Origin of the sequence: Rhodovastum atsumiense (genome assembly GCF_937425535.1) — a bacterium.
GTDB classification, from domain to species: Bacteria; Pseudomonadota; Alphaproteobacteria; order Acetobacterales; family Acetobacteraceae; genus Rhodovastum; species Rhodovastum atsumiense.
In genome coordinates this window covers 2,817,922-2,875,000 of record NZ_OW485601.1, presented here as the reverse complement: position 1 = coordinate 2,875,000, position 57,079 = coordinate 2,817,922, and the positions used below count along the sequence as shown (strand labels likewise).

Below are 57,079 nucleotides of genomic sequence, written 5' to 3'. Positions count from 1 at the left end.
CAAGGAATTCCTGCGCAAGCGGTATGGCGGACAGGCATCGGGCGATGCGCTCGACTACCACAACGGCGATGCCCACCACCCGCACATGTCCTTCACCGACGGTACCTATGACGGGCGCTACCTGTGGATCAACGACAAGGCCAATTGCCGCGTCGCCCGCATCCGCTGCGACGTGATGAAGACTGACAGGATCATCGAGATCCCGAACGCGTCGGACATCCACGGCCTGCGCCCACAGAAGTTCCCACGCACCGGCTACGTCTTCGCCAACAGCGAGCACGTCATCCCCATCCCCAACGACGGCTCCGTGCTGGACGATCCGAAGAACTACTGGTCGGTGTTCACCGCCATCGACGGCGACAGGATGGAGGTGGCCTGGCAGGTGCTGGTCGACGGCAACCTCGACAATTGCGATGCCGACTACCAGGGCAAATACGCCTTCTCGACCTGCTACAACCCGAACAAGGGCGTCACCGTCGCCGAGATGACGGACCACGAGCAGGCCTGGGCGGTGATCTTCGACATCAAGGCGATCGAGGGCGCCATCCAGCGTAGCGACTTCAAGCAGATGGGCGGGGTCAAGGTGGTCGATGGCCGTCGCGGCTCGAAATACACCCGCTACCTGCCGGTGCCGAACTCCCCGCATGGCTGCAACACCGCGCCCGACGGCATCCACGTGGTGTTCAACGGCAAGCTCTCGCCCACCGTCACCGTGATCGACGTGCGCCGGCTGGACGACCTGTTCGCCGACAAGATCCAGCCGCGCGGCATCGTCGTCGCCGAGCCGGAACTGGGGCTCGGCCCGCTGCACACCGCCTATGACGGCAAGGGCAACGCCTACACCACGGTGTTCATCGACAGCCAGATGGTGAAGTGGAACATCGACAAGGCCCGCCGCGCCTTCGCCGGCGAGAAGGTCGACCCCATCATCCAGAAGCTGGATGTGCACTACCAGCCCGGCCACAACCACACCTCGATGGGCGAGACCCGCGAGGCCGACGGGAAATGGCTGGTGTCGCTGAACAAGTTCAGCAAGGACCGTTTCCTCAACACCGGCGTGCTGAAGCCCGAGAACGACCAGCTGATCGACATCTCCGGCGACCAGATGAAGCTGGTGCATGACGGCCCGAGCTTCGCCGAGCCGCATGACATCTGCCTTGTCCACCGCTCCAAGGTGAACCCGATCAGCATCTGGAAGCGCGACGACCCGACATGGGATGACGCGCGTCGGCAGGCGGCGAAGGACGGAGTGAAGCTGGAAGAGGCCGCCCACGTCATCCGCGACGGCACCAGGGTGCGGGTCTACATGACCTCGATCGCACCCGCCTACAGCCTCGAGAAATTCGAGGTGAACCAGGGCGACGAGGTCACCGTGTACGTCACCAACATGGACGACGTGGAGGACCTGACGCACGGCTTCACCCTGGTGCGGCACGGCATCGCCATGGAGATCGGCCCGCAGCAGACCGCCTCGGTGACCTTCGTCGCCGACCGGCCGGGCGTGCACTGGTGGTATTGCCAATGGTTCTGCCATGCCCTGCACATGGAGATGTCGGGTCGCATGCTCGTGCGTCCGAAGAGCGCCTGACCATGGCACTCGGCCGCGCGCTGTTCCTGTTGCTCGTCCTGCATCTTGGCGTGACGGGCGCGCGCGCGGCCGAAATCCCGGTACCACCGGGCGAGGCCCTGGCCGAGGCGATCGCGCAGGCCGCGCCGGGTGACACGCTGCGCCTCGCCAGCGGCATCCATCGCGGCAGCGTCGTGGTGGACAAGCCTGGGCTGACGCTCGCGGGCGAGCCGGGCACGGTGATCGACGGGCTGAGCCAGGGCATGGCGGTCCGTGTCACCGCCGCGGGCGTGGTGCTGCGCGGCCTGACCGTGCGCGGTTCCGGGCTCAGCCTGATCGACAAGCACTCCGGCATTTTCCTCGATCGTGGCGCGCATGGCGCGGTCGTGGAGGAGACCGTGCTGCAGGAAAACCTGATCGGCATCTATCTCGAAGGACCGCGCGACGTGACGGTGCGCCACGTGACCATCGACGGCCTGCGCCGGCTGCGCCGCCCCGAGCGTGGCCCCGCCATTTCCATCTGGAACGCACCGGGCGCCCGCATCCTCGACAGCGACATCGCCGGTGGGCGCGACGGCGTGTTCTCGGTCAGCAGCCGCGCCGATATCATCCGCGGCAACCGCTTCCGTGACCTGCGTTTCGCCGTGCATTTCATGTACACCAACGACAGCGAGGTCGCCGACAACGTTTCGGTTGGCAACAACGTCGGCTACGTCATGATGTATTCCGACCGGCTGAGGCTCACGGGGAACGTCTCCGACCACGACCGCGACCAGGGGCTGTTGTTCAACTTTGCCAACGATTCGGCGATCTCCGGCAACGTCGTGCGCGGTGCGGAAAAATGCGTGTTCATCTACAACGCCAACAAGAACCGCTTCCGCGACAACTGGTTCGAGGATTGCCGGCTTGGCGTGCACTTCACCGCCGGTTCGGAGCGCAACGCGATCTCCGGCAACGCCTTCGTCGCCAACCGCACCCAGGTGATGTATGTCGGCACGCGCTACCTCGACTGGGCGGTCGAGGGTCGCGGCAATTACTGGAGCGACAATGCCGCCTTCGACCTTGACGGCGACGGCATCGCCGATGCGCCGTACCGCCCCAACGACATCATCGACCAGGTGGTCTGGCGCGCGCCGGCGGCGAAGTTGCTGATGAACAGCCCCGCGGTACAAGTGGTGCGCTGGGCGCAACGACAATTCCCGGCGATCCATCCCGGCGGCGTCGTCGATTCCGCGCCGCTGATGACGCCCCTGCGCCCGCCAGCACTCGCGCGGCTGGAGGGCGGACAATGAACGAGGCGACGATCCGGCTCGATGGCGTGACCAAGACCTTCGGGCGGCAGGTCGCGGTGCAGGACATCGACCTTGTTTTGCATCCGGGCGAGTGCGTCGGGCTGGTGGGCCATAACGGCGCGGGCAAGAGCACGCTCATCAAGCTGATGCTCGGCCTGATCCGCCCGAGTGCCGGCACGGTGCGCACGCTCGGCGGCGACCCGGCCGGGGCCGAGGCAGGACGGGCGCGCGCGGCGCTGGGCTACCTGCCGGAGAACGTCGCCTTCCAGCCGGCGATGACCGGGGCGGAGACACTGGCCTTCTACGCCCGGCTGAAGCGGCAGGACGTGCGCGCCAATGCCGGGCTGCTGGCGCGCGTCGGCCTCGCCGGAGCGGCGCGGCGGCGGGTCGGCACCTATTCGAAAGGCATGCGGCAGCGGCTGGGACTGGCGCAGGCGCTGCTCGGCCAACCGCGGGCGCTGCTGCTGGATGAGCCAACCTCCGGGCTCGATCCGGCGGCCCGCCAGGAATTCTACGAGATCCTGCGCGCCCTGCGCGATGCGGGGGCTTGCGTGCTGCTGTCGTCCCATGCGCTGGCCGAACTGGAAGGACAGGTGGACCGCGTGGTGGTGATGGATCGCGGCCGCAAGATGGCCGATGGCTCGCTCTCCGCGCTGCGCCGCCTGGCCGGCATCCGCCCGCGCCTGCGCATCCGGCTCGCGGAAGCGCCGCGCGCCGTGGTCAACGGACCCGATGACTGGGCGGGCTGGTCCCCCCTGCCCGGCGGCCTGCTGGAGACGGTGTGCGACGAGGCGGACCTGCCCGGACTGCTGCGCGACCTGCCCCCGGAGGTGACGGAGGTGGATATCGTTCGCCCCAGTCTCGATGACGTCTATGCGGCCTTCCTGCGCCGCGAGGGAGATGCCTGATGCGGACCGTGCTGCTGCTCGCCACCAAGGAAGTGCGCGACGGGCTGCGCAATCGCTGGGTGCTCGCCACCACGCTGCTGCTGGCCGTCTTCGCGCTGACGCTGGCCTTCCTCGGCGCCGCCCCGACCGGCGCGGTGAAAGCCAGCCCCCTCGCCGTCACCATTGTCAGCCTCTCCAGCCTCTCGATCTTCCTGCTGCCGCTGATCGCGTTGCTGCTGTCGCACGACACCATCGTCGGCGAGGCGGAGCGCGGCACGCTGGCGCTGCTGCTCGCCTATCCGGTGGCGCGCTGGCAGGTGATCCTGGGCAAGTTCGCCGGCCATGTCGCCATCCTGGCCTTCGCCACCACCGTGGGCTTCGGCGCCGCCGCGACCGCGCTGACCGCGACGGGCGGCGCTGAAGCGGACGCCTGGCCAGAATTCGCGGCGCTGATCGGATCATCCGTGCTGCTCGGCGCGGTGTTCGTCGCCATCGGCACCCTGGTCAGCACGCAGGTGCGCGAGCGCGGCACGGCCGGGGGGATCGCCATCGGCATCTGGCTCGGCTGCGTGCTGATCTGGGACATGGCACTGCTGGGCCTGCTGGTGGCCGACCAGGGCCGCACCGTCACGGCGGGCCTGCTGGACGCGCTGCTGCTGCTCAATCCCGCCGATGCCTACCGGCTACTCAATCTCTCGGGGGCCGGGGTCGGCGTGTTCGCGGGGCTGGCCGATATCGCCGGCCGATCCGCGCTGACGCCCGCGGTGCTGACCGCGGCGCTGCTGGCCTGGATCGCCCTGCCGCTCGCCGCCGCCGCCGCGCTGTTCGCCCGTCGTCCGGTCTGAAGGAGACCGTCATGCACCGCCGCCGCTTCCTCGCCGCCTGCTTCGCGCTTCCGGTCGTCGCCTGCAAGGAGGAGCGGGCCGAGGCCCCACCACCGCCGCGCCCGGTGACCGCCGCCGCCATCGGCACGTTCTGCGGCATGTCGCTCGACGAACACCCGGGGCCGAAGGGGCAGATCTTCGTGCGCGACCGTGCCGATCCCTACTGGTTCTCTACCGTGCGCGACGCCATCGCCTTCACCATGTTGCCCGAGATGCCCAGGGACATCGCCGCCATCTATGTCAGCGACATGGCCCGCGCCCGCGACTGGGACCAGCCTGAGACATGGGTGACGGCACAGCAGGCACTGTTCGTCATCGGCAGCCGCCGGCGCAGCGGCATGCAGACCGACGAGGCGATCCCCTTCGGCGAGGCCGCGGCGGCGCACCGCTTCGCCGCCGAGAATGGCGGCCAGGTGCTGCGTTTCTCCGAAATCCCGCCGGCCTATATCTTCCCCGACGGAGAACGGTCGTGACCCCGCTGCGCCGCCGCCGCTTCATTGCCATCTCGGCCGCCATGGCCGGGCTGCCGCTGCTCGCGCCCCACGCCGCGCCGCAACCGATGCTGCATGTCTGGCGCGGCAGCGCGCTCGGCGCCAATGCGGAGCTGCAACTGCATCATCCCGATCCGGCAGAGGCGCGACGTCTGATCCGCGACAGCCTGGACGAGGTGGCACGGCTGGAGCGGCAGCTCAGCCTCTATCAGCCCGATTCGGCGCTGCTGCGACTGAACCGTGACGGTGCGCTGGCGGCGCCCCCCTTCGACCTGCTGCGCCTGCTGGCCGAGGCCGCGCGTTTCCATGCGCTGACCGATGGTGCCTTCGACGTGACGGTGCAGCCCTTGTGGGATCTTTATGCGGGGCATTTCGCCCGCGCCGGCGCGGATCCGGCGGGGCCACCGGCCGAGGCGGTCGCCGCCGCCCTGGACCGGGTCGGGCAACACCGCATCCACCTCGACGCGGATCAGATCACGCTGCGGCCCGGCACCGCCATCACGCTGAACGGCATCGCCCAGGGCTACGTCACCGACCGCGTGGTTGAAAGGCTGCGCGCCAACGGGATCACGCAGGCGCTGGTGGACATGGGCGAGGCCCGCGCGCTCGGCGGCCATCCCATGGGCGATGCCTGGCAGGTCGGGCTGGAGGATCCGGCCGCCCCCGGCCAGATCGCCGAGACGATTCCCCTGCGCAACCGCGCGGTGGCGACATCGGGTGGCTATGGCACGCGCTTCGACGCGGCCGGCCGCTTCAATCACATCTTCGATCCGGCGGACGGACGTTCGAGCTGGCGCTATGCGGCGATCTCGGTGATCGCCCCCGACGCCACCACGGCGGATGCGCTGTCCACCGCGTTTTCGCTGCTGCCGCCCGAACGCGTGGCGGAACTGGCGCGGCAGGCCGGCGTGACGGTGCACGTAGCCCGGACCGATGGCACGCGCGTGATCCTGGCATGACGGACATCACGCTTGCCCGCGCCTTGCATGTCGTGGCCGTGGTGCTGTGGATCGGCGGCGTCGCCATGGTCACCACCATCCTGCTGCCGGTGATCCGCCGCCGCCACGCAGCCCCCGAGCGGATGGCGCAATTCCACGTCATCGAGCACGGCTTCGCCCGGCAATCCCGCTGGACCACCGCCCTGACCGGCGCGAGCGGCTTCTACATGGCCTGGCGTCTGGAACTCTGGGATCGGTTCGCGATGGCGGAATTCTGGTGGATGCACGCCATGGTGCTGACCTGGGCGGTGTTCACCGTCATGCTGTTCGTGCTGGAGCCGCTGTTCCTGGACGCGTACCTGCAGCGGGCGGCGACACGGCGGCCGGAAGCGACCTACCGCCGGGTCGAAACCCTGCACCGGGTCCTGCTGGGGCTGGGGCTGCTGACCGTGGCCGGGGCCGTCGCCGGCGTGCATGGGCTCACGTTCTTCGACTGGTGAGGCCCGGCGTCAGGGATCCCGGCTCAGTCCCTGCGCCGCCAGCTCGTCCAGGTAGCGCTGCCAGCGCGCCGGCTGGTCGCGCCCGAGTTCGTAGAGATAGGCCCAGGAGTAGATGCCGCTGCCGTGCAGGTCGTCGAACAGGATGCGGATGGCATAGTTGCCCACCGGCTCCAGCGACATGATGCCGACATGGCGCCGCCCCGGCACTGTCTTGCGCTCACCGGGGGCGTGGCCCTGCACCTCGGCGCTCGGGCTTTCCACCCGCAGATATTCCGCGGGATAGACGAAGCGGCTGCCGTCATCGAAATCCACCTCCAGCCGCTTCTCGGCACGCAGGAGGCGGATCTCGGTGGGGGTGGGCATCAGACCTCGTCGAGCCGGCGGGCTTCGTCCGGCAGCATGATGGGAATGCCGTCGCGGATGGGATAAGCGAGGCCGGCGGCGCGGCTGATCAGCTCGTTGTGGGCACGGTCATACTGCAGGCCCTGCTTGGTCACGGGACAGACCAGGATCTCCAGCAGCCGCGGGTCGACCGGCGCGGGCTGGGCAGACTCGGTCGTCGAAGCGGTCTCGTCGGCCATTCGTGTCACTCCGGCGCCGGGCATCAACTGGCCCGCGGGCGGGCCGGCGCCGAATCCGCCCCCGGGGCATGGGTATCCATCACCAGCAAGGCGGCCAGCGCCGCGGCACGGTCGTCAGGCGTCTCTGCTTCCAGCAACGCCTGCTGCTCCGCCGGCTCGAACGGGCAGACCATGCACAGCGTGGTCACCAGCGTCTCGTCCGGCATGCGCTCGATCGCCTCCCAGTTCGCCTCGAAGCCACGGCGGCCGAAGAAGGCCCGCAGGGCGGCGAGCAGCGCGGGACGGTCGAAGCGGGGCATCGGCGCGGCGGGGTCGAGATCGGCGGCGAAACGGACCAGGTCGGCGCGCACCCGCCGGTAGCCGCGGCGCGGCGCCAGTTCCTCGACCACGGTGAAGCGCAGCAGCCCGGTGAGCGTGACCAGGTACCGGCCGTCATCGGTCTCGCTGAAGGAAGACAGCCGACCGAGACAGCCGATGCGGTAGAGCCCTGGCCCGCTCGGCCCGGTCGGCAGCAGGGGGTCGGGCTGGATCATCCCGAAGATCCGCCCGGCCGCCAGTGCGTCCTCGGTCATGGCGAGGTAGCGCGGCTCGAAGATGTTCAACGGCAGCCGCCCCCGCGGCAGCAGCAACGCGCCCGTGAGCGGGAAGACGGGGAACTCCGTCGGCACGTCCTCCAGCCGCGGGCGCGGGTCGTCCATGTCAGCTGAACAGGATCGAGGACAGCTTGCGCCGCGCCGCCGTGGTGGCGGGGTCGTCGAAGCCCCAGGCCTCGAAGAATTTCAGCAACTGCAGGCGCGCGGCGTCCTCGTTCCAGCCGCGCTCGCGGCGGATGATCTCCAGCAGCGCGTCGGCGGCCTCCTCGCGTCGCCCCATGGCGTTGAACGCCGTGGCGAGATCATAGCGTGCCTGATGATCGGCCGGATTGGCGGCCAGCCGGGCCTCGAAGGAGGAAAGCTGGTCGCGCGCCTTGCGGCCCTCGGCGGCCAGGGCGAGCGCGCTGCGGGCGCCGGCGACCTCGGCATGGTCGGCGATCTTCGGCGGCACCTGCTCGAGCGCCTGCTGCGCCTGGTCTTCCTGGCCGAGCGCCATCAGCGCCCGGATGATGCCGCCCCAGGCCTCCGGGTTCTCCGGCTCATCGTGCAGGGCGGCGGAGAACAGCTCGGCCGCCTCCTGGGCGCGGCCTTCCTCCAGCGCGGCCTTCGCCTCGGCGATCAGGTCGGCGCCGGGCATCGCGCCGCCAGCGAGCTTCAGCAGCGCCTCGGCGAAGCGCTTCACCTCCGATTCGGGGACGGCCCCCTGGAACAGGTCGGCGATCTGGCCCTGCCAGAAGGCGGCGACCGTGGGCACCGACTGCAGCGGCAGGCCGAGCTGAACCAGCTGCTGCACCAGGCCGCGGTTCTTGTCGATGTCGATCTTGACCAGCTTCAACCGGCCGCCGGCCTGCCGCACGACCTTCTCGAGCGCCGGGGTGAGCTGCTTGCAGGGCCCGCACCAGGTGGCCCAGAAATCCACGAGCACAGGAACGGTGCGGGACGCGTCGATCACGTCCTGCATGAAGGTCTTCTGATCGCCGTCGATGATCATGGCGTCGCCGGAGGCGCTACCGGCGCCGGCCTGGTTCTGCCCGATGATAAGGTCCATGAAGGGCGTCCTCGCCTTAGATCCCGTCTCGTTTGGGTATAGATGGCACAGCCGGTCCGGGGCACAACCCGGCCGAGGCGGCAGGAGTCGCCGAAATCGCGACGCGGGGCAAGGCGGGGGGACGATCCGATTTTTACGGCGGACCCCCCTTGCAATTGCCGCGGAAGCCGAATAGAAGGCCGACCTCCGCGGACGACGCGGCTGGGGCGCGGGCGTAGCTCAGGGGTAGAGCACAACCTTGCCAAGGTTGGGGTCGAGGGTTCGAATCCCTTCGCCCGCTCCAGTTTTCCAAGACAGTGCAGGCTGTTATATCAGCCGACACAGCACCTCGGTGCTTGCACGTCTGGATGATGTCCACCTCAGAAAACGTGATCGGCGCGACCAGTGCGATGGTATGCGGTCCTCACGCTTGTGGCTGATGCCCACTCATGCGCAACGACGTGCGCCCTGCCCGTCTTTGTGGCGCCTGTCTTGCGACCATGAATGGTCACGCGCTCGTGTCTCGTCACCGGCACACATGGTGTGACTGCCGGAAGGTCGCATGAACGCGCGAGCGCACGCCGGGTTGCAGGTTTGTAGTCCGCACATGACCCCCATGCGATTTCATCCGTGGGTCCATACCGTCCCCCCGCATCTCCATGTCGAATCCAAAACAGGCAGCGAGGTCGGGTTGCCGCGACAGGGGGCACCTCAGCCAGGCCGGAAGTTGGAAGCGCGGCACGGTGTGGGCACGATCCCCTGAAGTGGCGTGGCTTGTCACATTCCAGCAAGTCCGGTATCCAGCGAGAGTCGGTTTCCGCAAGGAATTAATAGGGAATCCGCTGTGGCCCCAGGGTCACGAAACGGAACTGCCCCGCAACTGTAGGCGGCGAGCCCGGTCCAACATGCCACTGGGAGCAATCCCGGGAAGGCCGGACCAGGCGATGACCCGCTAGTCAGGAGACCTGCCGGCGCGCGTAACCTTCCGGCCGGCGAGGGATCCGGGGAGAAGATGTGGATGCTTTGCTTGCTGTGCCGACCTTGGCGATCCGTGGTCCTGCGCCTCAGGCTTGTCGTGCGTCCGCACCATGGCCCTGCCTTTTCCGGCTTTCATCACGATCGGAGAAGCGAGCCATGGCCCCTCTGCGCCTCGCCGTCGCCACGGCAGGCTTTTGCCTGCTGCTGTCTGCCGCCCAGGCTGAACCCACGCAGTATCCGCTGAATGTCGGGAATTGCGGGCACACGCTGACGTTTCCCGCAGCACCACGGAACGTCGTGACGATCGGGCAATCGGTCACCGAAATCCTCTACGCCTTAGGGGTCGGCGACCACATGGCCGGCACCTCGCTCTGGTTCAACGACGTGCTGCCTGCTTTCAAGACGCAGAACGACCAGGTGCCGCGGCTGGACAACAATGCGCCGAGCTTCGAATCGGTTATCAACAAGCGCCCCGGCCTGGTGGCGACGCAGTTCGAGTGGATGATCGGCCCGCAAGGCGTGGTCGGTACGCGCGAGCAGTTCCACAAGCTCGGGGTTCCCACCTACATCATGCCTTCCGACTGCGAAGGCAAGAACAACCAGGTCGGGGCTGACGGTACCCGCACCGCGCCCTTCACCACAGACACACTCTACAAGGGCATCACCCAACTGGCGCAGATCTTCGACCGGCAGGATCGCGGTGCGGAACTGGTCGCCGATCTGCGCAGGCGTGAGGCGACGGCCATCACACGTGCCAGAGCCCTCGGGCTGACGGATGCCTCGGCGGTGTTCTGGTTCTCCAGCGCCGACCTGGATCTCGATCCCTATGTTGCCGGCCGGAAGGGCATCCCGGCTTACATGATGGGGACACTCGGCTTGCGTAACGTGGTCCAATCCGACGAAGAATGGCCCACCGTAGGCTGGGAGACCATCGCGCGCGCCAACCCTTCGGTGATTGTCATCGCGCGCATGGACCGTCGCCGCTTCCCGGCCGATGACTACGAAAGGAAGCTGGCTTTCCTGCGCACTGATCCGGTGACGAAGGAAATGGCAGCGGTGAAGGGCAACCGCATTGTCATCCTTGATGCGCACGCCATGCAGGCCACCATCCGCCTGGTGAGTGGGCTGGAGACGCTGACGGAGGCGATGGCCCGGCTCAGGCAATGACGGCTGGCCTGATGCGCCCCCTGGCTGGCCTGATCGGTCGGGTGATGCTTCATGGCATTTGGATCGCGGCGGTGCTCGCCACCGCGATCCTCGCCGGCATCTGCATCGGCGAGACGCGCATCCCGGCCGGGACAGTGTGGCAGACGCTGGCCAATAATTTCTTTGGCGCCGGCTACAGCCTGGATCGGATCGACCAGGGCATCGTGTGGAACTATCGCCTCACGCGCGCCCTTGTCGCCGCCAGTTGTGGTGCAGGCCTGGCAGTGGCGGGCGTGATCCTCCAATCGTTGTTACGTAACGCTCTGGCCGATCCGTACCTTCTTGGCATCTCCGCGGGCGCTTCGACCGGGGCGGTGCTGGTCACGGTGGCAGGCCTGGGCGCCGGGGCCGTGTCGATGTCGGCGGGCGCCTTCGCCGGATCGCTCGCCGCGTTTCTACTCGTGGCGCTGTTGGCACATGCCTCCGGCGGCGGGTCGGGATCGCGCGGTACAGCGCAGATCGTGCTGGCGGGGATTGCCGGTTCGCAGCTTTTCAATGCGCTGACTGCCCTCATCATCACCCGCTCGGCCAGCGCCGAGCAGGCGCGCGGCATCCTGTTCTGGCTGCTCGGCAATCTCAGCGGGGCGCGCTGGGACAACGTGACGACGGCGGTGCCGGTGGCGATCGGCGTCACACTGCTGTGCCTGTGGCAGGCGCGGGCGCTGGATGCCTTCACGTTCGGTGCCGATTCCGCGGTCTCACTGGGGGTGCCGGTTCGGCAGGTGCAGGCCTTGCTGATTCTCTGTGCCTCGCTGGCAACGGCGGTGATGGTCAGCATCGTCGGCAGCATTGGTTTCGTCGGCCTGGTGGTGCCACATGCTGCGCGCTTCCTGGTGGGACCGCGCCATTCCCGGCTGGTGCCTGCCTCGGCCCTGATGGGAGCCATATTCCTGATTCTGGCCGATGTCGTGTCACGCATCGCCGTGCAGGGCCAGGTGCTCCCCATCGGCGTCGTCACCTCGCTGGTCGGCGCACCGGTGTTTGCCCTCATCCTGGTGCGCAGGCGATCCGCGCGATGATCCTGAAAGCGGACCAGATTGGCTGGTCGGTGCGCGGCACGTCGATCGTGCGGGATGTCAGCCTGACGGTGGCGGAAGGGGAGATGGTGGGTCTGATCGGCCCCAACGGGTCGGGCAAGTCATCGCTGCTGCGACTGCTGTCGGGGGTCTTGCGTCCTGCAACCGGCCAGGTGTGGCTGGAAGGGCGGCCGCTGGCGCACATGCGACGGCGGGAGATTGCCCAGGCAATGGCCGTGGTAGAGCAACAGGCCGAGACCACCGACCGCATCACAGTGCGCGACGCCGTGGAGCTGGGGCGAACGCCGTGGCTCTCGGCCCTGCGGCCATGGTCCGACGTCGACAACGCGATCGTCACCGAGGCGCTGGCCATGGTGAAGATGTCTGACTTTGCCACGCGCGACTGGGCAACATTGTCGGGCGGGGAACGTCAGCGCGTGCATATCGCCCGCGCCCTGGCGCAGCGTCCGCGGGTTCTGCTGCTGGACGAGCCGACTAACCATCTCGATATCCACCACCAGATTTCCATTTTGCAGCTCATCGCCGGCCTGTCGCTGACCACGGTGATCGCCCTGCACGACCTGAACCAGGCCATGGGCTGCGACCGCCTGGGCGTCATGCATCGTGGTCACCTGGTGGCGTTGGGCCCTCCAGCCGAAGTGCTGCGCGCCAGCCTGCTGCACGATGTCTTCGGTGTCCGCGCCAGTTTCCTCACCGATCCCGCCGACGGGGCGCGGATCATTCGCTTCCATTCACTGTCATGAGGAGAATCCGTGATGCGCCTGCCTGTTCTGTTGCTGCTGCTGGCCGCCACGACCGCCGCCCATGCTGAGCGCTACGAGGTAAAGATGCTCAACAGAAACGATACCGGCGGCATGGTGTACGAGCCGGACTATCTGCGCCTGCAGCCGGGCGACAGCGTGAAGTTCCTCGCCACCAGCGTGACCCACAACGCTGCCTCCATACTCGAAATGCTGCCGGCAGGCGCGGAGTCTTTCAAGGGCCGCATCAACGAGGAGATCGATGTGACCTTCACGCAGCCAGGCACCTACGGCATTCGCTGCATTCCCCACTACATGATGGGCATGGTGATGCTGGTGCAGGTCGGCGACGCCTCGCTGGATACGATATCTGTTCCGGATACGGTGCCGGTCCAGGCGCGGAAGCGCTTCGAGGAAATCATCGTACGGGCCCGACAGGCGCAGCAGGCGGTGCCGCCGGCGCGGGATGCCCGGTGATTTCCACCCTGCCCCCGGCACGCTGCGCTTCATGATCTCCGATGATGACTGAACCGGCCCCGGGTCTGGCTGCAACTGTAATCCCGACGCTCATTTGGCACTTCAATATCGCCACCAACGCCGCACTGCTGCCCGGCAGTCAGCAGAGGCACCGGCCCCGGCCCCGGCCGCCTGGGATCGATCAGCCCCGCCGGACCAGCCGCGTCAAACGTCACCACGCAGTCCCGAACGATCTGCGGCATGACCCCGCCGATCTTCGCCTCCTCCGCTCGACTCGCCCGCATGGAACGAGATCGTGAGCCTCCCCTGGGCGGCCCGGCCAGATCACATCGCGGCTCCGGACAGGCCGATGGCCCTCGAAATCGCCTTGCCAGGGGCTGTGCCACGCGCCCCGGCACAGGCTCCGCTCCGGCATTGCATACTTGCCGATCCGCACCATGTCGCGCACAATAAAGGTTTGGCCTGGGATGCCCCCGGATGGGACCGTCCGCCCCCCGGCAATACCTGACCAGGCCCGGTCCGTCCTCACGGCACGGGCCCTTCGCAGAAGGAAGGGGACTATGTTCGACGAGGACTCTCTGCTCGTCCGCGCCTTTGGCTGGTTCGTCAAGCCGGCCCTGATCGGGCTGGTCGGCTGGCTGTTGATCTGGATCGCCGGAGCCGGCGGACAGGGGGTGGCGGCCTATGCCGCGCTCGGCGCCGCCGTGGCCTATGCCCGCGCCGGCTTCGGCTGGCCCCCGAACAACGGCGACTGGGCGCCGCTGGCCGGCATCCTGTGGCCGCTGGTGGCGGTGCGCGACATCATCCCCCACCTGCTGGACAAGCCGGAGCAGGACGTCACGCCGGCGCCGGACGATTTATCCACCAACGTCGCCTTCCTGGAACCGCCGCGGCCACGCCCGACCGCCTGACCTGCCGCGGATCCAGCCAACATCACGACACCGGCCGGGCCAGGGCGTCCCCGTGACGTCCCACCCGGCCGAGCAGCGCTGCGGCGAGCCCGGCCGCCACTGCATCCTCCGCCAGCGCCCGCCCCCAATTGGCGCCGGAACCCGTGACGCCCCCACGGGCCGCCCGCCCCAGCAGGGTGCCCGTTGCCGCCCCTGCGATGCCCGCCAGGCCCCCTGCCGGCAACGACGCATCCCGCCCTGCCAGCGCCGCCCCACCGGCCGCGCCGATCGCCAATCGCGCCAGGAAAGACGGCAGGATGCGGCGGTCGGGGGCGAACGGCATCTTGTCGCCCGCCATCTCGGCCAGGGCCGCGGCCGTTAGCAGTCCACGCGTCGCGCCGCCACCGGGGATCCAGGTGAGTCGCGCCTGCCCACGCGCGGCAGCCTGGCTCAGCGCGGCGCAGGCCGTCATGCTGCGCAACCCTGCCACGAAGCCAATGACGAATGACGCCCCGTATCGCGCCATCGCACGGCCAGGCACCGGCGCCGCGATGACCGCCCTGGTCGCGATGGCTGGCCCTGTTTCGTCCATGCGCCCCTCCCGCTGATGCCGAGGGAAAGCACCGGACAGGAAGGCGGTTGCCGCACGCACGATGATGGGAAGGCGATGACCGGGGGAAGGTGATAACCGGGCCAGCGCAGGATGGCTGCCGGCTATTTCATTGCAGATAAAATTCGTTCCTTAAAAAGAAATTCCTTCGTGCGAGCAACGTCCGCATCAGATCGTCATGCACGGCCAAGCATAGCGCCACTCACGGTCCTGCACTGATCTCACAGAGTAGTTTGAATACTTCGTACTTTGCACGAATTGACCTGCATCAAGGACGCGCGATGATATGGCCGCAAATCTCATATCGGCCCAAAAACACTTGCCGCGCATTTGCGCCGGCCGGGCCCAATCAAACCTGGCACACGGCAGGAGACAGGAACATTGCTTACCCGCAGTGACTTCATTCGCCATATCATTCCAGGCGCCGCCGGAGTTGCGTTATTTCCTCATCTCGCACGCGCAGCCTCGGGGGCCGGCGGAATTACCGATGGACGCGTGGTGGCGAACACCTGTCTCGGCCCGCTCTGGATGATCAAGCAAGGCGGCAAGGTGGTCGGCATCGAGCAGCTTGCCCAGGACGGCGCGTCCAACCCGCTGCTGCAGGCCATGCCGGACCGGCTTTATAACCGCGCCCGCGTGCAGGCCCCGATGGTGCGCCGCGACTTCCTGAAGAACCGCGAAAAAAGCGACCGCACCACCCGCGGCAACAACGACTTCGTCGAGGTCAGTTGGGACGAGGCACTCTCGCTGGTATCCTCGGAGATGCAGCGGGTGAAGGCGCGCTACGGCAATGCCTCGCTGCACAAGGGCAAGAGTTCCTGGAGCTCCAACCACGCGCATGTGCACCGGCTGGAGCCGATGCTGCAGCGCTTCCTGAACGGGTTCGGCGGCTCATCCACCTTCTTCGGCAACTACAGCAATCAGGCCATTTCAGAGATTCTGCCGACCGTCGCCTGGGGCAGCGTATCCGCGGCCTCCGACTGGCCGGTGATCCGCGGCAACGCGAAGCTGATGCTGCTCTGGGGCGCCAACCCGTTGGTGACCAGCCGCATCCTCTCGGCACGCTACAGCACGAAGAACTGGCTGGAGCTGAAGAATTCCGGCATCGATCTGATCGCGATCGACCCGGTGCGCAGCGAGACCATCCGCGAGCTGGGGGCACGCTGGATCCCGATCGCGCCGAACACTGACGTCGCCCTGGCGCTTGGCATGATGCACGTGCTGCTCAGCGAAAACCGGCACGACGCCAAATTTCTCTCGACCTACGCCTTCGGCTTCGCCGAATTCGCCAAATACCTGACCGGCGAGACCGACGGCACGCCGAAAGACCCCGCCTGGGCGGCGAAGATCACAGGGGTGCCCGCCGAGACCATCGTGGAGCTGGCACGCAAGATGGCCGGCACCCGCACCACCATCGCCTGCGGCTGGTCGGTGCAGCGGCAGCACCATGGCGAACAGGCCCCCTGGGCGCTGGTGTCGCTCGCCGCGATGCTGGGCCAGATCGGCCTGCCCGGCGGCGGCATCACCTTTGGCCTGCACTATGGCGATGGCGGCATGCCCAATCCACGCATGCCCGTGGTCGGCGGCATGTCCAGTGGCCCCAACCCGGTCAACGCCATCTTCCCGATCGCGCGCCTGTCCGATGCCTGGACCACGCCGGGCAAGACCATCGAGTACAAAGGCAAGACGATCACCTACCCGGATGTCCGCCTGGTCTACATCTCGGGCGGCAACCAGCTCACGCATCACCAGGACACCAACCGCCTGATCAAGGCATTCCGCGCCCCCGAGACCATCGTGGTGCACGAACCCTGGTGGACGCCGACCGCGCGCTTCGCCGACATCGTGCTGCCGGCGGCCTGCGACCTGGAACGCGACGAGGTCGGCCAGGTACGCAACCTGATCCTGGCCTGCAAGGCAGTGGTGGCGCCGCAGCACAAGTCGCGTGTGGACTACGACATCTTCGCGGAACTGTCCGACCGCCTAGGCTTCCGCGAAAAGTTCACCGAAGGCCGGACGGTGATGGACTGGGTGCGCTTCTTCTACGACCAGGCGCGCGCGCAGTCGAAGGCGGTGCCGATGCCGGAATTCGATGCGTTCTGGAACGGCGACGGCGTCCTGGAATTCCCGATGGGCAAGGGCGACTATGTCCATCTGGCGGATTTCCGGGCCGATCCGCTGCTCAATCCGCTCGGCACGGCCACCGGCAAGATCGAGATCGTGTCGCGCGCCGTCGGCAAGCTCCGCTATGACGACTGCCCGACGCACCCGACCTGGCTGGAGCCGGTCGAATGGAAGGGCAGCGCCGCGGCCAAGGACTATCCGTTGCAGCTGGTATCGGCGCACCCGATGTACCGCCTGCACTCGCAGATGGACAACACCGATGCCGGCGCCCGCTACAAGGTGGCCGGACGCGAGCCCGTCATCATCAACACCGCGGATGCCGCCGCGCGCGGCATCGCCAACGGCGATGTGGTGCGGCTGTTCAACGGTCGCGGCCAGACCCTGGCCGGCGCCGTCGTCACCGACGACATCTCCAAGGGAACGGTGTGCCTGCATGAAGGGTCCTGGTACGACCCGCTGAAGCCGGGCGAGATCGGCACGCTGGACAAGCAGGGCAATGCCAACGTGCTCACCCTGGACGAGCCGCTGACCTCGCGCTTCGCCCAGGCGACGATCGCCGGCACCACGCTGGTGCAGATCGAGAAGTTCGCCGGCACGCCGCCGGCCGTGACCGCCTACAACCAGCCCGCTGCCTAGCAGCGGCCACTGCCCCGGTGCCCCATGCATGGAGCGCCGGGGTGGCACGGACGGGGTGGAAGAGCCTTCGGAATGCTCTTCCGCCCCGCCTGCCGTCGGATCGCCGGCAACGGGTCACCCCTCCGCCCGCAGGTTGCCCCCGCACATCTCTTGCCTGCGGCGGCCCTTGATCCTCGCAGGACATTTGTCACGGTGATGGTACAGCATCTGGCAGTGCAGGCACTGGATGCATTCGTTGGGATTGATGCGCCCGTCCGGTTCGATGGCCTGCACCGGGCAGGCATGGGCGCAGCGCTGACAGGGGGTGCCGCAATCACGGTGCCGGCGCAACCAATCGAACAGGCGCAGCCGCGCTGGAATCGCCAGGGCGGCACCGAGCGGGCACAGATAGCGACAAAAACAGCGCTCGACGACCAGGCCGGCAAGCAACGGCGCCAGCGCGGCAAGCACGAAGGGCCAGTCCCGCACGAAGCGCAGGACGATGGCGGTCTTGAACGGTTCCAGCTCCGCCAGGCGCTCGGCCGCAGCGAAGGCCCCGAGCGAGACGCCGAACAAGCCGAGGAACAGCACGTACTTTATCGCACCGAGGCGTTGATGCACGGCATGCGGAACGGCCCATTGCCGCAAGCCAAGCGCGCGGGCAAAGCGGTTGAGCAATTCCTGCGCCGCACCATAGGGACAAAGCCAGCCGCAGAAAGCGCCGCGATTCCAGAACAGCACTGCCACCGCGGTGGCCGACCACAGGATGAAGATCAGCGGCGCGGCCAGGAACGCATCCCACCGGAAGTCCGCCCGCAGGGCCGCGGCGAAGGCGAGCACGTTCACCACCGAAAGCTGCGCCTGCGCATACCAGCCAAGCCAGAGCAGGGTGAAGGCAAGAAAGCCCAGTCGCAGCCTGTCGTACAGCACGGGTCGGCGCGCGAACCAATCCTGGCAGAAGAAAATCACCGTCAGCACCAGCAGGGCCGCCGCCAGCACGGCGATCCGCCCGGAACTCGCCTGCCACAAGGCATGCCACATGGGCGGATCGGCCAACGGGACGTTCCCGGCATCGGCCTGGTCAGATGGCGTGGCCGCCTGCCCCCCGGTCACGATACCGCCGTACTGGCGAAACATCAGGACAGCCGAGCGCAGGATGGAATCGCCGATCGCCATCATGCTCACCGTGGCACCGCTGATCAGATCCACCGGGCGGCGTTCCGCGATCGAGGTGATGCCGTCGATGTCACTGCCGACATAGCTCTGCACCAGTGCGTCGATACGCTCGGGGGGCACCCCGCTCAGCAGCAGCGGTTCGTGATGCTCCACCAGCTTCACGCCGCTGATTCTCCAGTCGGTGCCGAGGCCGACCAGGATCAGGATGGGCCAGCCCGCATAGCCCGGCGTGGCGGTGACATCGGTATTGAGATAGGCCCAGCCCAGCAACCGATTGCCCGCATAGGCCGGGGCGCGCGGCGGCGTGCCCTCCGGCGGGCCGAAGCGATCGGTGCCGGGAACGAGCGCGGACGGCGCAACCTGGCCCAGCAGATCGGCAAGACGCTGGGCGCGGACGGGACCGGCCAGGGCAAGTCCAAGCGCGATGCAGACCAGGATCGTCGCAGGTCGATGCAGACTGGCACGGGGCAGGTGAAACATCTGGGCACCTTCGGGACGGCCAGCAGGCCCGTGCGCCGCGGCAACCGCAAGTGCGCTTGCCGACACAGAGACATGCGCGCGTAGGGACCGGCATGGGCAGCATCGGGCTGACGGGCCTGCGTGCATGAAAGGGGCAGGCATGTTCCAACGATCGCTGGGCCGCCTCGTGGTGATACTGCAATGGCAGTTCGTCATCGCCCTGATCGTCATGACCGCCGCGCTGGCACTGCGCGAGTGGTCGGCCTATGCCGAGGCACGACGCATCGTCACGCTGGCGCATGCCGACCGAACCCTGTTCGACGGGATCGTCGGCATCCGGGCCGAAGTAGGGGTCAGCGGCGTCGCGCTGCTGTCCAGCGACGATCCCTCGGACATCCTCGCCGCCTCCGCTCGTCGGGTGAACGATTTCACCGCCGCCGCCCTGGCGGCCCTGGCCAGGTCACGGCCCGATGGCGGCGTCCGGCTTGCCGACGCGATCGCGGAGGCGCAGCGCGTGGTGGATACACGGTGGTCGTTGCTCGCGGATGCCATGGCCCCGCCACTGTCCCACCGCGACGTGCGCCCGACCGAGCCGTGGCGCTTCGCCATGTTCGATCTGTCGGGACGGATCGTCGATGCCTCGAACAGCATCGGCAACGCGCTGCGCATGCTTGACCCGCCGGTCGCCGAGTTACTGCAGGTGCGCACCGCCGCCGCCACTATTCGCGAGCACTTCGGCCGCCCCTGTTCCGACCTGCGCCAGAACGTGCAGGAAAGCCGGCCGCTTTCCCTGGCACAGCACGCGGAGTGGCGCGAGCATGTCGGCGCCTACACCTCGCGCTGGCAGGATCTGGAGGAATTGCTGCGCCGGCCGGCCGCGCCGGAGCGGCTGCGTGCCGATCTGCAGGAGGCCCAGGCAGCCACGGCGGCGGCGCAGGCCCGCATGGATGCCATCATCCACGGGCTGGACGGATCCGGGCAGCCCGCCATGGCCGCGGCGGACTGGTCAGGTCTGTGCGTGGCGGCCTATGGAACCATCATCCGGCTTGGCCACGATGCGCTCGATCTGGCGGTGGACCATGCCCGGACACGCCAGGGGCAGGCGCTGGCCATGCTCGCGGTCATGGCGGCCGTGGCCGTCACCGTGACCATGGCCGGCGCCTTCGCCATCTGGGCCGTGCAACGACGGTTGATCCGCCCCCTGCGGGCGCTGGTGGTGGCAATCGAGCGCCTGTCGCGGCAGGATCTGCAGACCGCCGTGCCCGCGACCGGCTTCGCCGACGAACTCGGGGCCATGGCCGGCGCGCTGGAGCGGTTGCGCGCCAGTTCGCTGGAGACGCAGCGGTTGCAGGGCGAACTGGCGCGGCTGCGCGAGGCGGAGTTCGCGCAGGCGAACCAGCTCAGCCGGGCGAAATCCGCTTTCCTGGCGACGATGAGCCACGAGGTGCGCACGCCGCTGCACGGCATCCTCGGCATGGCGCAGTTGCTGGAAGACAGCCCGCTCTCACCCGCGCAACGACGCTGGCTGGCGGCGATCTCCAGTTCCGGGACGATGCTGCTGGCGTTGCTGAATGATGTGCTCGACTTCTCCAAGATCGAGGCCGGGCGCATGGAGCTGGAGCGGATCGATTTCAACCCGGCCGAACTGCTGCGCACGATCACTGCCTCGATGGCACCGCAGGCGACCGGCAAGGGGGTAGCCTGCCGCCTGGCGATCGACGACCTTCCGCCACGGCTGGTCGGTGATCCGGCCAAGCTCGGCCAGGTGCTGATGAACCTGATTGGTAACGCCATCAAGTTCACCGAGCGCGGCGAGGTGGTGGTGACGGCCCGGGCCTGGATCGAACCCGCGACAGGGAAGACGGCATCGCTCGAAGTGCAGGTCCGCGACACCGGCATCGGCATCGCCCCGGAGGCCATGCCGCATCTGTTCGACGCCTTCGCCCAGAGTGATTCATCGATCACCCGCCGCTTCGGCGGCACCGGCCTGGGGCTGGCCATCGTGCAGCGCATCGTCGCGGCGATGAGCGGCTCGATCACCGCCGACAGCGCGCCGGGGCAGGGCAGCGTCTTCACGCTGCGGGTCCCGCTGGCCATGGCGGAAGCTCCGCTTTCCGTCCGGGAAGCCGAGGATACGCTGCCCGAAGCGTTGCCGTGCCTGAGCGTACTGCTGGCCGAGGACAACGAGGTCAACGCGGCGGTGTCCAGTGCCATGCTGGAACAGATGGGTCATGGCGTGACGCTGGCGCGGGACGGGCTGGCGGCGGCGGCGTTGGCCGAGACCACGGATTTCGATGTGATCATGACGGATCTGTCGATGCCGGGACTCGACGGGCTGGGCCTGTGCCGACGCATTCGTGCCATGGCGCACCCGACCCGTCGGGACGTGCCGGTGATCGCTCTCACCGCCGATGTCTCGCCTGGGCGAATGCAGGATTGCTTAACCGTGGGCATGACGGCGTTCCTGGCCAAGCCGTTCCGCCGCGACGAACTTCGCCGGGTGCTGGGCGAGGCGATCGGTATCTTCAGCCTCGCGCCGGCGGATGCGGCGCAGGCCTCGCCCACCCCACGCCGCGTGCTGGCCGAGCGCGCGCGCGACCTGGGCGCCGAGCGGGCCGGCCGCATCGTGGCGCTGTTCCTGGCCACGGCGCCGGACCTGCAGGCGGCCCTGTCACGACATGCCGCCACCGGCGCGCTGCCCCCCTTGCGCGAGGCGGCGCATCAGCTCAAGGGCGCGGCAGCGCAGGTCGGGCTGGCGGAATTGCAGGATCTGGCGGAAGCCGTGCAGCGGGCAGCCGAGTCAGGTTCCATCACGGCGACGCGTGCCGCGGTGGTGGCAGTCATCGCGATCATGCCGACAGCACTGGCGGATTTGCAGACCGCCTGGGACGAGGCGGCCGCCGGGGATCAGGCGTGCAGGGCGTAGCCGATGCCGTGCTCCGTCACGATCAGCCGTGGATGCGCCGGATCCGCCTCGATCTTGCGGCGCAGCCGTGCCACGAGAACATCCACGGTCCGGTCATTGGGCGCCCAGTCGCGATGGCTGATCGCATCCAGCAGGCTGTCGCGCGTCAGCACGTGCCCCGGCCGGCGCGCCAGCGCGGCGAGCAGGTCGAATTCGCCGCGCGTCAACCGCACCTCCTCCCCGCCCGGCGAGGTCAGGCGCCGAAGCGAAAAGTCAATGCTCCAGCCCGCGAAACGACGAACCATGCGGTCCGGCCCGGATGAATACGAACTGGCACCGATCCGACGCAGCACGGTGCGGGCCCGCGCCAGCAGCTCACGCGGCGAGAACGGTTTGGTGACATAATCATCGGCACCGAGCTCCAGGCCCAGCACGCGATCCACCTCGTCCCCCCGGGCCGAAACCAGGATCACCGGCAGGGCACTCTGGGCGCGCAATTCGCGCATGATGGCCAATCCATCTTCGTCAGGCAGACGGATATCCAGCAACAGCAGGTCCGGCGTTTCCCGCGCCAACACAGCGCGCAGGCCGGCACCACTGCCCACGGCGGTCACACGGAAACCTTCGCGCTCGAAATAGGCCGTGATCGATTCACGGGCTACCGGCTCGTCGTCCACCACCAGCACATGGCGGCCTTGCGCCGCAGCCCCTCTTGTCGTGCATGGCTCCGATAACATGCCACCCTCACCGGTTCACCTCCTGTTAACACAAGGACAAACCCGGTTCACAGCAATAATCTAGAAAAAGCCGTAATGGCCCGTCGTCCCGACGGGACGCCCCCGGGAGCAGGACATGCTGGCGTGGATCAGAAAAGCCTGGCGCGAGCCTGGCATCAAAATCGGACTGGGAGGCATGATCGCCCTCGTCGCCGTGGCCGTGGCCGGCACGCTTGCCGCCGGCGGTGCCGTATCGGTGGCGCTCGATCGTTCAAGCACGCTGGAATTCTGCGTCTCCTGCCACAGCATGCAGGCGCCCTATACCGAGTACCAGGCCTCGCCACATTTCCGCAACGCCTCCGGCGTGCGTGCGGTGTGCTCGGATTGCCATGTGCCGCACGAGACCGGACCGAAGCTGCTGGCCAAGCTGGGGGCGGCGAAGGATGTCTGGCACGAGGCGCTGGGCACCATCGACACGCCGGAGAAGTTCGAGCGCAACCGACTGCGCATGGCGCAACAGGTCTGGGCCCGGATGGAAGCGACTGATTCGCGTGAGTGCCGTTCCTGTCACCTCGCGTCGGCCATGGACCCGCACAAGCAACGACCGAAATCCGACCAGATGACCAAGGGCCTTGCCAAGGGCGAGAGCTGCATCGCCTGCCACAAGGGCATCGCCCACAAGCTGCCTGACATGTCCAGCGGCTACCGCGCCACCTGGGAGCAACTGGTCGCCGATGCGGCCAGCGAAGGTGCGCGGGCGAACGATCTCTACACGCTGGCCACCACACCGTTCTTCCTCGACCGTCCCGCCGCGGCCCAGGATGGAGAGTCCGCCGGCAAGCTGCTGCCTGCCTCGCCGGTGAAGGTGCTGGCGCGCAATGGCGACTGGGTGCAGGTGCGTGTCAGCGGCTGGGCCCAGGAAGGCGCCGAACGGCTGATCTACGTGGCCAAGGGCCAGCGCATCATGACCGCCGTGATGCCGGATGAAACCACCGAGAAGCTGGAGCGTGGTACCCCCGTGCTGGATCCCGAAACCGAGCTCACCTGGACACCGGTTTCGCTCACGGTGTGGGTCCAGCGCCAGGGATTGTTCTCCGACATCAACCGTCTCTGGGCCTATGGCGCCGAGATGTACCAGGCCAGTTGCAGTTCCTGCCACGGGCTGACGCCGATCAACCACTTCCTGCCCAACCAGTGGACCGGGGCGCTGGCCGACATGAAGAACAACATCACGCTCGACGACGAGCAGTATCGCTTCATGTTGAAGTACCTGCAGATGCACGCGGGGCATTGAGCAGAAGCCGCACCATGTCCCTGTCCCGCGCCGACCTCTTCGCCGGGTTTGCCACCTTCTTTGCTGCGCCGCTGGAACAGGAAGACGTTGCCGCGCTGAGGGCGGATGGCCGGCTCGGTTGCCTCGGGGCACTGCTGCAGCGCCCAGTCTGCCGCCCGCCCCTCCAACGGGCCTGCACCGTGCTCGCCGGCTTCGCCGATACCCCGACGGCGACCAGCCGGTTGAACGCGGCATTCTGCCGGCTCTTCCTGGGGACCGGTGGTCCGCAAGGCACGGTGCCACCCTGCGAATCCGCCTGGCGCGGCACGGGCGGACGGCTGTTTCAGGAACCGACCGCGGAAATGGCCACGTTGCTGGCCACGCATGGGCTCGCCGTCGCCGCGGAGTGCTGCGAGCCGCCGGATCACCTGGCCATCGAATTGTCGCTCATGGCCGCCTTGCTGGCGGCCCCCGATCCCGATGCAACAGCCGTGGCGGCGCTGCGGGAGCGCCTGCTCGGCTGGGTGCCACGCTTCGCCGCGGCGTGCACCACCTGCGACCCGCCCGGCTTCTACGCCGCCCTGGCCACGCTGCTGCACCTCTTCCTGCTGCAGGAAGACGCGGCTGCGTGTGCCGGATCCGAACACGTCCATGAGGAAATGGGTGCATGACCATCCCTGATACCCAGGCCGCCAGCCCCTGTGCGCTGACGCGGCGCCGGCTGCTGGTCTCCGCCGCCGCGCTCGGCGCGACAGCCACGATCGGCGGAATGCCGGGACGCGCCCGCGCCGCCGGCCCGCAGGAAATCCTGAGCGGCTCGCACTGGGGCGCCTTCCACGCCCGCGTCGAGGACGGCCGCTTCGTCAGCCTCCGCCCCTGGGAGAAGGACCCGCGCCCCTCCCCTACCCTCGCCGGCGTGCAGGACATCGTCTACAATCCGGCCCGCATCCGCTACCCGATGGTGCGGCGGGCCTGGCTGGAACAGGGTCCCGGTGCCGCCCCCGAGACCCGGGGCACGGGCGACTTCGTGCGGGTGAGCTGGGACAAGGCGCTCGACCTGGTGGCCGGCGAGATCCGTCGCATGCAGGCCGAGCACGGCCCCTGGGCACTGTTCGGCGGCAGCTATGGCTGGCGCAGCTCCGGGCGCGTCGGCAACCCGCAGACGATGCTGAAGCGCCTGCTGAATCTCAGCGGCGGCTATGTCGAATCCTCGTCCAACTATTCCAAGGCGGCGCTCGAGGGCATCATGCCCTACGTGGTCGGCTCGGTGGAGGCCGAAGGCCAGCAGACCGCGTACGGCACCGTGACCGAGAACACCGAGTTGCTGGTGTTCTGGGCCTGCAGCCCGCTCGGCAACAACCACATCTCCGCCGCCATCCCCGACCATCAGGTCTGGGGTTGGTTCGACGAGCTGGCGAAGCGGGGCAAGAAGGCGATTTTCATTGACCCGGTGCGCACCGATGCCTGCAAGAAGTTGAACGCCGAGTGGATCGCGCCACGACCACACACCGACGTCGCGATGATGATCGGCATCGCCCACACACTGCTAAGCGAGAACCTGCACGACAGCAAGTTCCTCAAGGACTGCACGCGTGGCTTCGATCGCTTCGCCGACTACCTGACCGGCAAGTCCGACGGCATCGCCAAGAGCGTCGAATGGGCCGAGGCGATCTGCGGCATCCCGGCGGCGGTGATCCGCGACCTGGCACGGCGCTTCGCGAAGAACCGCACCATGCTGGTCGGCGGCTGGGCCACGCAGCGCCAGCAGCACGGCGAGCAGGCCCCCTGGATGCTGATCACCCTGGCCTGCATGCTTGGCCAGATCGGCCTGCCCGGCGGTGGCTTCGTGCAGCGCTACCACATCGACGGCGGCGGCGCACCGATGTCGCTTGCTCCGCCGCTCGGCAACGGCATGTCGGCCGGCAAGCGCGTCGAAACCAAGCCCTGGACCGAAGACCGCGGTACCAAGGTGATCCCCTGCGCCCGCATCGTCGACATGCTGCTCAACCCGGGTGGCGAGTACGAGCACAACGGCAAGCGCTTCAAATACCCTGACGTGCGCTTCGCCTACTGGGTTGGCGGCAACCCGTTCCACCACCACCAGGACCGCAATCGACAGGTGGCGGCGTGGAAGAAGTTCGAGACCTTCATCGTCCAGGACTTCCAGTGGACGGCCAGCGCCCGCATGGCGGACATCGTGCTGCCCGCCACCACAACGGTGGAACGCAACGACATCGAACGCGTCGGCCCTTCTGCCGGCGTCGCGATCATGGCGATGCGCAAGATCATCGACCCGGTGTTCGAGGCCCGCAATGACTACGACATCTTCAAGGATCTGGCGAAGCGCCTGGGGGTGGAGCAGCCGTTCACCGAAGGCAAATCGGAGATGGACTGGATCCGCGCGAGCTACGACGCCGCGCTGGCCGCGGCGAAGCCGAAGAACATCCCCATGCCGGATTTCGACAGCTTCTGGAACGGTGCCGGGGTAGTGGAATTCGAGGTTCCCGCCGCATCGAAGAAATGGATCAAATACGCCGCCTTCCGGCAGGACCCGCTGCTCAACCCGTTGCCAACGCCCTCAGGCAAGATCGAGATTTTCTCAACCGCCATCGAACGGATGAAATACGAGGACTGCCCGCCGCACCCGACCTGGATGGAACCGGTCGAGCGCCTCGGCAGGCCTGGCAAGTATCCGCTGCACGTGAACTCCTCGCACCCCGAGCTGCGCCTGCATTCACAGCTCTGTGGCAGCGCAGCGGTGCGCAAGCTGTACGAGGTCGCGGGACGCTCGCCCTGCTGGATCAACCCGGCAGATGCCGCCTCCCGTGGCATCAAGGATGGCGACACGGTGCGGGTGTTCAACGACCGCGGCCAGTGCCTCGCCGGCGCCGTGGTGACCGAGGATATCCGCCCCGGCGTGCTGCGGCTGCAGGAAGGCGCGTGGTACGATCCGCTTGACCCCGGCAAGCCGGACACACTGTGCAAGTTCGGCGACCCGAACGTGCTCACGCCCGATATCGGGACCTCGCGGCTGTCACAGGCAACGTCGGCCTGTACGACGATGGCGGAGGTCGAGAAATTCCAGGGCATGCCGCCGGAAGTGACGGTGTTCACGGCACCGGCGCGGGCGGGCTGACCGTCGGGGCTTCGCCCCGAACCCGACCAGGAGGCTTTGCCTCCTGGACCTCCACCAAGGGCCACAAGGCCCTTGGAACCCATTCCTTGCCGCGCAGCGCTATGGGGGTGCAGGGGCCTTGTGGCCCCTGCCGGGTCCAGGGCAGAGCCCTGGCCTTCCTGTATCAGCGCACCAGGCAGGGGCGCTTGTTGTCGAACTTCCAGCCCGGGATCAGGTACTGCATCGCCACCGCATCGTCGCGCGCGCCGAGGCCGTGCTGCTTGTACAGCGCGTTCGCCTGTTCCAGTGCATCGAGATTCACCTCGATGCCGAGGCCCGGTTTCTCCGGCACCTTCACCATCCCGCCGACGATCTTCAGCGGGTCACGCGTCAGGTGCTGGCCGTCCTGCCAGATCCAGTGCGTGTCGATCGCCGTGATCTTGCCCGGCGCCGCCGCCGCGACATGGGTGAACATCGCCAGCGAGATGTCGAAATGGTTGTTGGAGTGCGAGCCCCAGGTCAGGCCCCACTCATGGCACATCTGCGCCACCCGCACCGAGCCCTGCATGGTCCAGAAATGCGGGTCGGCCAGTGGGATATCGACCGACTGCAGCGAGATCGCGTGGCCCATCTGCCGCCAGTCGGTGGCGATCATGTTGGTGGCGGTCGGCAGGCCGGTGGCACGGCGGAACTCGGCCATCACCTCGCGGCCGGAATAGCCCTGCTCGGCGCCGCACGGGTCCTCGGCATAGGCCAGGATGTCGTGCCGCCCCTTGCACAGCGAGATCGCCTCGGCCAGTGACCAGGCGCCGTTGGGATCGAGGGTGATGCGCGCCTGCGGGAAGCGGGCCGCCAGTGCCGCGATCGCCTCGATCTCCTCGGCGCCGCTGAACACACCGCCCTTCAGCTTGAAGTCGTTGAAGCCATAGTGGGCATGCGCGGCTTCGGCGAGGCGCACGACCCCTTCCGGCGTCAGCGCGGCCTCGCGGCGCAGGCGGAACCAGTCATCCTTCGCGTCGGGCTCGGCGAGGTAAGGCAGATCGGTACGGGCGCGGTCACCGACATAGAACAGGTAGCCCAGCATCTCCACGGCGTCGCGCTGCTGGCCGTCACCGAGCAGCGCCGCCACCGGCACGTCGAGATACTGGCCGAGCAGGTCGAGCAGCGCTGCCTCGATCGCGGTCACCACATGGATGGTGGTGCGCAGGTCGAAGGTCTGCAGGCCGCGTCCACCGGCATCGCGGTCGGCAAAGCGGCCGCGCACGGCATTGAGCACGTTCTTGTAGTTGCCGATCGGCTTGCCGATCACCAGCGCGCGGGCATCTTCCAGCGTCTGGCGGATCTTCTCGCCGCCGGGCACCTCGCCCACGCCGGTGCGGCCGGCATTGTCGCGCAGCAGCAGCACGTTGCGGGTGAAGAAGGGACCGTGCGCGCCGGAGAGATTGAGCAGCATGCTGTCATGCCCGGCCACGGGCACGACGCGCATCTCGGTGACGACGGGGGTATCGGAACGGGACATCTGGGTCCTCCCTTCAGGCGGCCTTGCGGCCAAAGGCGGGGCGCTTTGGGTCATAGGTCCAGCCAGGCAGCAGGTATTGCATGGCCATGGCGTCGTCGCGGGCGCCGGTGCCGATCTTCTTGTAGACCTCGTGGGCCTTCTGCAGCCGGTCCATGTCGATCTCGATGCCCAGGCCCGGCCGGTCCGGCACCGCGACGCTGCCACCCACGATCTGCAGCGGTTCGCGGGTCAGGCGCTCGTTGCCCTCTTGCCAGATCCAGTGCGTGTCGATGGCGGTGATGTCCCCCGGCGCGGCGGCGGCGCAATGGGTGAACATCGCCAGCGAGATGTCGAAATGGTTGTTGGAATGCGAACCCCAGGTCAGGCCGACCGCCTCGCAGAGCTGCGCCACCCGCACCGAGCCCTGCAACGTCCAGAAATGCGGATCGGCAAGCGGGATGTCCACCGACTGCAGCGACAGCGAATGGCCGAGCTGGCGCCAGTCGGTGGCGATCATGTTGGTCGCGGTCGGGATGCCGGTGGCACGACGGAACTCGGCCATCACCTCGCGGCCGGAATAGCCGGCCTCGGGGCCGCACGGGTCCTCGGCATAGGCCATGGCGTGGCCGTAGGCGCGGCCCAGTTCGATCGCCTCGGCGAGCGTCCAGGCGCCGTTCGGGTCAAGCGTCACCCGCCCTTCCGGGAAGCGCCGGTGCAGGGCGAGCACCGCCTGCATCTCGTCTTCGCCGGGCATCACCCCGCCCTTGAGCTTGTAGTCGGAAAACCCGTAGCGGGCGGTAGCGGCCTCGGCCTGGCGGACGATGGCCTCCGGGGTCAGCGCCGCCTCGGTGCGCACGCGCTCCCAGGCATCAGCGCCGCCGCGCGCTTCGGGATAGGGCAGGTCGGTGCGGCCGCGGTCGCCGACATAGAACAGGTAGGCGAGCATCTTCGCCGCGCCGCGCTGCTGGCCGGTGCCGAGCAGGGCGCAGACCGGCACGCCCATGTGCTGGCCGAGCAGGTCGAGCAGCGCCGCCTCGACCGCGGTGATGACGTTGTCGGTGCGCAGGTTGATCTCGTGCGGCTGGCGCAGCACCCGCGCCTCCGACTCCGAGGTCACCTGGTGGACGATGGTCTGTTTCGCCGCCTTCGCGCCGGGCAGCGTCGCGCGGATGGCATTGAGGATGGCGTTGAAGCTGCCGATCGGCTGGCCGACCACCAGCGGGATTGACCGCTCCAGCGTGGCGCGGATCCCCTCCCCGCCCGGGACCTCGCCGAGGCCGGTGTTGCCGGCGCTGTCCTTCAGCACCACCACGTTGCGGGTGAAGAAGGGACCGTGCGCGCCACACAGGTTCAGCAGCATACAATCCTGGCCGGCGACCGGGACAACGAGCATGTCCGTGACGAGAGGCGTGCGGGCGCCGGCATTATTTGCCAGGTCGTTCATGGGGTCATTCCGTCCTTTGCGGCAGTGACGTGCGGAAGGCCGGCCCGGGGCACCGGGCCGGCCCGCCGTGGGGCGGCTGGTCAGCGGACCAGCACCATGCGCTTGATCTCGCCGACGATGACCAGGTAGCTGAGGGCGGCGATCAAGGCGTTGGCGGCCACGAAGACCAGGGCACCGTTGAAGGACCCGGAGGTCTGGATGATGTAGCCGATGATGATCGGCGTGGAGATGGAGGAAAGATTGCCGCACATGTTGAAGACACCGCCGGCGAGGCCGGTGATCTCCTTGGGCGCGGCATCCGACATCACCGCCCAGCCGAGCGCGCCGATGCCCTTGCCGAAGAAGGCCAGTGCCATCAGCCCGACCACGACCCACTGCACGTCGGTATAGTTGCAGATGATCATGGAGACGGAGGTGACCATCCCGAGCACGATCGGCGTCTTGCGCGCGGCCGAAAGGGAATAGCCGCGCCGGAGCATCCAGTCGGACATCAACCCGCCGAGGATGCCGCCCAGGAAGCCGCAGATGGCGGGCAGCGAGGCGACGAACCCGGCCTTCAGGATCGACATGCCGCGCGCCTGCACCAGATAGACCGGGAACCAGGTGATGAAGAAGTAGGTGATGGCGTTGATGCAGAACTGGCCGATGAAGATGCCGACCATCATGCGGTTGCGGAACATCTGGCGGATGTCGTCCCACTTCGCACCGGATGCGGGATCGGCCTTCGCCTTGGCATCGTCCATGTGCACGAGGCCACCGCCGGCGGCGATGTAGTCGACCTCGGCCTTGTTGACCCACGGATGGTCGGCCGGGCTGTAGACCAGCTTCAGCCAGATCAGCGCGAGTGAGATGCCAAGCCCGCCCATCACGCCGAACACCCAGGGCCAACCGAAGGAATGCGTGATCCAGCCCAGCAGCGGAGCAAAGATCACGGTCGCGAAATACTGCGCGGAATTGAACAGTGCCGAGGCGGTGGCACGCTCGTGCTTGGGGAACCAGGCGGCGACGATGCGGCTGTTGCCGGGGAAGGACGGCGATTCCGCAAGCCCGAGCAGGAAGCGCAGGGCGAACAGCGTGAACACCGCCACCGCGCCGGTGAGGAAGCCGACGAAGCCGAGGCAGAGCGTGAAGAAGGACCAGAGGAACAGGCTGGCGGCATACACGCCCTTCGAGCCGTAGCGATCGAGCAGCCAGCCACCGGGCAACTGGCCGATCACGTAGGCCCAGCCGAAGGCCGAGAAGACGATGCCCATCTGGGCGGCGTTCAGCCCCAGGTCCTTGCTGATGACCGGGCCTGCGATGGCGAGCGTGGCACGGTCGGCGTAATTGATGACCGTCACCACGAACAGCATGGTAACGATCAGCCATCGCACGCGTGTTTTCTGGGCGGTTGCGGACGCGATGGAGTTCGCGGCCAGCGTGTCAGAAGGCATGTCTGGTCCTCCACGCAGCACGTCAGATGCTGCAGCGTTTAATTTTTCGCCGACTCTCAGGTCGGATTTAGTATATCACAAGTTTGTGAGAGTTTACTTGATCCAGGTCAACCCTGTTTTAATTTTTGTTTTGCGTTTTGTAACAGAGTTATTTGGGTTTTTTACTTTGACAAAGTCAATAACCGGCACAGGCATGCCGATTTACTATCAGCCACTGCGCGAATTTGACTTCGACGTCTTGTTTTTCTGCCTCGCTCCTGGACGGTTACGGGCGCACCTATTTGGTGGCGAGGAAACCTTATGGACGGCACCGATGACAGTCCAAACCAAAGAACGAATTGATCGATCCAATCCTTGGATGGATCACCGGATCGGGCTCATCGCGCCCGCCCTTTCGGCGCGAACCGGTCCAGCACGGCCTGCCGGAACCCCGGCAGTGCCGGATTGGTGTTCTCGCGCCACCAGACCAGGTGCAGCTCCGCAAGCGCGCGCCGTCGCGAATGCAGCGGCCGCAGCACCACGCCCTCGAAGTGCAAGGCCCGCCCCGCCTCCGGCACCACCGCGAGCGCCAGCCCGGCGCTGACCAGCGCCAGCATGGTGTGGGCCTGGCTGACGTACTGCACATATTGCGGTGCCGCCCCGGCGGCGGCGCAGAGCCCGCTGATCAGGTCGTAGAAGTAGCGCGCCTGCACCGGCGACCACATCGCCAGCTTCTGCTGGTCGAGATCGGCGAAGCTGGGCTCCGGCCCCTCGGCCAGGGGATGCCCGCGCGGCACCGCGAGCAGCAGCGGCTCGCGCTGCACGCACACCGCCTCCACCAGCCGCCGGTCGAAGGGCTGGCGCACCAGCCCGAGGTCAAGCCGGCCGGATGCCAGCGCCTCCATCTGGTCGGCGGTGACCATTTCCTTCAGCACCACGTCGATGCCCGGCAGATCCGCATTGGCGAAGGCGATCAGCCGCGGCACCAGCGAATAGCTGGCCGCCGCGGTGCAGCCGAGCGCAATCGACCCCGCCTCCCCCCGCGCCACCCGCTTGGCGGCGAGGCCGGCGCCGTCGGCGAGTTGCAGGATCCGCCGTGCTTCCGGCAGGAAGGCGCGCCCCGCCGGCGTCAGCCGCACCGAACGGCTGGTGCGTTCGAGCAGCACGATGTCGAGCGCATGTTCGAGCAACTGCACCTGCCGGCTCAGCGGCGGCTGGGTCATGTGCAGCCGCGCGGCAGCACGGCCGAAATGCAGTTCCTCGGCGACGGCGACGAAGCAGCGCAATTGGCTCAGTTCGAACATCTATGCCGTTCTTGGATCGATCAATGCCGTGTTTAGCTTAGACGGCGATGGATGCGAGCGCTACCGATTGGTGGCGAGGAGACTGCGCAAGCCGTCGCAGCAACGAGAGGGGCCACCCCGATGTCCGGACCTGTCACCAGTATCCCCCCGAACGCACTGAAAGCCGCGCTCCGCGAAAACCGTCGCCAGATCGGGCTGTGGAGCAGCCTGTGCAGCAACGTGGTGGCGGAAGTGCTGGCCTATGCCGGCTACGACTGGATCGTGGTCGATACCGAACACGCCCCGAGCGATACCGTCGACGTGTTGTCGCAATTGCAGGGGCTGGCCACCGGCAGCGCCGAGCCGGTGGTCCGTGTCGCCTGGAACGACGCGGTGCTGATGAAACGCCTGCTCGACATCGGCGCGCGCAGCCTGCTGGTGCCGTTCGTGCAGTCGGCCGAGGAAGCCAAGGCCGCCGTCGCCGCCACCCGCTACCCGCCGCACGGCATCCGCGGCGTGTCGGTCTCCCACCGCGCCAACCGCTTCGGCCGCGTGCCCAACTACCTGCACACGGCGCAGGAGCAGATCTGCGTGCTGGTGCAGATGGAAACCCGCACGGCCCTGGCCGCGCTGGAGGACATCGCCGCGGTCGATGGCATCGACGGGGTGTTCATCGGCCCCTCCGACCTTGCCGCCGATTTCGGCCATCTCGGCAATGCCGCGCACCCGGAGGTGCAGGCTGCCATTGCCGATGCCTGCGCCCGCGCCAAGGCGGTGGGCAAGCCGATCGGCATCCTCGCCCCGGTCGAGGCCGATGCGCGGCGTTATTTCGAGATGGGCTTCACCTACGTCGCCATCGGCAGCGATGTCGGCATTCTTTCGGCCGGCAGCACCAACCTCGTCGCCCGCATGCGGGAAGCCATCGGCGAGCCGAAGATCCGGGTCGCGGTCTGACCCGCCCCCGCAACAAGGCAACAGGAGACACTGGACGCATGAGCAACGTCGGCTTCATCGGCCTCGGCATCATGGGGCGGCCCATGGCGGCCCATCTGCAGGCAGCGGGTCACACCCTGTTCCTCTACGACATCGGCCAATTGCCGCAGACTCTGCTCGACGGCGGCGCGGTCGCCTGCGCCTCCGGCGCGGAGGTCGCGCAGCAGGCCGAGATCATCATCACCATGGTGCCTGACACCCCGCATGTCGAGGCGGCGCTGTTCGGCAAGGGCGGCATCGCCGAGGGCCTGACCCCCGGCAAGATCGTTGTGGATATGAGCTCGATCTCGCCGATCGCCACCAAGGCGTTCGCCGAGAAGATCAATGCGCTGGGCTGCGACTACCTCGACGCGCCGGTCTCCGGCGGCGAGGTCGGCGCCAGGGAGGCGTCGCTGACCATCATGGTCGGCGGCCCGGACGCGGCGTTCGAGAAGGTGAAGCCGCTGTTCGAGAAGATGGGGAAGAACGTCACCCTGGTCGGCGGCACCGGCGACGGCCAGACCACCAAGGTCGCCAACCAGATCATCGTGGCGCTGACCATCGAGGCGGTAGGCGAGGCCCTGCTGTTCGCCTCCAAGGCCGGTGCCGATCCGGCACGCGTGCGCAAGGCGCTGATGGGCGGCTTCGCGTCCTCGCGCATCCTGGAAGTGCATGGCCAGCGCATGGTGGACCGCAAGTTCGATCCGGGCTTCCGCATCGAGCTGCACCAGAAGGACCTGAACCTGGCGCTGCAGGGGGCGAAGTCATTGCAGATCAGCCTGCCCAACACCGCCACCTGCCAGGAGCTGTTCAACGCCTGCGCCGCCCGCGGCGGCAGCAAGTGGGATCATTCCGCCATGGTGCGGGCGCTGGAGCTGCTCGCCGATCACGAAATCGGCAGCAAGCAGGGCTGAACAAGGCTAAACAACAAGGCGACAGCCACGGAGGGAACGGATCCATGCCTGAAACACCAGCCGACCTGCTGCGCGTGATGTTCACCGAAGCGGTCCGGGCCGCCGATCCGAGCCTCTGCCTGCCGCCTTACCTGCCTGAACCGCCCATCGGGCGCACCATCGTCATCGGGGCCGGCAAGGCCTCGGCGGCGATGGCCGCGGCCCTGGAAGCGCACTGGACCGGCCCGCTGGAAGGGCTGGTCGTCACCCGCTACGGCCATGCAGTGCCCTGCCGCCGCATCGAGATCGTCGAGGCCGCCCACCCGGTGCCCGACGCCGCCGGCGAGCAGGCGGCGCGGCGTATCCTGGAAATAGTGCAGGGCCTGACCGAGGACGATCTCGTCATCGCCCTGATCTCGGGCGGCGGCTCGTCGCTGCTGGCCCTGCCCGCCCCCGGCCTGACGCTCGCCGACAAGCAGGAGGTCAACCGCGCACTGCTGCGCTCGGGGGCCACCATCCACGAGATGAACGTGGTCCGCCGACATCTCTCCGCCATCAAGGGCGGCCGGCTCGCCGCCGCCACCGCCCCGGCGCGCTGCGTCGCCCTGCTGATCTCCGATGTGCCCGGCGACGATCCCGCGGTCATCGCCTCCGGCCCGACCGTGCCCGATCCCAGCAGCTTCGCCGATGCCCGCGCCATCCTCGCCCGCTACGGCATCACCCCGCCCGAGGCGGTGCGCCGCCACCTGGACGCGGCCGCCGAGGAAACCCCCAAGCCCGGCGATCCCCGGCTGGCGCGCGCGCAGACGGTGCTGATCGCAACACCGCAGCGCTCGCTGGAAACCGCCGCCGCCGTCGCCCGCGAAGCCGGTATCACCCCGGTGATCCTCGGCGATGCGATCGAGGGCGAATCCCGCGAGGTCGCCCGCGTGATGGCCGGCATCGCCCGGCAGGTGGAACGCCACGGCCAGCCGGCCGGCGCGCCCTGCGTGCTGCTCTCGGGCGGGGAAACCACGGTCACCGTGCGTGGCCAGGGCCGCGGCGGGCGCAATGTCGAATTCCTGCTCTCGCTGGCGATCGAGCTTGGCGGGGCGCCGCGCATCTGGGCGATCGCCGGCGACACCGACGGCATCGACGGGGCCGACGACGCCGCCGGCGCGCTGGTCACGCCCGACACGCTGGCGCGGGCGCGGGCGCTCGGCCTCGATGCCCGCGCGGCCCTGGCCGACAACGACGCCCACAGCTTCTTCCAGGCCCTGGACGACCGCATCGTCACCGGCCCCACCCTCACCAACGTCAACGATTTCCGCGCGGTGCTGATCACCTGACCGCACCGCCCCCGGCCCCGCCGTCGCAAGGACACCACCGATGCCGCCCGCCCCGAGGATCCGCCGTAGCCGTCGCACCAAGATCATCGCCACGCTCGGCCCGGCCTCCTCGACCCCGGAGACCATCGAGCGGCTGTACCGCGCCGGGGCCGACGTGTTCCGGCTGAATTTCAGCCACGGCACCCATGCCGACCATGCCGCCCGCATCGCCGCAATCCGGGACCTGGAACGCCGGCTTGGCCGGCCGATCGGCATCCTCGCCGACGTGCAGGGCCCGAAGCTGCGCATCGGCCGCTTCGCCGCCGGCCGCGTCCACCTGCAGACCGGCCAGCGCTTTCGCCTCGACCGCGACCCCACCCCCGGCGATGCCGACCGGGTGGAGCTGCCGCATCCGGAAATCCTGGAAGCGGCGCGGATCGGCACCACGCTGCTGCTCGATGACGGCAAGCTGCGCCTGCGCGTGCTGCACACCCGTACCGATCACCTGGTCACCGAGGTCGTGGTCGGCGGCCCGCTTTCGGACCGCAAGGGCGTGAACGTGCCGGACGTGCCGTTGGCGATTCCGGCGCTGACCGCCAAGGATCGCCAGGACCTCGCCTTCGCGCTGGAACACGGCGTCGATTATATCGGCCTGTCCTTCGTGCAGCGCCCCGAGGACGTGGCCGAGGCCCGCGCCATCGCCAATGGCCGCGCCTGGATCATGGCCAAGATCGAGAAGCCGCAGGCGATCGAGAACCTCGACGCGGTGGTCGCCCTGGCCGACTGCGTGATGGTGGCACGCGGCGACCTCGGCGTGGAGATGCCGCCCGAGGAAGTACCCCTGTTGCAGAAGCGCATCGTCCGCACCGCCCGCGCCGCCGGCAAGCCGGTGGTGGTGGCGACCCAGATGCTGGAGAGCATGATCGCGGCCCCCGCCCCCACCCGCGCGGAGGCCTCCGACGTCGCCACGGCGGTGCTCGACGGCGCCGACGCGGTGATGCTCTCGGCCGAGACGGCGTCCGGCCAGTTCCCCTACGAGGCGGTCAACATCATGGACCGCATCATTGCCCGGATGGAGCAGGATCCGCTCTGGCGCAACATCGTCGAGGCTTCCCGCCCCGCCCCGGAGCGCTCGGCCGCCGATGCGATCGCCGCCGCCGCCCGCCAGGTCGCCGGGACGCTCGGCGCGCGTGCCATCTGCGCCTTCACCACCTCGGGCGGCACCGGTCTGCGCGCCGCGCGCGAACGCCCGGAGGCGCCGATCCTGGGCCTGACGCCCTCGGTCGAGACGGCGCGGCGCCTCGCCGTGGTGTGGGGCGTGCATGCCGCGCTGCTGCCGGAGCCCTGCCGGCCCGACGCCACCGTGGAGGAAGCCGGGCGCGTGGCGATGCAGTACGGCTTTGCCGCGCCGGACGAGGACGTGGTGGTGATCGCCGGCCAGCCCTTCGGCGTGGCCGGATCCACCAACGCCCTGCGCGTCACCCGCTGCGCCCGCCCCGGCACCGCCGCCGCAGCAGCAGCAGCAGCCTGAAGCCATCCGGCAGCCCGGCCCGTCGCTGCGCGGGCCAGGGGGCCGGCAAGAAAGGAAACAGGAACATGGCCGAGACGCCGCTCACCATCCAGGTCCACCCGGACGACAACGTCGCCATCGTCGTCAACGCGAACGGCCTGCCGGCGGGGACCGAATTCCCCTCCGGGCTGACGCTGCGCGAGCACGTGCCGCAGGGCCACAAGGTCAACCTGGTCGATCTCGCGGAAGGTGAGCCGATCCGCCGCTACGGCGAGGTGATTGGCCATGCGCAACGCCCGGTGCCGCGCGGCAGCTGGATCGAGGAATCGCTGGTCCGCCTGCCACCGGCGCCGCGTCTCGATGAATTGCCGCTCGCCACCGCCGTCCCGCCGCCGCAGCCGCCGCTGGAAGGCTATACCTTCGAGGGCTACCGCAATGCCGATGGCAGCGTCGGCACCCGCAACCTGCTGGGCATCAGCACCAGCGTGCAATGCGTGGCCGGCGTGGTCGAGTACGCGGCGCAGCGCATCCGCACGGAGTTGCTGCCGCGCTTCCCCAACGTGGACGACGTGGTGGCGCTGACTCACACCTATGGCTGTGGCGTGGCGATCAATGCCCCCGGCGCCGCGGTGCCGATCCGTACGGTGCGCAACATCGCCCGCAACCCGAATTTCGGCGGCGCGCCGATGGTGGTGGGCCTCGGCTGCGAGAAGATGTTCCCCGAATGGGTGCTGTCGGATGATCGCCCGGCGCCCGGCCCCGGCAACACCGACAGCATCGTCCGGCTGCAGGACGAAAGCCATGTCGGCTTCGGCGCCATGCTCGCCTCGATCATGGAGATGGCGGAAAAGCGACTGGCGGAGCTGAATCGCCGCACCCGCACCACCTGCCCCGCCGCCGACCTGGTCGTCGGGATGCAATGCGGCGGCAGCGACGCCTTCTCCGGCGTCACCGCCAACCCCGCGGTCGGCTTCGCCACCGACCTGCTGGTGCGCGCCGGCGCCACGGTGATGTTCTCCGAAGTTACCGAAGTGCGCGACGCCATCCACCTGCTCACGCCGCGCGCGGCGGACGAGGAGGTCGGCCGCGCCTTGGTGCGGGAAATGGCGTGGTACGATGATTACCTGCAGGAAGGCGCCTCCGACCGCAGCGCCAACACCACGCCGGGCAACAAGCGCGGCGGGCTCGCCAACATTGTCGAAAAGGCGCTCGGCTCGGTGGCGAAGTCGGGCAGCAGCGCCATCGCCGGCGTGCTCGCGCCCGGCGAGCAGGTGGACCGCAAGGGGCTGATCTTCGCCGCCACCCCGGCCAGCGACTTCATCTGCGGCACGCTGCAACTGGCCTCGGGCATGACCCTGCAGGTGTTCACCACCGGCCGCGGCACGCCCTATGGCCTCGCCGCCGCCCCGGTGATCAAGATGGCCACCCGCAAGGCCCTGAGCGCGCGCTGGCACGACCTGATGGATATCGATGCCGGCCGCATCGCCACCGGCGAGGCAACCATCGAAGAGGTCGGCTGGGAACTGTTCCACCTGATCCTCGACGTCGCCAGCGGCCGCAAGCAGACCTGGTCCGACCAGTGGGGCCTGCGCAACGCGCTGACGCTGTTCAACCCCGGCCCGGTGACCTGAGGCAGGGCCGGCGACCTGCGTCAGTCTCGTGCCCCGGCAACGGCCACCAGACGGCCGGCCGGGGCACGTGCCGGCAGCAGCCGCAGGATTTCCTGCCAGGCCGGATGGCGGGTCAACCGCAACGCCGCCAGCCAGGCCAGCATCGCCAGCAGCAGGGAAACGAAGAGGGCCCAGGGTGACATCACCGTATGGGTCGGCTGCAGGGCCATCACCGTGAGCGGCCCCAGCACGGTGATCCCCGTCACCACCGCACTGCGGCCGACGGCACCGAACAGCTTGCGCGTCGACAGGGACAGGCTGTGGCGCACCGCCAGCACGGAGACCAGTGCCTGGAATGGAATGACGACCAGGAAGCTCAGCACCACGGCGTGCAGGCCGAACACGGCGAAGCCCATGATGATGGCCGCCGAACCGGGCCAGGCAATCAAGGCCCGCCGGAGGTTCTGGCGCATGGCGCCGGTGGCGACCAGCACCGGATAGTTCAGCTCGCTGGTGAAGGCGAACAGCGAGGCGACGGCCATGATGCGGAGCAAGGGCGCCACCGCCATCCAGGTGTCGCCGAGCACGACATGCACCACCCCTTCCGCCATGGTCGCCATGCAGGCCAGGGCCGGCCATTGCACGGCCGTGATCAGCGTCACCGCGCGCAGGTATGCGGTGGTCAGATCGCGGCCTTCGCGGGCCGCCTGGGAAAAGGCCGGCAGCGCCACGGCCGTCACGCCGCTCAGGACGACCTTGTCCGGCAACTGCGCGAGGGTCAGCGTCCGGTAGAACAGCCCCAGTTCGTTGAAGCTGAGCATCTGCCCCAGCGCGAACAAAGGTCCCGCTTCGTAGACGCGATAGAGCAAGGCGGCGGCGCCGTTATAGGCGCCGAAACGCACGGCATCCCGCAGGCCGCGCAGGCTGGGGCGGAACACCGACAGGTCCGGCCGCAATGCGATGGCCACCAGCACGCTCGCCAGGGCACAGGCGACCCAGGCCCAGCCGAAGGCGGTGAAACCCACCCCGTGGCCCACCAGGACCACCAGCATGGCGGCATTCACCACGACATTGACGATGTTCACGACCGCCACCTTGCCAAAGGCAAGATCACGGCGCAGCAGCCCCACGATCATCTGCGAGAAGGGTTCCAGCAGCAGGGCGACGCCAATGAGGCCAAGATACAGGGCAAGGCCGGGCCGGTCGTACCAGGCCTCCATCCAGGGGGCCATTGCCAGGATCACCGCCACGATCAGCAGCGTCGTCAGCATCATCAATGTGAAGCAGGCCCGGATCGTCGTCAGGCTGAGCCGGGGACGGTTGATCAGATAGACCTGGGACGCGAATTCCCGTACCGCGATGGCAATGGACGTGATGGCGGTGCCGATGACGGCAACACCGAATTCATCCGGCGTCATCAGGCGGGCGATGATGGCGAGCTGGGCGAAGTTCACCACCATGCCGACATAGCGGTCGGCAGTGCTGATCAGCAGGGCACGGCGCAGTTGCATCGACGATCCTCACTCCGGGCATGACCCGGCCGTGGTTCCGGACCGACCGGACCGACCGTGTCGGCATCATGATTGTCCGACAGACGTCCCCGGGGACGCATTTCAACCAATACGAATATTGTTTTTATGTAAACAAAAAATTCCAAAACGCTATTTTATCGTTATAAAATCTGCGAGATTATTACGACGCACCAGATGCACGCAGACTATATCGGGGCTTCAGATCGACGCCTTTCACATCAAGGCAAGTTTGACCGCATCCGCCCCCCGCTTGCGGCTCCGGGGCTTCCGGGCGCGCCCACGAGGGGGTCTGCCGCGAACGAACCGAAGCCCGGACCAGAGGCTGCGCGCTCGCCCTGCCGTTCACCTGGCAAGGTCCCTTGCCTGCCCTGCCGCTCACCAAGGCTGCCGCTGGAACCATCAAGGCTAGGCATGCGGTTCGGCACGGGCGCCGGTTCAAACCGTGCGACGGCCGCATCGGATGGCCTGCCAGGATGATTGCCTGGCGCAGCCTGCCCCCTCTGCGAACGGGGACGGTGGTTGTCCCCGGCTGACACTGCCGGATTTTTCCCATCGCCGGAACCGGCACCGCTTTCATGCAGGCGTGTTGCCCGCAGACTGCCGTCCTCATGCCGGTCAAGCTGTACGATGGCACGTTGCGGCCAGCCGATACCAAGTCCCGGCGAGGCGGCCACCCGGGTGCCTGCCCCGAACTCAAGGGTGCCACCAAGACCGGTGACATAGGTTTCGAACAGGACGTGCCGCGTGTCCGGCCTGAAATACGCGGCCGGATCGGTCACCAGCAGATCGGGCGCCAGCGTGTCGGCGTGCAGGACACCGTCGATATACCGCCCCGAGGCGATCACAGCATGGCCGGGGATGGCAGCCGTTTCTGGTCGCAGCGTCAGGGTACCGATCCGCAAGGTACGGCCAACCTGCCGCAACGGACCGTGCACCGTCACCGGCCCCGGCTCCATCCGGTCCACGCGCGTCGCCAGCACACTGCCATCCGGCCGACGCAGGCCGCTCACCCTCACCCACCATCCTGCCGCCGGGGACCGCTCGCCGAGCGTGTCCGCGGTCACCGCCACCTGCTGGCCCGCAACCCGAAGCATGTTCCCGGCATCGAGGCCCTCGACGGGCCCCGACACCTCGTGGCGGACCTGCACCCGGCGCGCCCGCAGCTCCGTGCCGGCTCCGGTGGCTTCCACGATTGCCAACTGGCCGGCGCGCAAAGCGGGGGTCGAAGCAGCCGCGCCGTCCATCGACACCACGGTGTCGTCATCCAGCATGACCTCGCGCCCGCCCAGGCAAACGCTGGCAAAGCCGGTGATCACGGCAACGATTCCCGTGCCGCCGATGCCACGCTCCGCCTGCAGCGTGGCATCGGAAGACAGGCCGGTGCCACCGATCCCCCGCTCGGCCTGGCGGACCGTCCTGGCATCACCGGCAGTACCGCCCGCCACCGGCGGACCGTCATCGGGACCGACCCGGCAGACGCGGGCAGCGGTCGGGCCGTCCTGCAGCGCGGGCACATCCCGCCGGGCCTGCGGCGCACATGCCACCGGCAGGACCAGCATGAGCAGCCCGATGAGATGACGCAGCCCTTTGTCACCCGGGCGCATCGGCGTTCTCATCCTGGACGAACAGATAGACACCGAGATTGACCCGCCGGGTCACGCCCTGTTCCGGCGCGGCCACAGCCGGATCATCGGCTTCGAGCAGGGCAAGGGCTTTGCGGTTGACCTCCAGCAGCATCTGCTGCGCGGCCTTTCGTCCCTCCGCCACCAGCGCCGCGGCTGCCCTGGCGCCAAGCCGGTCGTAATGCACGCTGCGATCCAGGAAAGGCGGGATTCCGCTGGCAAGCACGTTGGCAACGGCCGCGGCGGCATGGTCGTGCAGGTTCCGCGCAAAATAGAAAAGCTGCGCTTCGCTCCCATGCCCGGGCAGGAAGGCCATTACCTGAAGATGGACCCGGCCCTCCGCGTCGAGGGTCACGAGGCCTTGCCTGACCCATTCCTCCAGCACGGCATGAGGCCGCAGGTCCCGGGCCACCATGGCAACGAGTCCCTCAAAGGATGCGGCATCGCCGCTGCATGGCAGGGGGCGTGGATGGCCGCTGGTATCCGTATAGGTGGGCAGGCCCAGCCAATGGGCGACGATCTGGGCACTCGCCGTCAGCGGCGCCGCAGCCTCGGACGCGCCGGCCAGGCGCTGGCGCCGGAGGTTCTTGCGGTGAACACCGGTCATCCGGCTGACCCGGCGGTCCGTGCGCATCTTCGGGTCGGACAACAGATCATGACGCGCCACATCCACGTACAGCTCCCGCAGCAGGTCGACGAGCAGGGGAAATGTCACGCCACTGCTGATGAGCAGGCGCACCAAAGGGCGCAGCAACCGGGCGAATGGCTCCAGAAGCCGGTTCTGCATCGGAACGCTCGGGAAATCTGGCCGCTGCGTCGGAATGGGGAGTGGTCCTGAAGGAACGCCATCCTTCTTAGACCATCCCGTTCGTGGGAAAAAGTCCCACAAACAAATTGACGTGGGAAATTTTCCCACATAACCATGCCGGCAGAGAGGCCCTCCTCGCCCACAGGTCAGGACATCCCGCCCGTGACCACCTTTTCCAGGATTGCCTTGTCCGCATCCGCGCCCCTTGGCCGGATCGACGGCATATCCGCCTTGCGTGCGATCCGTAGCCTTCAGGCGGTCAATGACAGCTTCCTTGCCGATCTCCGGCAGTTCCGCCACGACACCAGAAACACGCTGCGGCGGATAACCTCGATCACGACGGACTATCCGGAACTCCGGGACGTCGATACGGAACGAAGGATTTTGCCGGAACTGCAAATGCGAATCGCACTCGCGACAGTATCGGATGCCCTGTTTGATGTTTCTTCGACGTATTCTTCCTTTAATGCGCGACTCACCTCGCTGTGCGAAGGTGTTGTCACGCTGCTCCGGGGGCCCAGCCAGGACATCCGGCTCGACGTCACGGCGACTGTCCATTGCCCCTCCGCGCTGCGGGACGTGGTGCTGCGGGCGGCACACGAATTCGTCGGCAATGCCGTCAGGCACGGGCTGCACGTCCGCATCGCCGGGCGGCTCGAGGTCAGGCTGCTCGCGTGGCAGGGCGGCATCCGGCTGGCCGTCAGTGATGACGGATGGGGCTGTGGGGGGGCGCCCCTGCCCGGCGAGGGCCTGTCCCTGGTACGGCGGCTCGCGGCCCGGGAACGCGGAACCGTCGCCCTGGAACGTCACGGAAACCGCACGCTGGCAACCCTCGACCTTCCGCCGCGTGGTCGCAGGGACGCGGCGGATTGACCGCCACGGCCCGCGGACCCGCGCCTGCCATGGCCGTACCACCGGGAATTCGATTCCGCCGGATGCCAGACATGTCCAACCAGCCAGGCGCCATGGCGGCAGGGGCACCGATCGAGCAGCAGCTCCGCATCCTGGGCGATCGGGCCATTGCGACGTTCGGGTCTGCCGATCAGCAGATTTCCCTCAGCGTCGTGGTCACCGGCGGCAGCTTTGCGTCCCTGCGTGACGTCATTCTTCCCATCGCACAGGAAATGCTTCGCCATGCGGTCGAACACGGCATGGCGATGCTGCGGCAGGGGCGGATCGACGTCTCGCTCATCGAACAGGACGGCTCGACCGTGCTGTCGGTTCACGATAATGGCTGGGCGCTGCTCGAGGACAGCCGCGCTGCCGACACCATGGCGTCGATCGCCGGTCTCGCAGCCCCCTGTCACGGCGTAGCATTGTTGAGGCGCAACCAGGACGTGACCGAAGCAGTGGTCGTCTTTCCGGCAACGCCCGCCGGAACAGGGATGAAATCACGCATTGACAGGCTGCTCCTGGCCTTGCTGGAACCCTTCCGGAATGCGGGTAACCTCCTGGGCAGGTCGCAGGCCGGATTGTCGTCGCGATAACGTCGCGAAATAAGCGCCCGGCCCTGGCGCCGGACTTGCCGGGCTGGCACTGGCGGGCTTTATCTTTTGACCAGTCTGGTCAGGTGTCGCCATGCCCGTCCGTCGCTGGCCGCCTCCGCCCGGTCCTGCCGCGGCGTGCCTCGATGCGAACCTCCCTACCCTCCGCATTGCGCCCGCCGAACTCGGCCCCTGGCTGCTGTCCCGGCCACGCGGGACGGCACTGTGCCTGGCCGGCGCCAACGCCGCCATGGCGCGCGCCGCCCTGGCCGCGGCCGAAGTGCCGCCGGATGGCCGGCAGGGAGCCCTGTTCCCGCTGCCCCTCGCCACGCCGGCGGACGCGATCGCGGACAGCGCGGCCGCCGCCCTGGCCAGGGCGGCACTCGCCGCCTTCCCGCACTGGTTCGGCGGCACGGTGCCGCAGGCGGTCGCCGGCATGGAGCTGACGCTGCTGGAGCAGCACCTGCGCCGCCGGCTCGATGCGCTGCCGGAGCTGTCGCCGCTGTGGGCGCGCCACGCCATCCCGCGCGCCGCCGCCGGCCGGCCACCGCGCGTCGGCGAGCTGACGCTGGCGATGGAGCTACGCCAACTGGCGCTCGCCCTCGCCGCGGGATCGCTGACGCTGGTCCCGGTGCTGCCGGACCTGCCCGACATGGCCGCCGCGGGGGCGGCGCAGCGCGGCCTGGAATGGCTGGCGCGCCAGAGCGGATGCGCCGTGGTGGCCCTGCTGCCCGAGGCACCGGCCACGGTGCCGGCCTGGATCGACCGCCTGCCCTGCGCCGGGCTGGTCCGGCCGGAACCGCCCGCTGACGCCATCGCGAAAGCCGCAGCGGACGCGGATGCCCCCTGGGTCGGCCCGATCGAGGGGCGGCCGCACTGGGCCAGCGCGGCCGAGCAGCGCCTGGCCGCAGCGCTCGCCGCCGATGCGGAACTGCGGCCGCTGTTCGCCTTCAACCAGACCGTGCCCACGCGGCGCGGCGGGCACCCCCGCGTGGACCTGCTATGGCAGGCCGGCCGGCTGGTGGTAGAGATCGACGGCTATGCCGACCACGCCACGCGCGAGGCCTTCCGCCGCGACCGCCAGCGCGATTACGAGCTTGCCATCAGCGGCTATCTCGTGCTGCGCCTGACCGCCGAGGAGGTACTGGCCGATCCGTGGCTGTCGCTGGACAAGTTGCGGGACGCGGTTCAGTTTCGACAGGGCAATCAAATGCAGGAGCACGGGTGATGTCCGATGATCGCGCCGCCGCGCCGTCCCCCTTGCAGACACTGATTCTCTGGGCCCTGCTCGCCCGCGGCGGCACCGCGCTGCAGAAGGACTTGCGGCCAGAGCCGAAGAAGTCCGACCGGGACGCGCTGGTGCGCGCGCGGCTGCTGCGCGCCGGCAAGGCCGGACGGGCGGTGTCACTGGAACTGACCGACGCCGGCTGGGCCTGGGCGGCCGCCAACACGGCGGCCCCGCTGCCCGCCGGCAGCACGGCCGGTACCGCCGTGCTGTCCGGCCTGCTGGGGCGGCTGGGCGCCTACATGGCCGCGCGCGACGTGGCGCTGGCCGACATCATCCATCCGCCCGTCGAGGCACCGGGGGATGCCGATCTCGCCGGGCGCATCCGCGCCGCCTACCTCGCCGAGAGCGGCGGCAGCGTGAACCGGCGGGTGCGGCTGGCGGCGCTGCGGGCGCGGCTGGCCGAGGTGCCGCGGGCGGAACTGGACACGGCGCTGCTGGCGCTGGCGCAGGACGGCGGCGCCGGGCTGCTGCCGCTCGACGATCCCACCGAGATCGGCGCCGCCGATCACGCGGCCGCCATCGCGGTGGGGACGCAGATGCGACATATCCTGTGGCTCGACCGGTAGACCCAGCCGCCCTGGCGGCGCTCGGCCGGGCCGAGTTCCATTACACCCGCGACCTGGAGAGCATCTGGACCGACAGCCCCGGCCACGTGCCCGAGCTGAACGGCGACATCCTGCGCCGGCTCGGCGACGAATTCGTCCGTGGCACCCGGCCCGACGCGCCGGAGCGGCCGCTCGGCTGGGCGGTGATCGGCACGGCGGGGGCCGGCAAGACGCATCTGCTCGGCGCGCTGCGCCGGCAGGTCTGGGATGCGGGCGGCTGGTTCGTGCTGCTCGACCTGCTGGACGTGAACGATTTCTGGGGCACCACCGCGCTCGGCTTCGTCGACTCCCTGACCCGGCCGATGCCGGGCCAGCCGAGCCAGGGCCATGCGCTGCTCGACCGGCTCTGCGCCCGCTTCGGCCTGGAACCGATGGCCGCGACCCTGGCGGACGCGGACGAGGCGGGCTGGACGCAGATCACGCGCGCCCTCGCCGCCGCCATCCGGCGCGAGGATTCGCGCGGCGCGTTGGCGCATCGCGACGTCGTGCCGGTGCTGCTGGCGCTGCTGTCCGCCGATCCGGAGTTGCAGGACTTCGCCCGCGCCTGGCTGATCGGCACCGATATCGAGGCGACCGGGCGCGAGCGGCTGCGGGTGATGCGTTCGGCCATTCCCCCGCGCAAGGCGGTGGAGGGCCTGTCCTGGCTGATGGCGCTGGGGGGGCCGACGCTGTGCGCGCTCGACCAGATCGACGCCATCGTCAGCGTCGCGCATGCCTCGGCCGGCACCGGCGCGCCCTCCGAGGACAAGGTGCAGAACCGCGCCCTCGCCGTGATCGACGAGCTGGCCGGCGGGCTGATGGACCTGCGGGAAGTGACGCGCCGGACCATTCCGGTGGTCGCCTCGCTGGAAGCGACCTGGGAGACGCTGTGCACGCGGGCGATCGCGGCGTTCCGCGACCGGTTCCGGCCGGTGCGGCTGGCCCATCTGGGCCAGGCGGAGATCGCCGCGCGGCTGGTGGAGCGGCGCCTGGCGGCCGCCTGGGCCGAGGCGGGCTACGCCCCGCCCTACCCGACCTGGCCGTTCCGCCCGGAAGCCTTCGCCGGCGTCACGCTGTTCAGCCCGCGCCAGTTGCTGCAGGCCTGCCGCCAGCATGTCGAGACCTGCCTCGCCACCGGCGAGGTGACGGAACTGGCGGGCTTTGCCAATGCCACGGCGGCCCCCGTCCCGCCGCCGCGTGCCGCGCCGATGCCGGCAACGCCCCCGGCAGTTGCCGCCCCAGTTGCCCCCGCCGGGGACGGCGCGCCGCTCGATGCCCGCTACGACGCCCTCTGCGCCCTGCCGCCCCCAGCCGGGCTGCTCGAACTCGGCGGCGACGATGCCCGCGTGGTCGAGTTGCTGCTGGCGGGGTTGCGGGCACTGGAGCGGCAGACCCAATTGCCCCCCACGCAAGACCTGCTGATCGAGCAGGACATCCCGGGCCTGCACGCAAGGCTGCGGCTGATCGACCACGCGGCCGGGGGGCAGGAACGCCACCATGGCTTCCGCGCCATCCCGCATGCCAATGCGCTGGCGGTGCAGACGCGGCTGCAACAGGCGATCACCGGCTCGGGCATCGACCGCGAGCTGCCGTTCCGCCGTCTGATCATCCTGCGTCGCGGCCCCTGGCCGGGCGGGCCGAAGACCGCCGCCCTGGTGCGCCAGTTCGAGCTGCGCGGCGGCGATGTGCTGGCGCCCGATGCGGCCGATTTCGCCCGCTTCGCCGCCCTGCAGGCGCTGCTGACCGAGGCGCCGCCCGGCCTCGACGACTGGCTGCGCCGCCGCCGGCCGCTCGCGGAGTCGGCGTTCTTCCGTGCGCTCGGCCTGGGTGATGCCGCGCCGGTGCCCGCCGCCATCCCATCTCCCCCGTCCGCCCCCGTGGCCCCCGCCGGCACTGCCGGCGGGACGGGCGCCTCGTTCATTCCCCTGGGCCTGCGCGCAGGGGACCGCACGCCGGTGCGGCTGCCGCTCAGTTTGTTGCCCCGCCATGTGGCGGTGGTGGCCGGGGCCGGCTCGGGCAAGACGGTGCTGCTGCGGCGGCTGGTCGAGGAAGCCGCCCTCGCCGGCATTCCCGCCATCGTGCTCGACAGCAACAACGACCTGGTGCGGCTGGCCGATCCCTGGCCCGGGCCGCCCCTCGGCTTCACCGACGACGACGCGGCCAGGGCCGCCGCCTTCTTCCGCCGGACGGAGGTGGTGGTGTGGACCCCCGGCCGGGCGCGGGGCAATCCGCTGTCCCTGGCGCCGCTGCCGGACTTCGCCGCGCTGGGCGAAGACGCCGAGGAGCGCGACATGGCGGTCGGGGTGGCGGCGGCGACCCTGGAGCCGCTGATCCCCGCCGGCGGCGCCAAGGGCCAGTTGCGCATGGGGGTGCTGGTCGATGCGCTGCGCCACTTCGCCCGCGCCGGCGGCGGCCGGCTGCAGGACCTGGTGACGCTGCTGCGCGACCTGCCGGCGGAAGCCTCCGATATCGGCGGCGCGCCGAAGCTCGCCGCCGAGGTCGCCGACGCCCTGCTGGCCGCCCGCTCACGCAATCCCCTGCTGGAAGGCGAGGGCACCGTCCTCGACCCGGCGGTGCTGCTGGGCGGCACGGACGGGCGGGTGCGCATCTCCGTGGTCAACCTTGCCGGGCTGCCCGGCGAGGAAGCGCGGCAGGATTTCGTGGGCCGTCTGCTGATGGCGCTGTTCAGCCACGTCCGCCGTCACCCGGCCGGGGCCGGCCGACCGGCCTGCGGGCTGCTGGTCATGGACGAGGCCCAGACCATCGCCCCCTCCGACCGCGGCACGCCGAGCCGCGCCGCGACCGTCGCCCTGGTGCGGCAGGCGCGCAAATACGGGCTCGGCATGGTGTTCGCGACCCAGGCCCCGAAGGCGATCGACCACAACATCGTCGCCAACTGCACGACGCAGCTGTTCGGCCTGACCAATTCCCCGGCGGCCCTGGACGCCGTGCGCGAACTGCTGCGCAGCCGCGGCGGTGGGGGCGAGGACCTTGGCCGGCTGCCGCGCGGGCAGTTCTATCTCACCACGGAAGGCGCGGACCGGCCGCAGAAGCTGCTGGCGCCGCTATGCCTGAGCTGGCATCCGGCCAACCCGCCCTCGGAAGAGGAGGTGCTCGCGCGGGCCGCCCAGACCCGGACGGCCGGCTGACGCGCGGCCCGGCGGATCAGCCGGTCACGGCCCGGAAGTGCAGGTCCGAGGCGGTGGTGATCCGGAGATCCCCGCCATTGGTCGGCAGCGATGCCGCGTTGTCGAAGCTGACCGGCAGGGACGGGATCGCCGAGACGCCGTCATAGCCGGCGAGGCGCGGCGATCGCCATGCCAATCCGTGGTTCGTGGCCCGCTCCGAGAACCCGGCGATGCCGAACGGATGGGCGCCCGGCACGGTGGCAACCGCGAACACGGTCGGGATGGTCGGCGACAGGTCCCGATGCCCGATGGCGATCCGGTCCGAGCGGGCCGGCACCTCGAAGACGGGCACCGGAGCCAGCCCCAACAGGCTGGTTCCGCTCCGGATGTCACCGACCACGTCCCAACGGAACGGAGTATGCGCGAAAGTAATGGTGTGGCCGGCGTGATCCTGCAGGGTGCCGGTCAGATTGCCGGTGAGCGTGTATGTGATCGACCCGCCATGCGTTGCCGGCGCAGCATTGCCACCCGCTCTGTTCATGGGCTTCTCCCCGCTCCCGAACACCCCGATCGACCCGATTCTACTTAGTGGCGCATGCACTATTCTTTATACGCCACCCCTGTAGCGTAGCGGATTGGGATTTCCATTTGAAAGGACCTTGCCCCGGACCTGCGCGAATGTCATCCGGGGCGAACGTCCGTGGGGACGACGGCGCCTGCACCTCATGCCAGTCGGCCGCAGTGCCGAAGCATTGACCCATTCGGTGCGGCCGGCCGGTATGTCTTTGTTTTTGCGCGCGGCCGCCCCACCATCCCCGCGTGCCTACCGGTCAGCCCTTTGGGCTGCCGGTATCAGCGGGCAACGGCCGGAAGCAGCGTCGCGCCGTCGCGCTCCGGGCGCGGCGGGCCGTTCTGGGCCGCGACCGTCGGTGTCGTCGGATGCGTCGCCGCCCACCACTCGCTGACGGTCACGAACTGGAAGCCGCGGGCCGCACCTTCGCGCAGGATGGTCGGCAGCGCCTCCACCGTGGCGGCGTGCACCGAATGCAGCAGCACGACCCCGCCGGGACGCAGGCGCGACAGCACCGCATCCGTGATCTCCGCCGAGGTGCGGCCGGGCTTCCAGTCCGCCGGATCCACGGTCCAGCGGATGGTGTCGAGCTGGAAGCGGGCAGCCTCGGCCAGGACGCGCGCGTCGCAGGCCCCCTGGGGCGGGCGGAACCAAGTGATCGCGGCCTCCGGCGCAACCGCCCGCAACGCCGCCATCGCCTGCGTCATGTCGGCGCGCAGCACCTCGTCGGTCATGCGCGACATGCGGCGATGCCAGTAGCCGTGCGGCCCGATCTCATGCCCTTCGGCCAGGACCCGCCGGGCGCCGTCCGGATGGCGCTCCACATGCAGCCCGATCAGGAAAAAAGTCGCGTGCACCCCGGCTTCGTGCAGGATATCCAGCACTTTCGGCGTGTTGACGACATCCGGACCATCATCGAAGGTCAGCGCCACCAGATTGCGCCCGTCCGCGGTCAGGTAGTTCCCCGCCGAATAGGCGACCGGCCCGGCGGGATGCAGGTAGCGGTCGAATTGCGGCACCCTCGGCTCGGCGGACGGCTTCGCGACCGGCCGGCCGTGGTGAACATGCGAGGCCGGCTGGATCCCCTCGCCCACGCGGGGCGCGGCACCCGGGTCCGGGACGGCGGCCCCGGCCTGGCCGAAGCAAAGACACAGGGCCAGGAGAGCACCAGGAAGACGGGGGAAAATCATGGCAAGGCGCCTTGCGGGCAGCAGGCTTGCACCCGCCTCGCCCGGTTGCTGAATATTATGGGATATCCACTTATAGGAGAGACAGGCCAAGCATCCAACCCAAATCGCAAGAAAATGCTTGTGATTTCGGGAATAATCTCCGGGCGGGGCAACCTGCCGGACCGGTTACCGTCGAAACCCCGGCCTGACCTTGGAAATACCGGCCGCGTCCCCATGTCCGGTATCCACGCTCCGGCGTCCCATTCATCCCCTGCAGCAGTGAAGCCCCCATGCGCCAGTCCCGCATGCGAGTCCTTGCGCCATCGTCGCCGCTCGACAGCCTGGTCCTGCAGCCGCTCCGGCGCGCGATCACCGCCGAGGTTGTCGCCCTGTTCAACGACCGCTCCCGCGGGGAAAAGCCGGTCACACCCCGCCCGGACGGGCTGTTCGGGCCCGAGGCCGTGGCGTGGCGGGTGCACGGCGACGTCACTTCGATGATGGTCGGCGGCATCACCGGGCTGCTGCTGCAGATGCTGCACCCGGCGGTGCTCGCGGGCGTGTGGGACCATTCGCGGTTCCGCACCGACATGCAGGGCCGGCTGCGGCGCACCGCCCGCTTCATCGCGCTCACCACCTATGGCGGCGAGGCCGAGGCGATGGCCACCATTGCCCGCGTGCGCCGCATCCATGACCAGGTCCGCGGCACCTTGCCGGACGGACGGCCGTACGCGGCGAATGATCCGGCGCTGCTCGCCTGGGTGCACGTGACCGAGACGACCAGCTTCCTCGACGCCTGGATCCGCTACGCCGAACCCGCCATGTCCGCGGTGGACCAGGACCGCTACGTCCAGGAGATGGCGCGCATCGCCGCGGCGCTGGGCGCCGACCCGATCCCGCGCAGCCGCGCCGAGGCCCAGGAGCTGATCCGGGCGATGCGGCCGCAGCTACTCTGCGACGCGCGCACCCAGGAAGTGGCCCGGTTCGTTCTTGCCCAGCCGGCGCCCAACCGGCTGATGGAGCCGTTGCAGCGCCTCACCATGCAGGCGGCGGTCGATCTGCTGCCGGTCTGGGCGCGGCGCCTGCACGGGCTGCCCGCGGCGGCGCTGGGTCGCCCACTGGCCCGCGCCGGCACGCTCGGCATCGCCCGCACCCTGCGCTGGGCGTTCCAGTGACGCTTCAGTCGATCCTGGCGTAGTCCAGGCGCCGCGCCAGCCAGCAGCCCAGCGTGACGCCCACCGCCCGGCCCGCCGCGTCGCGGCGGAAGGCCAGCGTCCAGTCGCCCGGTGGCGTGTGATCGAGCGCGCGCGGGCATGGCAGCGCCCACAGATCCGGCCCGATCGGATCGAGCAGTTCCATCCGCCCCTGCCCCAGGAAGCCTGAAAACCCACCGTACAGCATGCCGCCGGCATCGACCACGGTGAGCCCGGCATCGAGTTCGCCGCAGCGATACTGGCCGGCGAGGTCGCTGGCGGAGACGCCCGCGCGGGGATGCAGGCAGGAACTCTGGTTTTCCTGCGGGCGGTCCATCCACAGGCCGCCCGGGCCGGGCCGCAGCCGGGTTCCACGGGAATTGCCGGCGCTGCCGTCGGGACGCAGGTCGAGCAGTTCCGGCGCATGGCCGAACCGCAGCCGTACTTGCCCCGGGGCAGCCGCCTCGATGCGCGCCGCCAGCCCGGTTTCCGGCTCCACATAGGCGCCCAGCCAGTCCGGCGGCGGCAGGGCCGCGTCAGGCCGCGTCCGTTCCTCCCCGAGCACCGCGGCGAGCAGATCGAGCGCGGCGGCCTGGGCATCGGTCAGGTGGTTGAACATCACCACCACCGAGACGCGCTCGGCGGGCACGTACAGCCGATGGCTGCGCCAGCCGCGCAAGGCGCCGCCATGACTGGTGACGGCGCGGCCGAACTCGGTGGACCGCCACAGGCCGAAACCATAGCTGGCCGGGCTGCCATCGGCGAAGCTGACCGGCGCAGTCAGGCGGGAATACAGCGCATCGGGATCGTCGCGGGTCGCGTCGAGATGGCGCTCCCAGGCGATCATGTCATCGAGGCTGGCCCCCATGCCGGCATCGCCGGTCCACAGGATGCGGTTCTCGGCGGCGCGGAAGCCGCCGGCCTGCGTGCCCTCGTAGCCTTCCGTGCCGTCCGGCATGGCGCGGGTGTCGGCGACCAGGCAGGCCCCCTCCATGCCGGCGCGGGCGAAGATGCGATCCCGCAACAACTCCGCCAGGGTGCGGCCGGTGCGCGCCTGCAGGATGTCGGAGAGCAGGCGGTAATTCTGGTTGACGTAGGAAAACCGGGTGCCCGGCGCGAAGTGCAGCGTGCGGGTCGCGCCGATCAGGCGGGCAGCCTCGGCATCCCCGAACGGCGATTCGACGGGGGCGCCGTGCAGCATCGCCACGGCCCAGTAATCCCGCAATCCGGACTGGTTGTGGCACAGGTGCAAGGCCCCCGGCGCCGGCTGCCGCAGCAACGGCAGTCGGGCGGCGATGTCGCCATCCAGCACCGAGGGGTCGGGGAATGCGTCCAGCACCAGCCCGCAGGTGAACTGCTTGGTGATCGAGCACATGCGGAACAGCGTGCGCGGCGTGAAGGGGATGCGGCGCTCGGCATTGGCCCAGCCCCAGGCGTGGCGCACCAGCACTTCGCCCGCGCGCAGCACGGCGATCGCCCCGCCCGGCCCCGGATAATGGCGCGGCAAGGTCCTGAGGACGTGATCGAGGCGAAGGGAGGACGAAGACGGGGTGATCATGGCCGCGAGTGTCGCGCCCCGGCCGGGACGCGACAATGACGCGATGACGCGTGCGGTGGCCCGGCCGTGCAGAGCAGACCAATGCCTTCAGGGTCTTGCCAGCGGCGCCATCAGCCCCAGGGCGGCGCCGGTGCTGTCCGTGATGAAACCAATTCGCCCGACATCGGGCACGTCGAAAGGCGGGCGCAGGATGGTCCCGCCGGACTGCGTGACCTGTTCCAGGCTGGCATCGACATCGTCCACCTGCAGATACTGGAACCAGTGCGGCGGCACGTGCGGCGGCAGGTCCCGCGGCATGGTCATGATGCCGGCGACCGGCTTTCCCTCCAGCTCGGCGACCCAGTAGGTGCCCTCGGCACAGGGCGTGCCCCTGAAGCTCCAGCCGGCCAGGGTGGCGTAGAACTGCTTTGCGGCCTCGACATCGGGTGTCAGCAGCTCGTTCCAGACGAAAATGCCAGGGCGCACGGGGATGATCCTTCCGATCCTGCAAGGTCCCCGTTAGGGTAGCCGAACCTTCCGTTCACCAGGAGGCCCCTTCCCTTCGTTCCCGGCGGAGCGCGGCGGCCAGGCGCCGCCCGAGGCCCCCCGCCCCGGCACGGGTGGTCCGCTGCCGCAAGCGGCGCCATGCCGCCAGGACCGCGCCGCGGGCCCGCAGATGCAGGCGATGCCCGTATTCGCGCGCGGCCCGCCAGCCCGGCAGCCGTTCCAGCGCCTGGTGGCCCAGGTCGAGCAGCTGGGCGACCGTGGCGTCGCAGCGCGCGAACCAGCGGACCTGCAGCATCTTTGGCCGGGCGATGGCGAAGACACGGGTCGAGAACGCGGCCCCGACGACCTTGGCGCCGATGATGACGATGGCGGCCCAGACGAAGTGGTGATGCCGGATCAGCCACAGCTCGCCGAATTTCAGCAAGGGCACGATCGGGATGAAGGGCAGCACGAACACGGCCACGACCGCGCCCGGGCTCAGCCGTGCCACCAGCCGCTCCAGCGCCGTGAAGACGGCGAAACGCCCCAGCACCCGCCCGAGCGCCGTCAGCCAGCGCCAGACCGTCGCCTCGAGCAGCACGATGACCACGGCCACCGCGACCAGCAAGGGCGAGAGCGCGCGCCGGAGCAGATGCCCGGACGGGGATCCCGTCGTGAAGTGCCTGACCATTGCGGCCCTTTCCTGCGGGCCACGCCGTTCCTGCCGCGACCACCGCCACAGGATGTAGGCCGGACCGCTCCGCCGGCAACCGGGGCCGGCTCAGGCCGGCAGCAGCGCGGCGGTGGGGACGACGATGGCGAAGCGGTCGGCCAGCGAGGCCAGCGCGGCACGCTGCACCTCCGCCGCGGCCAGCGCCGGCCCGCCGAGCGGATCCGGCAGCGCCCGTGTCGCCGTCGCATCGGCGGCGAGGGTGACGCGGTGGCCCAGATCCAGCGCCGCCCGCGCCGTGGTGCTGACGCACATATGCGTCATGAAGCCGGCCAGCAGCAGGTCGGGCCGACCGGCCGCGCGCAACTGTTCATGCAGCGACGTGCCAGCGAAGGCGCTGGGCAAATCCTTCTCGATCACCGCCTCCCCCGGCACAGGACGCAACTCCGCCAGGATGGCGCCGCCCGGCCCCGCCAGATCGAACAGGCCGCCGGCCCGGCCGCGATGCACGACATGGATCACCGGCGAGCCCGCCGCGCGCGCCGCCGCGAGCAGCGCCCCCAGCCGCTCCACGGCCGCCTCGATGCCGGAAAGCGGCAAGGCCCCCGAACGATATTCCTCCTGCGCATCGATGATCACCAGCGCCGCCTCGGCCAGCCGCGCCGGGGTGGGATCGAGGTCGGCACGCCGCAGCAGGGTCGGCCCGGCCTCGCCGGCGATGATCGCGTCGAACTGCGCGACCGCGGTGGCGAACTTGTCGCGGCAGCCCGGATTGCAGAAACCGACACTGTGGCCGCGATAGCGCGTCAGGCTGTCGGGCCGGACCGGGTCGCCGGACCAGGGGCAGGTCGCGTTGATCGGGGCGGACAAGGCGGGTTCGGTCACGGCATGTCTCCTCGGCAGCGGAACGGCCATAGCCTGCCGGACACACGGCGTGGCATGAAGGACAACATGCCCTCCTTTCCTGCCAAGGCGGCCGGCCCACGCCGCGTGCTGATCCTGACCTTTCCCGGGGCGTTGCTGCTGGATATCGCCGGCCCTGCGCAGGTGTTCGAGACCGCCTCCCGCATCACCGCGGAACGGCAGGGAAGCCGCGCCTACGAGGTGGTGACCGTATCCCTGCAGGGCGGCGACATCGCCACCGATACCGGCATCGTCATCGCCACGCTCGGCCGCGACGCGGCGGGCCGGGCCGACACGCTGCTGGTGCCGGGCGGCGGCACGGTCTGGGTGGAGGAAGGCAATGCCGCGCTGCTCGGCTGGATCGCGGCGGAAGCGGGGCAGGCGCGGCGTGTCGCCTCGGTCTGCCTCGGCGCCTTCCTGCTGGCCGCGGCGGGAGTGCTGCGGGGACGGCGCGCCGTCACGCACTGGCATTACTGCGAGCAGTTGCAGGCTCGCTACCCGGACCTGCGCGTCGAGGCGGAACCGATCTTCGTGCGCGACGGCACAGTCTGGAGCTCGGCTGGCGTGAGCGCCGGCATCGACCTCGCTTTGGCGCTGGTCGAGGAAGATCTCGGCCACGCCGTCGCGCTGGAGGTGGCGCAGCGGCTGGTGGTGTTCCTCAAGCGCCCTGGCGGGCAGGCGCAGTTCAGCCGCGCCCTCGCCGCCCAGTCCGCCGACCATGCCGGTGATTTCGAGGCGCTGCACGGCTGGATGGCGGAGAACCTGACCGCCGATTTACGCGTGGAGCAACTGGCCGCGCGCGCCGGCATGTCGCCGCGCAGCTTCGCGCGGCTCTACGTGGCCCGGACCGGGACGACGCCGGCGCGGGCGGTGGAGGCGCTGCGGCTGGAAGCGGCCCGCCGCCTGCTGACCAGCGAGCCCGACATGCCGGTCGCAGTGGTGGCCACGCGCTGCGGCTTCGGCGATGACGAGCGCATGCGCCGCGCCTTCCTGCGCGGGCTCGGCGTGGCGCCGGCCGAGTACCGGCTTCGCTTCGGCCCGGCAACGATCAGGACGGCACTGGCACCTCGCCCCGCGGCGGCGGCCCGGCCTGTTGC

General features: G+C 69.0%; 50 protein-coding genes, 1 tRNA gene and 1 riboswitch (3 of these 52 only partly in view). Of the genes, 30 read left to right on the top strand and 21 right to left on the bottom strand.

All coding sequences use genetic code 11. The features are described 5' to 3' along the window. The 7 genes in view from nosZ to NBY65_RS13030 are tightly spaced (at most 11 nt apart) and all read left to right on the top strand, a layout consistent with a single transcriptional unit that may run on beyond the window. Positions 1–1,588, top strand: partial view of a TAT-dependent nitrous-oxide reductase gene (gene nosZ, locus NBY65_RS13060; protein ID WP_150040348.1) — the 3' portion only. Its footprint begins 362 nt before the window's first position; 1,588 of the gene's 1,950 nt are visible here — the last part of the coding sequence; the start codon falls outside the window, past its left edge; its stop codon occupies positions 1,586–1,588. 2 nt (positions 1,589–1,590) lie between these two features. Beyond that, on the top strand, positions 1,591–2,859 hold the full coding sequence (locus NBY65_RS13055) for a nitrous oxide reductase family maturation protein NosD (RefSeq protein ID WP_150040349.1): 1,269 nt from the start codon (positions 1,591–1,593) through the stop codon (positions 2,857–2,859). Continuing rightward, a complete protein-coding gene (locus tag NBY65_RS13050; protein ID WP_150040350.1) occupies positions 2,856–3,767 on the top strand; it encodes an ABC transporter ATP-binding protein in 912 nt (303 codons plus the stop codon). Before NBY65_RS13055 ends, NBY65_RS13050 begins: the two co-directional genes overlap by 4 nt. After that, positions 3,767–4,591 carry an ABC transporter permease gene (locus NBY65_RS13045; RefSeq protein ID WP_150040351.1) on the top strand — a complete coding sequence of 275 codons (825 nt, stop codon included), beginning with the start codon at positions 3,767–3,769 and terminating at the stop codon, positions 4,589–4,591. Before NBY65_RS13050 ends, NBY65_RS13045 begins: the two co-directional genes overlap by 1 nt. An 11-nt stretch (positions 4,592–4,602) precedes the next feature. Further along, positions 4,603–5,103: a nitrous oxide reductase accessory protein NosL gene (locus tag NBY65_RS13040; protein ID WP_150040352.1), complete on the top strand. Its 501-nt coding sequence runs from the start codon at positions 4,603–4,605 to the stop codon at positions 5,101–5,103. Continuing rightward, positions 5,100–6,080: an FAD:protein FMN transferase gene (locus tag NBY65_RS13035; protein ID WP_239002751.1), complete on the top strand. Its 981-nt coding sequence runs from the start codon at positions 5,100–5,102 to the stop codon at positions 6,078–6,080. Before NBY65_RS13040 ends, NBY65_RS13035 begins: the two co-directional genes overlap by 4 nt. Then, a complete protein-coding gene (locus tag NBY65_RS13030) occupies positions 6,077–6,559 on the top strand; it encodes a hypothetical protein (RefSeq protein WP_150040353.1) in 483 nt (160 codons plus the stop codon). Before NBY65_RS13035 ends, NBY65_RS13030 begins: the two co-directional genes overlap by 4 nt. Positions 6,560–6,568: 9 nt before the next feature. Here the strand turns inward: NBY65_RS13030 and NBY65_RS13025 are convergent, their stop codons facing one another. From NBY65_RS13025 to NBY65_RS13010, 4 genes are read right to left on the bottom strand one after another with little or no spacing between them, the layout of a single operon-like run. Continuing rightward, positions 6,569–6,922, bottom strand: a complete 354-nt coding sequence (locus tag NBY65_RS13025; protein WP_150040354.1) for a gamma-butyrobetaine hydroxylase-like domain-containing protein — start codon at positions 6,920–6,922, stop codon at positions 6,569–6,571. Further along, entirely contained in the window at positions 6,922–7,140 is a 219-nt protein-coding gene (locus NBY65_RS13020) for a Trm112 family protein (protein ID WP_150040355.1), read from the bottom strand. Before NBY65_RS13020 ends, NBY65_RS13025 begins: the two co-directional genes overlap by 1 nt. 23 nt (positions 7,141–7,163) lie before the next feature. Next, positions 7,164–7,838 (bottom strand): LON peptidase substrate-binding domain-containing protein, encoded by a 675-nt coding sequence (locus NBY65_RS13015; RefSeq protein ID WP_150040356.1) that lies wholly within the window; start codon positions 7,836–7,838, stop codon positions 7,164–7,166. Between the two features lies 1 nt (position 7,839). Then, the gene (locus tag NBY65_RS13010) at positions 7,840–8,781 is read right to left on the bottom strand and encodes a thioredoxin family protein (protein WP_150040357.1); all 942 of its coding nucleotides are present in this window, start codon (positions 8,779–8,781) and stop codon (positions 7,840–7,842) included. A 208-nt stretch (positions 8,782–8,989) separates the two neighbouring features. Here NBY65_RS13010 and NBY65_RS13005 point away from each other — a divergent pair. The 6 genes from NBY65_RS13005 (at position 8,990) to NBY65_RS12980 (ending at position 14,109) form a co-directional block, all read left to right on the top strand. Further along, a tRNA-Gly gene (locus tag NBY65_RS13005) sits at positions 8,990–9,064 on the top strand. Between the two features lie 490 nt (positions 9,065–9,554). Then, positions 9,555–9,747, top strand: a riboswitch (cobalamin riboswitch). A gap of 147 nt (positions 9,748–9,894) precedes the next feature. Next, the gene (locus tag NBY65_RS13000; protein ID WP_150040358.1) at positions 9,895–10,905 is read left to right on the top strand and encodes an ABC transporter substrate-binding protein; all 1,011 of its coding nucleotides are present in this window, start codon (positions 9,895–9,897) and stop codon (positions 10,903–10,905) included. Continuing rightward, positions 10,902–11,963, top strand: coding sequence for a FecCD family ABC transporter permease (locus tag NBY65_RS12995; RefSeq protein ID WP_150040359.1), 1,062 nt, complete (start codon positions 10,902–10,904; stop codon positions 11,961–11,963). Before NBY65_RS13000 ends, NBY65_RS12995 begins: the two co-directional genes overlap by 4 nt. Then, positions 11,960–12,724: an ABC transporter ATP-binding protein gene (locus NBY65_RS12990; RefSeq protein WP_150040360.1), complete on the top strand. Its 765-nt coding sequence runs from the start codon at positions 11,960–11,962 to the stop codon at positions 12,722–12,724. Before NBY65_RS12995 ends, NBY65_RS12990 begins: the two co-directional genes overlap by 4 nt. 12 nt (positions 12,725–12,736) lie before the next feature. Continuing rightward, positions 12,737–13,198, top strand: coding sequence for a pseudoazurin (locus NBY65_RS12985; RefSeq protein ID WP_150040455.1), 462 nt, complete (start codon positions 12,737–12,739; stop codon positions 13,196–13,198). 560 nt (positions 13,199–13,758) lie between these two features. After that, complete coding sequence (locus NBY65_RS12980; RefSeq protein WP_150040361.1) at positions 13,759–14,109, top strand: hypothetical protein; 351 nt, start codon at positions 13,759–13,761, stop codon at positions 14,107–14,109. Positions 14,110–14,131: 22 nt separating this feature from the next. On the opposite strand, the gene NBY65_RS12975 is transcribed toward NBY65_RS12980, so the two are convergent. Next, the gene (locus NBY65_RS12975; RefSeq protein ID WP_203330450.1) at positions 14,132–14,680 is read right to left on the bottom strand and encodes a hypothetical protein; all 549 of its coding nucleotides are present in this window, start codon (positions 14,678–14,680) and stop codon (positions 14,132–14,134) included. Positions 14,681–15,196: 516 nt separating this feature from the next. On the opposite strand from NBY65_RS12975, the gene NBY65_RS12970 reads away from it, so the two are divergent. Next, positions 15,197–17,458, top strand: a complete 2,262-nt coding sequence (locus tag NBY65_RS12970; protein WP_150040362.1) for a molybdopterin-dependent oxidoreductase — start codon at positions 15,197–15,199, stop codon at positions 17,456–17,458. Positions 17,459–17,572: 114 nt separating this feature from the next. Here NBY65_RS12970 and NBY65_RS12965 read toward each other — a convergent pair whose 3' ends face one another. Further along, positions 17,573–19,093, bottom strand: a complete 1,521-nt coding sequence (locus NBY65_RS12965) for a 4Fe-4S binding protein (protein WP_150040363.1) — start codon at positions 19,091–19,093, stop codon at positions 17,573–17,575. Positions 19,094–19,232: 139 nt separating this feature from the next. On the opposite strand from NBY65_RS12965, the gene NBY65_RS12960 reads away from it, so the two are divergent. Beyond that, a complete protein-coding gene (locus tag NBY65_RS12960) occupies positions 19,233–21,998 on the top strand; it encodes an ATP-binding protein (protein ID WP_150040364.1) in 2,766 nt (921 codons plus the stop codon). Here NBY65_RS12960 and NBY65_RS12955 read toward each other — a convergent pair. Further along, complete coding sequence (locus tag NBY65_RS12955; protein ID WP_150040365.1) at positions 21,980–22,714, bottom strand: response regulator; 735 nt, start codon at positions 22,712–22,714, stop codon at positions 21,980–21,982. The genes NBY65_RS12960 and NBY65_RS12955 overlap by 19 nt on opposite strands. Before the next feature lie 175 nt (positions 22,715–22,889). Here NBY65_RS12955 and NBY65_RS12950 point away from each other — a divergent pair, with 175 nt between their 5' ends. Genes NBY65_RS12950 through torA form a run of 3 tightly spaced genes read left to right on the top strand, consistent with a single transcriptional unit; the run spans position 22,890 to position 27,102 of the window. Beyond that, complete coding sequence (locus NBY65_RS12950) at positions 22,890–23,987, top strand: NapC/NirT family cytochrome c (RefSeq protein ID WP_150040366.1); 1,098 nt, start codon at positions 22,890–22,892, stop codon at positions 23,985–23,987. Between the two features lie 14 nt (positions 23,988–24,001). Then, complete coding sequence (locus NBY65_RS12945; protein ID WP_150040367.1) at positions 24,002–24,637, top strand: molecular chaperone TorD family protein; 636 nt, start codon at positions 24,002–24,004, stop codon at positions 24,635–24,637. After that, positions 24,634–27,102: a trimethylamine-N-oxide reductase TorA gene (gene torA, locus NBY65_RS12940; protein WP_150040368.1), complete on the top strand. Its 2,469-nt coding sequence runs from the start codon at positions 24,634–24,636 to the stop codon at positions 27,100–27,102. Before NBY65_RS12945 ends, torA begins: the two co-directional genes overlap by 4 nt. A 163-nt stretch (positions 27,103–27,265) precedes the next feature. Here the strand turns inward: torA and gudD are convergent, their stop codons facing one another. From gudD to NBY65_RS12920, 4 genes are all read right to left on the bottom strand, one after another. Further along, positions 27,266–28,600 carry a glucarate dehydratase gene (gudD, locus tag NBY65_RS12935; RefSeq protein ID WP_150040369.1) on the bottom strand — a complete coding sequence of 445 codons (1,335 nt, stop codon included), beginning with the start codon at positions 28,598–28,600 and terminating at the stop codon, positions 27,266–27,268. Between the two features lie 13 nt (positions 28,601–28,613). Further along, positions 28,614–30,023: an enolase C-terminal domain-like protein gene (locus NBY65_RS12930; RefSeq protein ID WP_150040370.1), complete on the bottom strand. Its 1,410-nt coding sequence runs from the start codon at positions 30,021–30,023 to the stop codon at positions 28,614–28,616. A gap of 80 nt (positions 30,024–30,103) precedes the next feature. After that, positions 30,104–31,456, bottom strand: a complete 1,353-nt coding sequence (locus NBY65_RS12925) for an MFS transporter (RefSeq protein ID WP_150040371.1) — start codon at positions 31,454–31,456, stop codon at positions 30,104–30,106. 377 nt (positions 31,457–31,833) lie between these two features. Continuing rightward, positions 31,834–32,739 (bottom strand): LysR family transcriptional regulator, encoded by a 906-nt coding sequence (locus NBY65_RS12920; RefSeq protein ID WP_150040372.1) that lies wholly within the window; start codon positions 32,737–32,739, stop codon positions 31,834–31,836. 120 nt (positions 32,740–32,859) lie between these two features. Between NBY65_RS12920 and NBY65_RS12915 the strand changes: the two genes are divergently transcribed. The 5 genes from NBY65_RS12915 (at position 32,860) to garD (ending at position 39,031) form a co-directional block, all read left to right on the top strand. Further along, positions 32,860–33,672 (top strand): aldolase/citrate lyase family protein, encoded by an 813-nt coding sequence (locus NBY65_RS12915; protein ID WP_150040373.1) that lies wholly within the window; start codon positions 32,860–32,862, stop codon positions 33,670–33,672. 38 nt (positions 33,673–33,710) lie between these two features. Next, complete coding sequence (gene glxR, locus NBY65_RS12910; protein WP_150040374.1) at positions 33,711–34,604, top strand: 2-hydroxy-3-oxopropionate reductase; 894 nt, start codon at positions 33,711–33,713, stop codon at positions 34,602–34,604. A gap of 44 nt (positions 34,605–34,648) precedes the next feature. Then, the gene (locus NBY65_RS12905; RefSeq protein WP_150040375.1) at positions 34,649–35,911 is read left to right on the top strand and encodes a glycerate kinase type-2 family protein; all 1,263 of its coding nucleotides are present in this window, start codon (positions 34,649–34,651) and stop codon (positions 35,909–35,911) included. 40 nt (positions 35,912–35,951) lie between these two features. Then, positions 35,952–37,421 (top strand): pyruvate kinase, encoded by a 1,470-nt coding sequence (gene pyk, locus NBY65_RS12900; RefSeq protein WP_150040376.1) that lies wholly within the window; start codon positions 35,952–35,954, stop codon positions 37,419–37,421. 65 nt (positions 37,422–37,486) lie between these two features. Beyond that, positions 37,487–39,031, top strand: a complete 1,545-nt coding sequence (gene garD, locus NBY65_RS12895; protein ID WP_150040377.1) for a galactarate dehydratase — start codon at positions 37,487–37,489, stop codon at positions 39,029–39,031. Between the two features lie 20 nt (positions 39,032–39,051). Here the strand turns inward: garD and NBY65_RS12890 are convergent, their stop codons facing one another. The 3 genes from NBY65_RS12890 to NBY65_RS12880 all read right to left on the bottom strand — a co-directional run bounded on the left by NBY65_RS12890 (position 39,052) and on the right by NBY65_RS12880 (position 42,918). Next, positions 39,052–40,521, bottom strand: coding sequence for an oligosaccharide flippase family protein (locus NBY65_RS12890; RefSeq protein ID WP_250265671.1), 1,470 nt, complete (start codon positions 40,519–40,521; stop codon positions 39,052–39,054). A 239-nt stretch (positions 40,522–40,760) separates the two neighbouring features. Continuing rightward, on the bottom strand, positions 40,761–42,146 hold the full coding sequence (locus NBY65_RS12885; RefSeq protein ID WP_150040379.1) for a DUF5666 domain-containing protein: 1,386 nt from the start codon (positions 42,144–42,146) through the stop codon (positions 40,761–40,763). Then, the gene (locus tag NBY65_RS12880; RefSeq protein WP_250265670.1) at positions 42,133–42,918 is read right to left on the bottom strand and encodes a DUF6502 family protein; all 786 of its coding nucleotides are present in this window, start codon (positions 42,916–42,918) and stop codon (positions 42,133–42,135) included. The genes NBY65_RS12885 and NBY65_RS12880 overlap by 14 nt, the downstream gene beginning before the upstream one ends. A 216-nt stretch (positions 42,919–43,134) precedes the next feature. Here NBY65_RS12880 and NBY65_RS12875 point away from each other — a divergent pair, with 216 nt between their 5' ends. From NBY65_RS12875 to NBY65_RS12855, 5 genes are all read left to right on the top strand, one after another. Beyond that, on the top strand, positions 43,135–43,845 hold the full coding sequence (locus NBY65_RS12875; protein WP_150040381.1) for a sensor histidine kinase family protein: 711 nt from the start codon (positions 43,135–43,137) through the stop codon (positions 43,843–43,845). Between the two features lie 71 nt (positions 43,846–43,916). Further along, positions 43,917–44,459: a hypothetical protein gene (locus NBY65_RS12870; RefSeq protein WP_150040382.1), complete on the top strand. Its 543-nt coding sequence runs from the start codon at positions 43,917–43,919 to the stop codon at positions 44,457–44,459. 91 nt (positions 44,460–44,550) lie between these two features. After that, a complete protein-coding gene (locus NBY65_RS12865; protein ID WP_162530506.1) occupies positions 44,551–45,684 on the top strand; it encodes an endonuclease domain-containing protein in 1,134 nt (377 codons plus the stop codon). Beyond that, positions 45,684–46,310, top strand: a complete 627-nt coding sequence (locus NBY65_RS12860) for a MarR family transcriptional regulator (protein ID WP_162530507.1) — start codon at positions 45,684–45,686, stop codon at positions 46,308–46,310. The genes NBY65_RS12865 and NBY65_RS12860 overlap by 1 nt, the downstream gene beginning before the upstream one ends. Continuing rightward, positions 46,295–49,477: an ATP-binding protein gene (locus tag NBY65_RS12855; RefSeq protein ID WP_150040384.1), complete on the top strand. Its 3,183-nt coding sequence runs from the start codon at positions 46,295–46,297 to the stop codon at positions 49,475–49,477. Before NBY65_RS12860 ends, NBY65_RS12855 begins: the two co-directional genes overlap by 16 nt. Before the next feature lie 16 nt (positions 49,478–49,493). On the opposite strand, the gene NBY65_RS12850 is transcribed toward NBY65_RS12855, so the two are convergent. Both NBY65_RS12850 and NBY65_RS12845 read right to left on the bottom strand, forming a co-directional pair. After that, complete coding sequence (locus NBY65_RS12850; RefSeq protein ID WP_150040385.1) at positions 49,494–49,997, bottom strand: hypothetical protein; 504 nt, start codon at positions 49,995–49,997, stop codon at positions 49,494–49,496. 311 nt (positions 49,998–50,308) lie between these two features. Further along, complete coding sequence (locus tag NBY65_RS12845; protein ID WP_150040386.1) at positions 50,309–51,217, bottom strand: polysaccharide deacetylase family protein; 909 nt, start codon at positions 51,215–51,217, stop codon at positions 50,309–50,311. A 284-nt stretch (positions 51,218–51,501) separates the two neighbouring features. Between NBY65_RS12845 and NBY65_RS12840 the strand changes: the two genes are divergently transcribed. Beyond that, positions 51,502–52,368, top strand: a complete 867-nt coding sequence (locus tag NBY65_RS12840; protein WP_150040387.1) for an oxygenase MpaB family protein — start codon at positions 51,502–51,504, stop codon at positions 52,366–52,368. 4 nt (positions 52,369–52,372) lie between these two features. Here NBY65_RS12840 and NBY65_RS12835 read toward each other — a convergent pair whose 3' ends face one another. The 4 genes from NBY65_RS12835 to NBY65_RS12820 form a co-directional block, all read right to left on the bottom strand. Further along, positions 52,373–53,944 carry a D-aminopeptidase gene (locus NBY65_RS12835; RefSeq protein ID WP_150040388.1) on the bottom strand — a complete coding sequence of 524 codons (1,572 nt, stop codon included), beginning with the start codon at positions 53,942–53,944 and terminating at the stop codon, positions 52,373–52,375. An 87-nt stretch (positions 53,945–54,031) separates the two neighbouring features. Beyond that, positions 54,032–54,409, bottom strand: a complete 378-nt coding sequence (locus NBY65_RS12830) for a VOC family protein (protein WP_150040389.1) — start codon at positions 54,407–54,409, stop codon at positions 54,032–54,034. A 55-nt stretch (positions 54,410–54,464) separates the two neighbouring features. Next, positions 54,465–55,100: a hypothetical protein gene (locus tag NBY65_RS12825; RefSeq protein ID WP_150040390.1), complete on the bottom strand. Its 636-nt coding sequence runs from the start codon at positions 55,098–55,100 to the stop codon at positions 54,465–54,467. Between the two features lie 90 nt (positions 55,101–55,190). Further along, positions 55,191–55,964, bottom strand: a complete 774-nt coding sequence (locus NBY65_RS12820) for a cysteine hydrolase family protein (RefSeq protein ID WP_338110405.1) — start codon at positions 55,962–55,964, stop codon at positions 55,191–55,193. A gap of 66 nt (positions 55,965–56,030) precedes the next feature. Here NBY65_RS12820 and NBY65_RS12815 point away from each other — a divergent pair, with 66 nt between their 5' ends. Then, positions 56,031–57,079 carry the 5' portion of a GlxA family transcriptional regulator gene (locus NBY65_RS12815; protein ID WP_150040392.1) on the top strand. 25 nt of this gene lie beyond the right edge of the window, so the window shows 1,049 of its 1,074 coding nt (coding positions 1–1,049); the start codon lies at positions 56,031–56,033; the stop codon falls past the right edge of the window. After that, on the bottom strand, positions 57,031–57,079 hold the end of the coding sequence (locus tag NBY65_RS12810) for a DUF779 domain-containing protein (protein ID WP_150040393.1). The gene runs 347 nt beyond the window's last position; the window shows 49 of its 396 coding nt (coding positions 348–396); its start codon lies off the right edge, out of view — the gene reads right to left on this strand; it ends in the stop codon at positions 57,031–57,033. The genes NBY65_RS12815 and NBY65_RS12810 overlap by 74 nt on opposite strands.

Bases quoted from the DNA above. Each gene is read 5' to 3' on its own strand.
- NBY65_RS13055 (WP_150040349.1), top strand. From the start codon at position 1,591: ATGGCACTCGGCCGCGCGCTGTTCCTGTTGCTCGTCCTGCATCTTGGC.
- NBY65_RS13050 (WP_150040350.1), top strand. From the start codon at position 2,856: ATGAACGAGGCGACGATCCGGCTCGATGGCGTGACCAAGACCTTCGGG.
- NBY65_RS13045 (WP_150040351.1), top strand. From the start codon at position 3,767: ATGCGGACCGTGCTGCTGCTCGCCACCAAGGAAGTGCGCGACGGGCTG.
- NBY65_RS13040 (WP_150040352.1), top strand. From the start codon at position 4,603: ATGCACCGCCGCCGCTTCCTCGCCGCCTGCTTCGCGCTTCCGGTCGTC.
- NBY65_RS13030 (WP_150040353.1), top strand. From the start codon at position 6,077: ATGACGGACATCACGCTTGCCCGCGCCTTGCATGTCGTGGCCGTGGTG.
- NBY65_RS13025 (WP_150040354.1), bottom strand. From the start codon at position 6,922: ATGCCCACCCCCACCGAGATCCGCCTCCTGCGTGCCGAGAAGCGGCTG.
- NBY65_RS13020 (WP_150040355.1), bottom strand. From the start codon at position 7,140: ATGGCCGACGAGACCGCTTCGACGACCGAGTCTGCCCAGCCCGCGCCG.
- NBY65_RS13015 (WP_150040356.1), bottom strand. From the start codon at position 7,838: ATGGACGACCCGCGCCCGCGGCTGGAGGACGTGCCGACGGAGTTCCCC.
- NBY65_RS13010 (WP_150040357.1), bottom strand. From the start codon at position 8,781: ATGGACCTTATCATCGGGCAGAACCAGGCCGGCGCCGGTAGCGCCTCC.
- NBY65_RS13000 (WP_150040358.1), top strand. From the start codon at position 9,895: ATGGCCCCTCTGCGCCTCGCCGTCGCCACGGCAGGCTTTTGCCTGCTG.
- NBY65_RS12995 (WP_150040359.1), top strand. From the start codon at position 10,902: ATGACGGCTGGCCTGATGCGCCCCCTGGCTGGCCTGATCGGTCGGGTG.
- NBY65_RS12990 (WP_150040360.1), top strand. From the start codon at position 11,960: ATGATCCTGAAAGCGGACCAGATTGGCTGGTCGGTGCGCGGCACGTCG.
- NBY65_RS12985 (WP_150040455.1), top strand. From the start codon at position 12,737: ATGCGCCTGCCTGTTCTGTTGCTGCTGCTGGCCGCCACGACCGCCGCC.
- NBY65_RS12980 (WP_150040361.1), top strand. From the start codon at position 13,759: ATGTTCGACGAGGACTCTCTGCTCGTCCGCGCCTTTGGCTGGTTCGTC.
- NBY65_RS12975 (WP_203330450.1), bottom strand. From the start codon at position 14,680: ATGGACGAAACAGGGCCAGCCATCGCGACCAGGGCGGTCATCGCGGCG.
- NBY65_RS12965 (WP_150040363.1), bottom strand. From the start codon at position 19,093: ATGTTTCACCTGCCCCGTGCCAGTCTGCATCGACCTGCGACGATCCTG.
- NBY65_RS12960 (WP_150040364.1), top strand. From the start codon at position 19,233: ATGTTCCAACGATCGCTGGGCCGCCTCGTGGTGATACTGCAATGGCAG.
- NBY65_RS12955 (WP_150040365.1), bottom strand. From the start codon at position 22,714: ATGTTATCGGAGCCATGCACGACAAGAGGGGCTGCGGCGCAAGGCCGC.
- NBY65_RS12950 (WP_150040366.1), top strand. From the start codon at position 22,890: ATGATCGCCCTCGTCGCCGTGGCCGTGGCCGGCACGCTTGCCGCCGGC.
- NBY65_RS12945 (WP_150040367.1), top strand. From the start codon at position 24,002: ATGTCCCTGTCCCGCGCCGACCTCTTCGCCGGGTTTGCCACCTTCTTT.
- torA (WP_150040368.1), top strand. From the start codon at position 24,634: ATGACCATCCCTGATACCCAGGCCGCCAGCCCCTGTGCGCTGACGCGG.
- gudD (WP_150040369.1), bottom strand. From the start codon at position 28,600: ATGTCCCGTTCCGATACCCCCGTCGTCACCGAGATGCGCGTCGTGCCC.
- NBY65_RS12930 (WP_150040370.1), bottom strand. From the start codon at position 30,023: ATGAACGACCTGGCAAATAATGCCGGCGCCCGCACGCCTCTCGTCACG.
- NBY65_RS12925 (WP_150040371.1), bottom strand. From the start codon at position 31,456: ATGCCTTCTGACACGCTGGCCGCGAACTCCATCGCGTCCGCAACCGCC.
- NBY65_RS12920 (WP_150040372.1), bottom strand. From the start codon at position 32,739: ATGTTCGAACTGAGCCAATTGCGCTGCTTCGTCGCCGTCGCCGAGGAA.
- NBY65_RS12915 (WP_150040373.1), top strand. From the start codon at position 32,860: ATGTCCGGACCTGTCACCAGTATCCCCCCGAACGCACTGAAAGCCGCG.
- glxR (WP_150040374.1), top strand. From the start codon at position 33,711: ATGAGCAACGTCGGCTTCATCGGCCTCGGCATCATGGGGCGGCCCATG.
- NBY65_RS12905 (WP_150040375.1), top strand. From the start codon at position 34,649: ATGCCTGAAACACCAGCCGACCTGCTGCGCGTGATGTTCACCGAAGCG.
- pyk (WP_150040376.1), top strand. From the start codon at position 35,952: ATGCCGCCCGCCCCGAGGATCCGCCGTAGCCGTCGCACCAAGATCATC.
- garD (WP_150040377.1), top strand. From the start codon at position 37,487: ATGGCCGAGACGCCGCTCACCATCCAGGTCCACCCGGACGACAACGTC.
- NBY65_RS12890 (WP_250265671.1), bottom strand. From the start codon at position 40,521: ATGCAACTGCGCCGTGCCCTGCTGATCAGCACTGCCGACCGCTATGTC.
- NBY65_RS12885 (WP_150040379.1), bottom strand. From the start codon at position 42,146: ATGCGCCCGGGTGACAAAGGGCTGCGTCATCTCATCGGGCTGCTCATG.
- NBY65_RS12870 (WP_150040382.1), top strand. From the start codon at position 43,917: ATGTCCAACCAGCCAGGCGCCATGGCGGCAGGGGCACCGATCGAGCAG.
- NBY65_RS12865 (WP_162530506.1), top strand. From the start codon at position 44,551: ATGCCCGTCCGTCGCTGGCCGCCTCCGCCCGGTCCTGCCGCGGCGTGC.
- NBY65_RS12860 (WP_162530507.1), top strand. From the start codon at position 45,684: ATGTCCGATGATCGCGCCGCCGCGCCGTCCCCCTTGCAGACACTGATT.
- NBY65_RS12850 (WP_150040385.1), bottom strand. From the start codon at position 49,997: ATGAACAGAGCGGGTGGCAATGCTGCGCCGGCAACGCATGGCGGGTCG.
- NBY65_RS12845 (WP_150040386.1), bottom strand. From the start codon at position 51,217: ATGATTTTCCCCCGTCTTCCTGGTGCTCTCCTGGCCCTGTGTCTTTGC.
- NBY65_RS12840 (WP_150040387.1), top strand. From the start codon at position 51,502: ATGCGAGTCCTTGCGCCATCGTCGCCGCTCGACAGCCTGGTCCTGCAG.
- NBY65_RS12835 (WP_150040388.1), bottom strand. From the start codon at position 53,944: ATGATCACCCCGTCTTCGTCCTCCCTTCGCCTCGATCACGTCCTCAGG.
- NBY65_RS12825 (WP_150040390.1), bottom strand. From the start codon at position 55,100: ATGGTCAGGCACTTCACGACGGGATCCCCGTCCGGGCATCTGCTCCGG.